Annotated in this window: 34 protein-coding genes and 1 tRNA gene; 13 read left to right on the forward strand and 22 right to left on the reverse strand. The window is 59.0% G+C overall.

Annotated features, from left to right (window positions below):
* Positions 1–35: 35 nt before the first annotated feature.
* Positions 36–2936, reverse strand: coding sequence for a TonB-dependent receptor (locus VJR90_00805; protein HKV96015.1), 2901 nt, complete (start codon positions 2934–2936; stop codon positions 36–38).
* A 638-nt stretch (positions 2937–3574) separates the two neighbouring features.
* On the opposite strand from VJR90_00805, the gene VJR90_00810 reads away from it, so the two are divergent.
* Complete coding sequence (locus VJR90_00810) at positions 3575–3943, forward strand: hypothetical protein (protein HKV96016.1); 369 nt, start codon at positions 3575–3577, stop codon at positions 3941–3943.
* A gap of 16 nt (positions 3944–3959) precedes the next feature.
* The gene (locus tag VJR90_00815) at positions 3960–4346 is read left to right on the forward strand and encodes an MGMT family protein (protein ID HKV96017.1); all 387 of its coding nucleotides are present in this window, start codon (positions 3960–3962) and stop codon (positions 4344–4346) included.
* On the opposite strand, the gene VJR90_00820 is transcribed toward VJR90_00815, so the two are convergent.
* On the reverse strand, positions 4324–5025 hold the full coding sequence (locus VJR90_00820) for a creatininase family protein (GenBank protein ID HKV96018.1): 702 nt from the start codon (positions 5023–5025) through the stop codon (positions 4324–4326). The two genes, VJR90_00815 and VJR90_00820, sit on opposite strands and share 23 nt — an antisense overlap.
* 105 nt (positions 5026–5130) lie before the next feature.
* On the opposite strand from VJR90_00820, the gene VJR90_00825 reads away from it, so the two are divergent.
* Positions 5131–6621, forward strand: a complete 1491-nt coding sequence (locus VJR90_00825) for an oligopeptide:H+ symporter (GenBank protein HKV96019.1) — start codon at positions 5131–5133, stop codon at positions 6619–6621.
* A 617-nt stretch (positions 6622–7238) separates the two neighbouring features.
* Here VJR90_00825 and VJR90_00830 read toward each other — a convergent pair.
* The 6 genes from VJR90_00830 to VJR90_00855 all read right to left on the reverse strand — a co-directional run bounded on the left by VJR90_00830 (position 7239) and on the right by VJR90_00855 (position 15805).
* Positions 7239–7526 (reverse strand): hypothetical protein, encoded by a 288-nt coding sequence (locus tag VJR90_00830; protein HKV96020.1) that lies wholly within the window; start codon positions 7524–7526, stop codon positions 7239–7241.
* Positions 7513–9657: a hypothetical protein gene (locus VJR90_00835; protein ID HKV96021.1), complete on the reverse strand. Its 2145-nt coding sequence runs from the start codon at positions 9655–9657 to the stop codon at positions 7513–7515. The genes VJR90_00830 and VJR90_00835 overlap by 14 nt, the downstream gene beginning before the upstream one ends.
* Positions 9658–10079: 422 nt before the next feature.
* Positions 10080–12617 carry a DEAD/DEAH box helicase family protein gene (locus VJR90_00840; protein HKV96022.1) on the reverse strand — a complete coding sequence of 846 codons (2538 nt, stop codon included), beginning with the start codon at positions 12615–12617 and terminating at the stop codon, positions 10080–10082.
* On the reverse strand, positions 12610–14199 hold the full coding sequence (locus tag VJR90_00845; protein HKV96023.1) for an Eco57I restriction-modification methylase domain-containing protein: 1590 nt from the start codon (positions 14197–14199) through the stop codon (positions 12610–12612). Before VJR90_00845 ends, VJR90_00840 begins: the two co-directional genes overlap by 8 nt.
* Complete coding sequence (locus VJR90_00850) at positions 14196–14846, reverse strand: DNA methyltransferase (protein HKV96024.1); 651 nt, start codon at positions 14844–14846, stop codon at positions 14196–14198. Before VJR90_00850 ends, VJR90_00845 begins: the two co-directional genes overlap by 4 nt.
* 299 nt (positions 14847–15145) lie before the next feature.
* The gene (locus VJR90_00855) at positions 15146–15805 is read right to left on the reverse strand and encodes an SOS response-associated peptidase (protein ID HKV96025.1); all 660 of its coding nucleotides are present in this window, start codon (positions 15803–15805) and stop codon (positions 15146–15148) included.
* A 187-nt stretch (positions 15806–15992) separates the two neighbouring features.
* Here VJR90_00855 and VJR90_00860 point away from each other — a divergent pair, with 187 nt between their 5' ends.
* Together VJR90_00860 and VJR90_00865 are read left to right on the forward strand one after the other, a co-directional pair.
* Complete coding sequence (locus VJR90_00860) at positions 15993–17174, forward strand: DNA polymerase IV (GenBank protein ID HKV96026.1); 1182 nt, start codon at positions 15993–15995, stop codon at positions 17172–17174.
* A 14-nt stretch (positions 17175–17188) separates the two neighbouring features.
* Positions 17189–17593, forward strand: coding sequence for a hypothetical protein (locus tag VJR90_00865; GenBank protein ID HKV96027.1), 405 nt, complete (start codon positions 17189–17191; stop codon positions 17591–17593).
* A 356-nt stretch (positions 17594–17949) separates the two neighbouring features.
* On the opposite strand, the gene VJR90_00870 is transcribed toward VJR90_00865, so the two are convergent.
* Both VJR90_00870 and VJR90_00875 read right to left on the reverse strand, forming a co-directional pair.
* Positions 17950–18603: a glutathione S-transferase family protein gene (locus VJR90_00870; GenBank protein ID HKV96028.1), complete on the reverse strand. Its 654-nt coding sequence runs from the start codon at positions 18601–18603 to the stop codon at positions 17950–17952.
* A 216-nt stretch (positions 18604–18819) separates the two neighbouring features.
* The gene (locus tag VJR90_00875) at positions 18820–19338 is read right to left on the reverse strand and encodes a hypothetical protein (GenBank protein ID HKV96029.1); all 519 of its coding nucleotides are present in this window, start codon (positions 19336–19338) and stop codon (positions 18820–18822) included.
* 564 nt (positions 19339–19902) lie between these two features.
* Between VJR90_00875 and VJR90_00880 the strand changes: the two genes are divergently transcribed.
* A complete protein-coding gene (locus VJR90_00880; protein ID HKV96030.1) occupies positions 19903–20682 on the forward strand; it encodes a hypothetical protein in 780 nt (259 codons plus the stop codon).
* A 365-nt stretch (positions 20683–21047) separates the two neighbouring features.
* Here VJR90_00880 and VJR90_00885 read toward each other — a convergent pair whose 3' ends face one another.
* Together VJR90_00885 and VJR90_00890 are read right to left on the reverse strand one after the other, a co-directional pair.
* Positions 21048–22058, reverse strand: coding sequence for a hypothetical protein (locus VJR90_00885; GenBank protein HKV96031.1), 1011 nt, complete (start codon positions 22056–22058; stop codon positions 21048–21050).
* Between the two features lie 44 nt (positions 22059–22102).
* Complete coding sequence (locus VJR90_00890; protein HKV96032.1) at positions 22103–23356, reverse strand: hypothetical protein; 1254 nt, start codon at positions 23354–23356, stop codon at positions 22103–22105.
* 1014 nt (positions 23357–24370) lie between these two features.
* Here VJR90_00890 and VJR90_00895 point away from each other — a divergent pair.
* Positions 24371–25411 (forward strand): site-specific integrase, encoded by a 1041-nt coding sequence (locus VJR90_00895; GenBank protein ID HKV96033.1) that lies wholly within the window; start codon positions 24371–24373, stop codon positions 25409–25411.
* A gap of 22 nt (positions 25412–25433) precedes the next feature.
* Here VJR90_00895 and VJR90_00900 read toward each other — a convergent pair.
* A tRNA-Thr gene (locus VJR90_00900) sits at positions 25434–25509 on the reverse strand.
* 60 nt (positions 25510–25569) lie between these two features.
* Positions 25570–26007 (reverse strand): Fur family transcriptional regulator, encoded by a 438-nt coding sequence (locus VJR90_00905; GenBank protein HKV96034.1) that lies wholly within the window; start codon positions 26005–26007, stop codon positions 25570–25572.
* A 166-nt stretch (positions 26008–26173) separates the two neighbouring features.
* Here VJR90_00905 and VJR90_00910 point away from each other — a divergent pair, with 166 nt between their 5' ends.
* The gene (locus VJR90_00910) at positions 26174–26725 is read left to right on the forward strand and encodes a GspH/FimT family protein (GenBank protein HKV96035.1); all 552 of its coding nucleotides are present in this window, start codon (positions 26174–26176) and stop codon (positions 26723–26725) included.
* 74 nt (positions 26726–26799) lie between these two features.
* Here VJR90_00910 and lspA read toward each other — a convergent pair whose 3' ends face one another.
* The 4 genes from lspA to murJ are packed head-to-tail and all read right to left on the reverse strand — an operon-like array spanning position 26800 to position 32681.
* The gene (gene lspA, locus VJR90_00915; GenBank protein ID HKV96036.1) at positions 26800–27303 is read right to left on the reverse strand and encodes a signal peptidase II; all 504 of its coding nucleotides are present in this window, start codon (positions 27301–27303) and stop codon (positions 26800–26802) included.
* Positions 27300–30113: an isoleucine--tRNA ligase gene (ileS, locus tag VJR90_00920; protein ID HKV96037.1), complete on the reverse strand. Its 2814-nt coding sequence runs from the start codon at positions 30111–30113 to the stop codon at positions 27300–27302. The genes lspA and ileS overlap by 4 nt, the downstream gene beginning before the upstream one ends.
* A gap of 25 nt (positions 30114–30138) precedes the next feature.
* Positions 30139–31077 carry a bifunctional riboflavin kinase/FAD synthetase gene (gene ribF, locus VJR90_00925; protein HKV96038.1) on the reverse strand — a complete coding sequence of 313 codons (939 nt, stop codon included), beginning with the start codon at positions 31075–31077 and terminating at the stop codon, positions 30139–30141.
* Between the two features lie 38 nt (positions 31078–31115).
* On the reverse strand, positions 31116–32681 hold the full coding sequence (murJ, locus tag VJR90_00930; protein HKV96039.1) for a murein biosynthesis integral membrane protein MurJ: 1566 nt from the start codon (positions 32679–32681) through the stop codon (positions 31116–31118).
* A 212-nt stretch (positions 32682–32893) separates the two neighbouring features.
* Here murJ and rpsT point away from each other — a divergent pair, with 212 nt between their 5' ends.
* A complete protein-coding gene (gene rpsT, locus VJR90_00935; GenBank protein HKV96040.1) occupies positions 32894–33160 on the forward strand; it encodes a 30S ribosomal protein S20 in 267 nt (88 codons plus the stop codon).
* A 99-nt stretch (positions 33161–33259) separates the two neighbouring features.
* Here the strand turns inward: rpsT and VJR90_00940 are convergent, their stop codons facing one another.
* Together VJR90_00940 and VJR90_00945 are read right to left on the reverse strand one after the other, a co-directional pair.
* Positions 33260–33736, reverse strand: coding sequence for an SgcJ/EcaC family oxidoreductase (locus VJR90_00940; protein ID HKV96041.1), 477 nt, complete (start codon positions 33734–33736; stop codon positions 33260–33262).
* Positions 33737–33875: 139 nt separating this feature from the next.
* Complete coding sequence (locus VJR90_00945; protein HKV96042.1) at positions 33876–36035, reverse strand: prolyl oligopeptidase family serine peptidase; 2160 nt, start codon at positions 36033–36035, stop codon at positions 33876–33878.
* A 242-nt stretch (positions 36036–36277) separates the two neighbouring features.
* On the opposite strand from VJR90_00945, the gene VJR90_00950 reads away from it, so the two are divergent.
* From VJR90_00950 to VJR90_00965, 4 genes are all read left to right on the forward strand, one after another.
* A complete protein-coding gene (locus tag VJR90_00950) occupies positions 36278–36853 on the forward strand; it encodes an RNA polymerase sigma factor (protein ID HKV96043.1) in 576 nt (191 codons plus the stop codon).
* Complete coding sequence (locus VJR90_00955) at positions 36850–37368, forward strand: hypothetical protein (GenBank protein HKV96044.1); 519 nt, start codon at positions 36850–36852, stop codon at positions 37366–37368. The genes VJR90_00950 and VJR90_00955 overlap by 4 nt, the downstream gene beginning before the upstream one ends.
* Positions 37365–38300, forward strand: a complete 936-nt coding sequence (locus VJR90_00960; protein ID HKV96045.1) for a DUF4097 family beta strand repeat-containing protein — start codon at positions 37365–37367, stop codon at positions 38298–38300. The genes VJR90_00955 and VJR90_00960 overlap by 4 nt, the downstream gene beginning before the upstream one ends.
* A gap of 235 nt (positions 38301–38535) precedes the next feature.
* Positions 38536–40731 (forward strand): DUF5916 domain-containing protein, encoded by a 2196-nt coding sequence (locus VJR90_00965; GenBank protein HKV96046.1) that lies wholly within the window; start codon positions 38536–38538, stop codon positions 40729–40731.
* On the opposite strand, the gene VJR90_00970 is transcribed toward VJR90_00965, so the two are convergent.
* Both VJR90_00970 and uvrA read right to left on the reverse strand, forming a co-directional pair.
* On the reverse strand, positions 40703–41653 hold the full coding sequence (locus VJR90_00970) for a DMT family transporter (protein ID HKV96047.1): 951 nt from the start codon (positions 41651–41653) through the stop codon (positions 40703–40705). The genes VJR90_00965 and VJR90_00970 overlap by 29 nt on opposite strands.
* Before the next feature lie 166 nt (positions 41654–41819).
* Positions 41820–46264 (reverse strand): excinuclease ABC subunit UvrA (gene uvrA / locus VJR90_00975; GenBank protein HKV96048.1); only part of this gene is annotated, 4445 nt, incomplete at its 5' end.

Genomic DNA, 46264 nt, shown 5'->3' on the forward strand with positions numbered 1-46264 from the left:
GCCGCTTAACACTCAAACTAATCTTTGAGTGATTATCAGAACTTGACCTGCACGCCGACCTGATAGAAACGGCCCATCGCTCCCTGCTGCGCATACGTCGGGTTGTAGTTGTTGCCCGCATAGTCAATCGGGTCGAACGGCGGGGCCTTGTCGGTCGCATTCAGGATGCCCGCGGTCAGCGCCCAGTTGTTGTTGATGTTCCATTGGCCCGTCAGGTCCACATACCAGAACGCCGGCATCTCGCAGTCCGGCGGCACCGGGTTGCCGCTGGGGCCGGTGGAGAAGCACCCGGCAGTCGGTCCAAAGATGTCGGGTACCGACATGTACAACCCGCTCGTCCAATAGACTGTGGCGGTGGCGCTGAACTCCTGTCCGAATGCAAGGGTATTGGCCCAGTTCCAGCGGTACTTCGGCGTGCCGGCACCCGAGGACAAGATGTACGGCCCTTGCGTACCCACCATGGAGACACAGGGACCGCCGGCCGACAGCGTTTCACACCAAGTCTCGATTTTGGTACCGTTGAAATTGCTGGTCCAAGTCAGCGGGCCAAAATCCTCGTTGTAACGCAAGTTGACATCGAAGCCGCTGGTGCGCAACTCATTCAGGTTGGAATACACGCCGTTGAACTGAATCGGGCGCGGCAGTGCGGTCGGATGCAGCGGATCGGGCGTGTCCACGATGACCGATCCCGCCGGCATCGGCGAACCGGAGAAGTAGGCGGAAATCAGCGCCGAAGTTGCCGGCGGCGCAATCACGTTGGTCTTCAGGATGTTGTAGTAGTCCACCGAGCCGCTGAGCTCTGAAATCGGCTGAAACACCATGCCCAGCGTATAGTTGCGAGCCCGCTCCGGCTGGATAGCCGGATTGGCGCCGGTAAACAGCCCCAAGCCGTATGGCGATGCGTAGAAATCCGGCGTACAGGGCGCAGTCGGTGTTCCCGGCGGCGATCCCGTGGCGCAGTGCGTGTTCACCCACGCCGGTGCACTCAGGATCGGATTGAAGGTGATGAATCCCAGTACCGAGCTCGAGCCGTTCTCGCCAAAGGACGGCGCCCGGAAACCGCGCGAGTAGGTGCCGCGGAAGGCTAGTTGCTGGATCGGCGTCCATTTCACACCGAATTTCGGCGAGAAGGCACTGCCGAAGTCGGAATAGTGGTCCTCGCGCCCGGACAGATCCATCTCCAGAGACGGCAGCACCGGCGCATCCAGCTCCGCAAACAAGGCCGAGACATTGCGGTGGCCGATGGTCTGGGTGTTGCCGAGGCCTTGAAAGTTGTCGCCCGGATTCAGCGCCGCATCATCCTGCGCCTCGTAGCGCCACTGCACGCCTACCGCCAAAGCCAAGGGCCCCCCCGGCAAATTCGTCAGCGGACCGTTGATGGTGAAATCCGCCGAGTCTTCGTCGGTAGTCGAGGTCTTGCCGATGGTGGGCGACAGCGCGTCGCGCACGGCCTGCGAGTTCTGCGACGGATCCAGGAAATTGTAGGTGCCGTTGGTGACGTCTTGCATCAACTGTGGAAAGTCCAGAAAGCCGTAGTCATTGACGTTCAGCCAGGCGTGATTCAGGTTCAGTGCGGCGTCGTAGTTCCAGTTTTCGGTGAGCGCGCCGTTCACGTCGGCGTCCATGCGCATCACATGGTTGACATCGGTTTCCCAACCAAAGCCGGGCAGATCGCCGAAGTTGTACTGGATCAGCGCGTACTGACCTTGAGATGCAAACAGGTCCTGCGGATTAGGGTTGCCATTCGGGAGCGTGGGCGGCAGCGCAATGGTATCGGTATTATTGGGAACGCCATTCTGGATTGAAGCACCCTGACCGCTCTGGGACACCATGCGGAACTGGTTGAAGCTCGCGTTCAGATAGGCCGTGGTGGTGGAATTCAGGTTCACCGTAATACGGCCGTCTACGGAGTAACTCTTGGTTTCGGGTGCAAGCTGGCCGTAATTGGCAACCTGGTTGTAGGCACAGCCCGTGCCGGTGCCGCCACCGGTGCCCGGATAGGTCACAGGAGTCGGGCAGGGACGGATGGGCACGAAGCTCGTTCCGGAAATCTGCACGCCGGTCAACAAGTTGCCCGGCGTTCCAAGGGTGGCCGGCGCCTCAACGCCGTAGATGGAGCCACCGACGCCGGAACCGCCAAATGCAGGATTGCCGCCGACGCAACCGTCAAAATAGCCAATCGAGCTCAGGTCGCAGGCATCCAGTGGAAATTTGCGATTGTGGTTATAGATCGGCCGCTGGGTGTGGTACTCGACACTCAGGTATGCGTTGTAGTTGTTGGTATCCAGATTGCCGGTGCCGGTGATGAACGTGTAATCCTGCGAGGCACCGCCACCATGCTGCGAACCGCCAATCTGCGCGGTAGCGCGTGAACCGGTCCACGAGGGATACAGAATGATGTTTACCACGCCGGCGATGGCGTCCGCGCCATAGATCGACGAGGCACCGTCTTTCAGCACCTCAATACGCTCGACGGCATTCAACGGAATGGTGTTCAAATCAGTAAAGGAACGCTCGCCGTCGTCAGCCAGCGGATAAGCCGTGGTGCGTCGGCCATCGATCAGGATCAAGGTGGAATTCACTGTCAGGCCGCGCAGTGCCACGCCTGACGAGCCGTTGGCAAAACCGGCGGTAAATGCCAGCGGAATGGTGCCGCTATTGTCCGACGACAGGGTACGCACCACATCCGCGATGGTGGTCAAGCCGCTTTGCTGAATCTGTTTGGCCGTGATCACTGTGACCGGTGCCGGGGTTTCAACGTTGGTCCGTGGAATGGCGGTGCCGGTGACGGTGACCTTGGCAAGTTGAGCCGTGACGGCTTGATTCGACGTGCCGGCTGCCGGCGCGTTTTGCGCGAAAACCGATGGCACCGCCACCGCCAGCGCGCCGCCCGTCAACAGAGCGTAACGGCAGGCACTTTTCAGGTTGCTGTTCATTCGAGGCTCCTTAAATTTTATTTGAGAACCGGTGAACCGTGCGCACGGGTATGCGCACAGGTCCCGAATGCATGCATTCGGCTGTGACATCCCTGGTGAGTTCGAAAACGTCCCCTAGATCCGTCTCATTCGCACAGCAAGTCTAGTACCAAAAATGCAAATTGCAAGCGACACTGTTTGTTGCCATTTCAATACGTGTTTAAGCTGAAGCAATCATTTTACGGCCGGATAAACAACGCGTCGGTGTGTTCTGCCGTTCGATTGTTGCTAACTGGCAACAAATTGAATCTGCCGACGTAGTATTATTGCATCACATCCAAATGTGTTTATGCTGGTATTGGATGTGCATTGTTCAAACTAGCTGGACTTCGAAACTCAGGGTTTGGCACATCAGACCATGAACGGCACCTCAACCGGTCGCTCGCCCAGCAATGTGGGCGATCTACATGGATGGCGAGAAGCACTCAGAGGAAAGAGCTGGCCGTAAGTCGATCACCTGCGGCCTCACGGCACAAGTAAAGCGGCCCCGTTTCCGGGGCCGCAAGTTTGCACACTGTTGTGTATTTAGCGTTGTCAGAACTTCCCCGCCACCTGGGCGTAGAAGAACCGACCCGCATCGCCGATCCGAGCGGTGTTTCATGAAAACGGTTTGGTTGATAGTGACGTTGATGCTGTGCACTGGTTGCGCGGCCATGGATCGCCAGCAACACGCGCACATGCTGAATCTGGCTGTGCGGGATGATCAGGCCTGCCGCGACCAGGGTTGGCAGTATCCCGAGCCGCGTTATATAAGCTGCCGCATGCAACTCGATGACCAGCGCCAGCACCGCGACTGGATGAATCTGCAGATCATGAGCCAGAGCCGGTACCAGAACCCGTCGGCGGTTCCCGCCGTGTTGCCCAAAGAGACCTATCGGCCCCTGGACCGGGACCGCTACCATTGCCGTTATGTCAGCGAGAACAATCAGGGCTACATTCTCTGCGGCGAAACTCCGAAGCCAAGCTGAGCCGCCGCAGGATTCCGTGTATGCGCGCATTTACGCCCAGGTGTGCGCGATTCCGCGCGGGCGCGTCAGCACCTACGGCGGAATCGGAAAATTGGTGGGTTGTGGCCCGCGCCAAGTCGGTTATGCGATGGCCTCCCTGCCCCACGGCTCCAAGGTTCCCTGGCAGCGGGTGATCAATCACAAGGGGGAAATCAGTTGTCGCAGCCACGGCTGCGGCTCTGACGGCCAGCGTGCTCGGCTATTGGAAGAAGGCGTGTTTCCCGACCGGAAAGGCCGGATTGATCTCAAACGTTTCGGCTGGCCAGACGCCAAGTCCGGCCTGACTCACCTGCATGGCGCTACAATTCATGCGTCGGCGCTCAGAAAAAACCGCGGTAAAACTACGGCCAGTCTTCGGCGATAACTCTCCGCGTTTCCTCCACGCCCGCGCGCCATACCGCCAGCATGTCCTGATCGGAGCGCTGGTAACGGCCGCCAAAATTCCCGTCGCCCAGGTAGCGCTTTGCCTCCGCCGGACTTAGTTCGCGGATGCGCGCAACGTCCAGCATGGGTTTCTGATCCTCCGGGTACTGGACGTCATCGAGCCTCGTGAAGGGAAAGTTTTCCATCCATGAAGCATGCGATGCCACCGGATCGATTTCCATGACTTTCTCCCACGTGGCGGGCGCTTTCCACCAGTTGTGGAATTTCACGCTCACGCCCGGATGCGTGCCCCGCCACTCATCTATCAAGGTTTGGACCGGGGCATTCCCACCGTGGCCGTTCACCAGCACGATGCGTCCGAACCCGTGCGCCGCGAGACTGTCCAGGATGTCGCGGATCAGGCGCACGTAGGTATCCGCGGTCAGGCTGATGGTGCCGGGGTATGCCATGAAATACGGCGTGATGCCGTAGGGCACGCCCGGAAATACCGGCACCTCCAAGGGTTCCGCGGCCTCGAGCGCCACCCGTTCCGACAATATATGGTCCACGCACAGGCTCAACTGGGCGTGCTGCTCGGTACTGCCGATCGGCAGCACCGCTCGATCGTCCTTCTTGAGGTATTCTTCAACCTGCATCCAGTTCATGTCGCGGATTTTCACGGCGCTTTCTCCAGCGAATCCGAATCAAAAATTCCGGGGCAATAACAAGCAAACAAATATGCCTGCGACTCGCAAAGGTGATTATAGATGACGCCTGCAGCCGCCATGCCTCGTCCGCAGCCGCGCAAAGCCTTCCTGGTCCTGTTCGCCATCGAAATCTGGGAGCGCTTTGGCTACTACGGCATGGCTTCGCTCATGGTGCTCTACATGGTGGAGCGTCTCGGCATGGGCGATGCCCGGGCCGACCTCATCTGGGGCGCGTTTTCCGCGCTGGTCTATTCCATGCCGATGCTCGGCGGCTACGTGGGTGACCGCATATTGGGTGCGCGCCGCACGCTGGTGCTGGGAGCCATTACCCTGGGTCTGGGCTATGTGCTGCTCTCGGTGCCTTTGACCGAAACGTTTTTCCCGGCCATGGGGCTCATCGCGCTCGGCAATGGCCTGTTCAAGGTAAACCCCAACAACCTGGCTTCCCGTCTTTACGAAGGCGACCGTTCGCGTCTCGATATATTGTTTACCCTGTATTACACCTCGCTGAACATCGGTTCGTTTGTCTCGATCCTGCTTACGCCCTGGATCAAGGACCACCCGGCCTGGTCCTTCGACATCGGCGGATTACAGTTCGACAGCTGGCATCTCGCCTTTGGTCTGAGCGCCATCGGGCTGACGCTCGGTCTGATCAATTACGGGGCTTTTCAGCACTATCTGCGCCCGTATGGCACTGCCCCGGACTTTGCAAAACTCAACTGGCGCAAGCTCGGCGCCGTGATCCTGGTGTCGCTGGTCATCGCATTTGTGCTTGCCGAAATCATCCGTTATCGCGCCGCCGCACTCGGAGTCGTAAGCCTGCTGTTGCTGCTCACGGCTTTGATCTTCGTGCGCCTGCTGCGCAGCGGCGACGCCGGTAACCGCCGGCGCACAGTGGCCTGCATTATTTTCATCTGCATTTCGGCCGTCTGGGCCGTGTACAACCAGCAGATCTACACTTCGCTCACGCTGTTTGCCTTGCGCAATGTCAGGCATGAGCTATTGGGCGTGCAGGTTTCGGCGGCACAATTCCAGGATCTCAACCAGTTCTGGCTCGTGGTACTGGCCGCGCCCCTGGCCTGGTTCTATCAGCGCATGAGCCGCAGCGCACGCGGGGATTTTTCCATCGCGACCAAGTACGCAGCCGGCCTGTATCTTCTGGCGCTGGCGTTTTTCCTGTATGCGGGCAGCAGCTTCAGCGCGCACGCCGGCATCGTGTCTCCCTGGTGGCTGGTCGGCGGTTACGCAGCGCAATCGCTCGGCGAACTGCTGATCAGCGCGCTCGGCTTTTCCATGGTGTCGCAACTCGTGCCGGAACGCGTGCGCGGCATCATCATGGGTGCGTGGTTCTTGGGGATGGGCGTGAGCAACTACGCAGGCGGCGCGATTGCCGGGCTGGCGCATGTACAGCCCGGTCATGCAGCAGCCAGCGAGACTCTGCCGGTCTACATGTACCTGTTCGGCGGGTTAGCGGTCGCGGCACTGATTAGTGCGGTCGCGACAACTGCCGCAATCCCGTGGCTGAAAACACTGTCCGCGCGAGAAGGCGATCGGCCGGCTGCCGGGTGAGGACTGTGGCTTTAACGCGAGCACCGCTCGCGTCCGTCCGCACGGTCATACATGAGCGAGAAACGAAGTTTCGAGCGGGCGCACATGAATGCGCACCCTGGACCACAAGCGGAGCAGGATTGCACCGCGCCGTGGTAGACCTGGCCAGCCCACCATGAATGGTTCAGTGAGGAATACGAGTTCAGCAAAGTGGTGCCGGCGGAGAGAGTCGAACTCCCGACCCACGCATTACGAAAGTGGGCCGCAAAATGCCGGTGTAATGAAATCAGTCACTTACGGCGCTTGCTTTTTTCATAACGCGGGTAAAAGTGCCAAAACGCAGGTCAATTTAGAAAAAATTGGCACAAATTTGGCACAGTGAACGTGACGCTGTAGTTATGCGTGCAGTCTGAAATGAAATCAATCCTGCGCGGTTTTGAATTCACTTAGAAAATTATTCACATCACCTGTGCAGAGAAAATGGCTCTGACCCTAATTCCCGCTAATTCCAGACCCTAATTCCCCCTTAGGATATCGCCCACTAGCCGTTCAAAAGCATCCACGCTTATCACCGTCTATAGCAATTAGAAACTTACGAAGGTCCGACCCAATTTATCGTTTAGATGAAGATCCCGCTATTAATTTGTCAACCCATACTGTTTCATTTCCGCATAGACTTCCTTGATCTCTCGATTTAGCTGTTTGATGTACTCGTTCGCAACCTGGGTAAATAGGTCATCGCCTAGATTCTCAAGCTTGATCTGGAACTCGCCGGTTTTCATTCGGAGAATGAGCTTGTTGAACGCGCTCTTGACGTCGTCTGCCTTATCCTCAGACAACGGGATCAGTGTGGAACCATCCTTAAGCTCAATGCTGATGAAGTGCTTTTCATCGATCTGCACAACTGTAGACTTAACCGTTTCCATAGATGTTTCCCCGTTCCCCGAACGCGTCCTCGCCACCTTCCAGAGTCCGCATGCTCACTTTCTTCCAGTCCATCTTGTCGGTGGCGTCCTCAGGATTCACCAGGTTGTTGGTGAAAGGGTTACCGATGTACGTGGAATAGCCCTCTTTACTATGGCACCTGTAGATCGAGCTGTAAGGTAGCGTCCGGACGGCGATGTTTGCATCATGAGTCGATATGAAGACCCTCTTGTTCTCCCGGGCGCGCTCCTTGAGGAGCGGCACGATTACATCGCTGATGTACTCATTGCCCAGGCTCATTTCCGGCTCGTCCAGTATGTAAACGTCCTTATCTGTGCCTAGTTCCTTCTGCAGCATTACCATCGAGGCCTCGCCGCTCGATGGCTCGTACTGCTCGCCGCCAAGGGCGAAATACCTCTTGAAGAGCAGCACTTCGTATACTGTCGTGATGGCCTCCACATCTTCGATCTCGTTGAGGTCGGAGATGCACTGGAACAGATCGTCCGAGTAAACGTGCGCGAGCACCTCACGGACTCCATGGACGAACTTCTTTATCGCTGATTTCTTCGCACCCTTGATTGCCCGCAGCGAGCCGTCCGTCACATTTCCGTCCTGAAACCTGAACTCCGTCAGCAGTTCCAGCTCGCCCTTTTCCGGCCCGAGGCTTCCGATCGGTTCCCTAAGCGTCGGGATTCCGGTCTCGATGCTCTTCACAATCGCTGATGCACTCCGTTCGATGGCTATCCGATTCTTAGCGTAGGCGCGGAACCCGGTATTCATCGGCATGGCCGGCTTCCCCGTCTTGCGCTCCACCTCCTTGCGGAACAACTTGATGGCTGAATTGAGCAGATGGATCTCCTTCCACTCGGAGAAGCTGGACCATCTCCGCCCACCCAGACGGCTCGCGAGAACGGACAGCAGGGTATCGAGCTGCCCGCGCTCCTTCATGGAAAGCACCTGCTTCACCGAGGCATTCGCAGACAGAAACCCTAGAAATTCCTGCGTCATCTTCAGGGCCTCGTTGAAGCCCTGGAAGTCCCTCTTGGGACCGCCGTACTCCTCGGGTTCGATGTCCTTCAGCAGTATCTTCTTTGCGTTCTTGTTCGTAATGTCCGACTGGTAGTATGCCTTGTACTTCGCAAGGCTGGTCACGTCGACCTCGGACGCTTCGTGCAATGCGCTGATCTCGTTTTGGCAATAGTTGATCTGATGGTCATTTAGGTTGATGCCCAGCTTCGCACCTGCTGTGTCGTAGATCTCATCCAATCGGCCGCTTGCCGACACGTAGACGCTCGCGTCAATCCCGCTCTCCGTGTAGTGCTTAGCGATGGCCCTAAGGATGCAAGACTTACCTGTGCCCTTAGGGCCGAACACCACGTTGATGTCGTTGTAAGCCCTGACCTCCAGCACTGAGCCGTCGTCGAACGGCCGTAGCGTCAACTGCTCGGGCGTCTTCCTGTCGAGGACAGTATTGATGGTTGTTGGGTCCTTGTTCAGCAGCAGACAGAAGTGCTCGAAGCTGTCGACAGGCAACCTCAAGTCTGGGAGTTCAGCGGCACACTCAGCGTATTTCGCCCAGTCATGGAGGTCAGACCCGTATATGGAGCCATAGCCGTGCGAGATATATATCCCTGCCGAGATCGAGTTGGTGACCTCCTTGAGGACAAAGTTCGGGTTTTTCGTCCCGGTTAGGAGCTTCCCAAGGGCCGCGTCCGGCAACCCCGGTTGTTTCTGCTTGTAATGTGCCACATACAGGGGCTTCATTGCATCGAAACCGGAGAGCACCTCCTCAATAGCAACAGTGAAGGTGTCTGGGCTCTCGTCCTTCGTGAGCGACTTCACCACTTTCGAGAACTTATCGGCGGCCGTGGGAGCTACGATGACCAAGAGGTGGCCTCTAGCACCATCCTCGACGATGTCGAGTTCTACACCGGGCCAGACCTGGACGTTGCCATTCATACCGACCAGGATTTCCTTGTATTGCGCGAGGTCGAAAACATTGTGGTTGGTGATCGCGATGATGCCGACGTCCGTGGAGACGACGGTTTCGCAAAATTTCTTCGGAGCGATCTCCCGAGTGTGGGCGTCTCCTGACTTGCACCTCTTGGTGTGGGTATGAATGTCAATCTTCATTTACAGTGCCATTAAGCGTTTATAAAAATAAACTTTCCACTCGTGCATATAAGCTATTTATGTTTAATGTTTTGCATTGGCTTCTCCTGCTTGAAGAGATGCTACTCTGCTTTCCTAGCAATTTCGATCGTCTTATTTTGTTGGATATTCACTTTAACTCATGGAATTGGGTCCGGACCATTTCGAAGGTTTTCTTAAATGCGTTCTCGTACGCGGCTTTTCTTAGTTACCCCTACATAATTTACTTTCCGCTTGGTCTCACTATTGCATAAAGTGTTGGTTTGTCATCTGTCAGCTTCGCAATGCTTCTCTTGTTAAATGAAATAGTCTTGTCTGGCATAAATATCTCCATTTACAAATTTTGAGTATCGAAACGTCTTATCCATATCCCCCTTATTTATAAATGATGGCTTTTATGACTATCAGTTCCTCGCGACCACAGTGTCATAGAGCCCATAGTGAACTAGACCCTCGTGACTCTCGATTCCGGTATAGGCAAGCGAGGCATCTTCGTAGCGGCGGAAGGCGAAAACGGCCTGATTCATCTGCTCAGTATTGAATACCCGCAGACGCACAAGCAGATGAAAATCCTCTACTGTCAGACCCGTAACAGCAAGAAATAATTCAGGCTCGAGCTTAGTAATGACATCCTGAAGCGTGTTCTCTCGGAAATCGGTCAGGTACATGAACGCTGGTATGCGCGTAGCAAACTTGATCAGTTTCTCCTGAACGAGCTTACGCTTGGACTTGTATTCTTTCTCCTCCTCGGTAAGTTGCTTCATCTGCTTCGCCGTCAGATCGTGATCTTTAGCCTTGTTCTTGAGCTCCTTGACCTTCTCGCTTTTGTTAATAATCGTCTCAATGATATTGTCACCGAGCGCGCGCCAGCCCTCGATGCGCTCTACGGCAGCCATTGCCTCGGGATTGTCCATGATTCGGCGCAGAGTGTCGTTGTCCACGTTCACGAGCAGCGCGGATTCCCACTTGCGGGCAAGGAGCGTGGCGGAGGTGCCGGCCATCGCGATGTCGAGAATGCCACCCGCATCAATCTGCGTCATGTTCGCGCCGTCGTAGGCCAGCACTGGCAAGAATGACACGAGGTCCTTGACGGCGTTCTCGGGGTTCGACTCGTTGGGCGAAAGGCCGATCGCGTAGTCCGAGAGCTGCCGTAGCGCGCGCGTGGGCGCGAAGTCGAACACAAAACAGGCGGGCTTGAAGATTTCCTCCTCGTTCGGATCGTCGCCGTTGGGATTCTTGATGGACCACGGTGATTGCACACGAAACGCCGACTGAAAATACGTCTCCGGCGACTTCAGATTTCGCAGCATCAAGATAGATGACCACTGCGGCACGGTGACGCCGGTCGTGAGCTTGCCGCACGAAAGCATGATGGTCTTGGTGTCGAAACCGCTGCCGATGGCCTTGCGCACGGGCGGCAGCGCGTCCAACCCGATGCCTGCCGAAGAGCCAGCGGTGACGATTGCAGTGTAATCGTGCCAGAAGACGTTGTGCTTTTCTGCCAGCAAATTCCCCATCGCGTGGCAGGCCGCGACGTTGGGCAGAAACCAGAACGAGTGCTGGAGATAGGGCAACAAGGTGGCGTCATAATACGGGAACGGGGCTCGCGAACCAGTCTTGAGTTGCTCCACCGTCTTGAGCGCATATCCACCGCGGATGATGTCGAGCCACTTCTGGACATCGCTCTTGTGCTTGAACTGTGCTTTCTTCCCTTCGCCAGAGGCCTCAAAGAAGGCGTTCAGGTCAAACTCATCAAATTCTCCGGCGCTCGCGACCGCTATCAACTCTGGGGGCATTTGATACGTTAGCAGATGTAACTTGGGCAACGCGCCATAAGGATTCCACTTGCCGGGATTCCTTTTCTCGAAATCTTCCTTAGCGTGCTGCTCGTCGGTGTAGGTCCAGCTGAAAATCTGTTCCTCGATGAACTCGCCCGTGACCAGCGCCTTGAACGGCGTGCCGGAGAGATAAAGGTAAGCCTTGGTGGTGATGGGCAGGAATTCGGTTTCCTTCTCGGATAGAACTGCGAGGTCTTCGTTCACGCCTTCCAGCCCGGCGGCGTATTCGAGCTTCGCTTCCTTTTTGGCGATCGCTTCTTCTTCGCCCTCAAACAGTTCCTTGGCCGTGTCACGCCATGCGCCGAAGTGATATTCATCGAACACGACCAAATCCCACTTCACCTGGTGCAGCCACTCGTTCTTGGCCTTGATGTTTCCCGCATCGTCGCGGCCCAGCAAATCCTGGAACGAACCGAAATAGACCAGCGGCTTCTTGGCAGAAACCTTCGTCGGGTCGCTGCCGGAATTGCGTGACATATATTGCCAGCCGTCAAAATCAACGTGCGATTCGAGGTCCGTCTGCCAGGCATCCTCCACAGCAGGCTTGAATGTGACCACAAGCACGCGCTTCGCCCCGAGTTTCCGGGCGAGTTGGTAGCTGGTGAAGGTTTTGCCGAAACGCATCTTGGCGTTCCAAAGGAAGCGCGGGACGGCATGCATGTCCTCCTTCCAGATGGAATGGAAATAGGCATGGGTCTTTTCAACGGCGGCGCGCTGCTCGGCGCGCATGGGAAAATTCTGGTCGCGCGTGCCCGCGATTTGCTGCCCTGTGCGAAGCGCGATGAACACGGCCTTCAAATCCTTGAGCGTGCAGCGCATCCATTCCAATTCCGTGTTCTCGAATTTCTTTTTGACGAGGGCGGCGCGCACCTCGTGGTCGGTAAACGTCGTGCCGTCGTCGCGCTCGGCCACCTCGTCCAGCTCGATTTTGTAATTCTTGATGTTGGCAGTCTTGAGCTGCTCGGCGACGCGCTGCTTCACATCGCGCGTGGTCTGGCCGACCTTGAGCAGGCCCGCATGTGCCGTGTCGTCAATCGAGTAGGCGTAGACGCGCGGGCGCACCGCCGGCTTCGGCGCTAGGATTTCTTCGATGGTCTTACTCATCGTCAATATCGTCGGGGTTCATTTCACGGACTTGCGACTCGATGTAAGCCTGCTCCTTTTTCGTGATGCCGTATTTCGCGTAAAGTTCTTCGTCCGTCCAAGTGCGATCCCACGTCTGCTGTGGAATCCATGAATATGTTGACCGAAGTGCGTGTTGGGTGATTTTCCGAAGCGAAACGAGGAAGCGAAAGAACCGAGTTATGTAATAGCTTTGTAGACTAGTCGCCGCCTTTTTACTCGTGAGTGGCCCTGCCACCAAATACGTTTGCGTGCATACCGATTCAGGCGGAGTCACGATGGAAGGGCCGAGAACCAATGCTGGGATTGCGCCGCGCTCTCCGTAAGCTTCTGGAAAAAGCACTTTCCATGAATCAATCAGATGCGCATTCTTTCGGATGCCGGACCTAGTGGTATGCACCACTACACGTTTTCCACGGTCTGTTATATAAAGGGCAACCGAGCCCCGAAAAGGTTTCTCCTTATATTCAGCAAAATTCGTAGCTAGGCCAAACGGCGTGTCTCCGCTCACGAGGTCTGCCACCGAAGGTTCGTTCAAGCGTTGAACTTTTTTCAGAATGCTAATCGCGCGTTCATTGCGGACGAAAATGTCGAACTCATCCAGCTTGCGAGCGATCGGCGGCTGCTGTTCGTCTCCAAGTATGAGACTATATTTGCAGTCGCCTTGATGACTCCCGTCCCACAAGAAGTAACCAACCCCGCCTTCAAAATCTACGCCCGGAAATGCTGTGGACATTTTCGTGTAATCAACAAGGTGGCTGATGTGTCCGCCGGTAAGCATGGACTTTCGGAACTCGTCCATGCCGCGCCCACCGGCCAGCCATCTTGACGGGATGACCATGCTCAAGAAGCGTGGGTCAAGCTTCATCGCCTGCTCGACAAATAGATGGTAGATCGAGGAGTCGCTCGAACCGCCTGCGCCACCTTTCATTTGATACGGTGGATTTCCGATGATTACGTCGAATTGCATGTTGCCTCCAAATATCTCGGCGAGCTGAGTCTTGATGTTGTCGGTGTGAATGAACGCGTAGGCGTGGGTTTCCAGTCCCGCCACCCGGTCGAAAACGGATTTGCCAGCGCCGCAATACTTGCACTTGTCGCCATTCCACGTGTGTTTGAGGCGCTTGAACCAGATATTGCCATCGTCGCTGGTGAAGGATTTGGCGATGGAGTGCTTGCCGGTGGCGTGCTTGGAGCAATACACGCTGCGCCGCGCGAGCAGGCTGGTAATTTGCGTGATGCCGATGCCGAACACCTGCCGAGTCAGGATGTGGTCCACGCGCTTTTGCAAATCAGGAATCTCCTGCTCCAGCCCTTTGTTGAGGCGGCTGGTGATCTCGCGCAGGAACACACCGGATTTGGTGCAGGGGTCCAGGAATTTCACTGTCTTGTCCGCCCAGATATTTGCGCCCTTGTTGTTCGCGGCCCACGCCTCGGCCAGCGTGTCCAGCATCCGGTTGGCGAACTCTGGCGGGGTAAACACCTCGTCGTTGGAGAGGTTCGCGATGCAAGTGAGTACGTCGGGGTTGCGGCTACGCAATGCAAAGCTGGCTTGGGCGCTCATACGGCGACCTCGGACGCAATGGCGGCCAGCACACTCACCGTCATCGGCGGGTAGGACTTGATCGGCGTAAAGAGCTCGTGCTTCGCGAGGTGGGCGAAGAGCGAACCCTCCGCGCTGAAGGCCGACGAGCCGGTAAGAATGTCCAGACGGAAGTCGCGCCGCTGAAACTTGCCCTTGCCCAGATAGCCCCATTCCGCAAAAGTGATGGGCTGAGCATCACTGGTGCGCATCTTCAGGGCGTCACCGTGGACAAGGTTGTGCGACAGCACGTAGAACCCTGCCCGATAGAGCGCGTCCGGCTCCGCGAGCTTCAGGTAATCGGCGAGGATCTCCAGCAGATTGGCACGACACTCAGCGATGTTGTCGGGCAGCAGCTCGATGCCGTATATGCACATCAGCGCGAGCAGCGCATAGTGCTGTCGCTCGAAATCGGACTTGCCGTACTTGAGCTCCACGGCAGCGAGCTTGCGTCGCAGTATCTGCACGAGAAAGTTGCCGCTGCCGCACGCAGGTTCCAGGAAGCGGGAGTCAATGCGCTCCGTCTCGCCCTTCACAAGGTCGAGCATGGCCTCGACCATCCACGCGGGGGTGAATACCTCACCGTGATCGGCGACCCGTTGTTTAGATTTAACCTGCTCGTCAATCATTTCCACTTCTATCATTTCATGGGACCAACGTAATGGCGCCCATTCCTGGCTTGAAAGTCATCCTTGAATAGCTTGTCACGAAAGGGCCATACAACGGCACGGATATTGACCTGATCTCTATCAACTACTACCCAACTTCTGCTGCAGTCAGCAAGCGGTCAATGATTTCTCGTGCTTGAGCTTCGGGATTGGATAGGACCACGGCAACCCTTTACTGCTTGGCAAGATTTCGCCGCCGTTCCCTGGAGGCAATCAACATAATAACGCCACATGCTTACGGTGGCCAAAATTCAAACGCTTCACACTGCGCGCAGGCATTCCGCGCTGGTATTCGACGGCTTGTTCACATAGGTGCTCACGCGGTAAGCGTCCAGATCTTTCGCGCCATAGGGCTTGAGCAGTGCTTCGAGTTCAGTCGCCTGCTCAGGTCCCTCGTTAAGCCACTGCTCGCAAGACTCCCCGGTCAACACTACCGGCATTCGGCTGTGCACTATTGCGGCGAGCGGGTTCGCACCCGTGGTCACGATCGCATAGTTCTCCTCCGCTTCCTCCCCTTCTCCGTGCCAACGTGTCCAGATTCCGGCAAAGGCAAAAAGCGCATCGTGCTCAAGATGAAATGCATAAGGCTGCTTTTTGCCCCCGGGCTGTTTCTGCCATTCGTACCAGCCGGTAGCTAGCACCAGGCAGCGGCGGCTGAGCGCGGATTGCTTGAACATGGGTTTTAAGAACAGCGTCTCGGCCCGCGCGTTGATCTGCGCCTTGTTCTTGTCCTTGAGCCAGGATGGCCGGAATCCCCATACGAGTTCCTCGACCTTGTGCTTGCCGTCGGCCTGCCGGATCACCGGCGCCTTCTGCTGCGGCGCGATGTTGTAGCGGGGGGCAAACTGCGGAACGGCCTGGGCCAAGTGCGCGGGAAGCCTGGTCGCCTCGGTGAACCGGACTGTATAGCGGCCGCACATCCTCGCCCCTTTTCAATTTAACCCGGTTCAGTCTAACGCCCCCCTCGCGTTCATGCGGGTTCCACGGGGGAGCTTGACCTCGGCCAATGTACTGTATGAATATCCAGTCATTCTCCATCGCTCATAGACTGTCATGCCGCTTTCTTCCTGCCCGCTTTGGTGGCCCCGGGCCCTGATCCTGGTGGACATGAATGCTTTTTTTGCATCCATCGAGCAGCTGGATTTCCCCGGCCTGCGCGCCCGGCCGGTGGCCGTCACCAATGGACTCAAGGGGACCTGCATCATCACCTCCAGCTACGAAGCCCGGCAATATGGCGTCAAGACCGGCATGCACATCAAAGAAGGCCGGCGGCTCTGCCCGGAGCTTATCCAGCGTCCGGCCCGGCCTACGCGCTACGCCGCGCTGTCCGCCGCGATCATGGCGGCGCTGGAAGCGGTAACCCCGGACATCGAGGTGTTCAGCGTGGACGAAGCCTTTCTGGACGTGACCGACTGCCAGGCGCTCGGCACCCCGGTGGCCCTGGCCGCCAAGGCGCGACGCATTGTTTTTGAAACCTCCGGTTTGCTGTGCAGCATCGGCGTATCCGGCGATAAAACCACGGCCAAGTATGGGGCGAAGCTCCACAAGCCCAACGGGTTTACCGTGATTCCGCCTTGGGAGGCGCGCGAGCGATTGCACGCGGTGCCGATGACCGAGCTTTGTGGCATCAAGCAGGGCATCGGCAACTATCTATCAGCACGAGGTGTTCACACTTGCGGAGACATGCAACGGCTCCCCATCAGCGAACTCGGCCGGCGCTTCGGCAATCCCGGCCGGCGGATCTGGCTCATGGCCCAAGGCCTGGATCCCGACCCGATACACAAGGATGTCCCGCCCCCGAAACAGGTGAGTGCCGGCAAGGTCACTCCACCCGCGACCCGAGACCGCGCACTGCTCACCGCCTTCCTGCAGCACATGGCTGAGCTCGTGACCTACCGGCTGCGGCATAACCAGCTTGAAGCCAAGACCTTCTGGATCGGCTTGCTTACGGACAACGGCTGGATCGAGGCCACGTATCGTGCTCCGGTTGCCATGGCGGACGGGGGGATGCTGAATCGCTTCTGCCGGGATCATCTCAAAACCCATTGGCACAGCCAGGGTGTGCATCAGGTCATGGTCAACGCGCGCGATCCCCAGCCGATCGCACTGCAACAGGATCTGTTCACGGTATGGCCCGAGAAGCGCCGGCGGTTCAATGCCGTCATGGACCGCATCAACGATAAATACGGCCAGTTCACCCTCATGCCGGCCCCGCTGCTGCATCGCAGCAGCATGCCGGATGTGATTTCGCCTGCCTGGAAACCGACCGGGCACCGCCGGACGATCTGAGCATGTGCGAGGGCGTGTACTTCACGGTCAACGGACGGGAGAGCCGGTTCTACTTTCAAAATCCGGGCGCGGCGTTGCCGGTGCGCAATAAACGCACCGGCGCGCTGGAGCTTGTTCCCTGGGGCCGCCGGCCCAAACAAACCGGCACCCTGCCGCTCGGCGGCAGTGTCCGGGTGGAACTGATCCGCGCCGGGCGCTGGGATAAATTCTTTCCGAAGTCGGTACTGATTGCCGCCCGGGCGTTTGGGTTGCGGGATTTCGAGGGGCAGCTGCGCTGGTACGACCTGGTGCCGGGCCAGTGGTTGCACGGCGCCTATCTGTGCGAAGGCACGGAACAGCGGGTTTACATCCTCACCCTTGAACCGGATCTGCCCGAGGTGCCGCATCCGCTTTGGCCCAAGGTCATCAGCCATACCTGAAACCAGTTGGAAGCGCCCTGACGCCGATAACATCACGCTTCCAGCACGCACCGTGTGACCTTCATCCGCACGAGTACCGCGCTTGTGCAGGCACTAGTCAGCACTTTCTCTCCGGCTTGCGATTGTCGCAGTAAAAATCTCAGGCTGCCTTGTGGATGACTAGCGCCGACCCAGCAAAAATTGCATGTGCGGTAAAACTCGCAAAACAGGCGGGTCGATTTGGAGGGAATCAACAGAAGAAGTGCAAATTGAAGCGTAGGGCACGCATTTTGCGGGAGGCCGCTGCCGACCTTTAGCGCAACTAGAGAGCAGAACTTTTTTGGCTGAAAGCAGATATGCTCAAGGACCGCACACAATCAGCGAGCTAGTAGATTGCCGCTGTTGACCGCCAACTGAGCGGCGAAGGCCCGTTTGTAGGCGGGCCGCGCTTCGCCGCGGGCGACGTATACGGCAAGGTTCTGATATTCGTCCAGGATGCCCGACGCCCTCAACCTGAGCAGCACTGAAACCATCATCAGGTCGCCCGCACTGAACGCACCCTCGAGCCAGTCGGCATCGCCCAGGCGCTTCGATAGCTGTCCCAGCGGATCGCGGACGCGATCTTGGACCAGCGGCAGGCGCGCCTCATACCAGGACTTGTCACGCTCCAGAAGCTTGGCATTTGCCAATTCAAGGATGGGGGGCTCGATCGTGTTAAGCGCCGTAAACATCCAGACGATCGCGCGCGCCCGGGCATTGGCATCCTTCGGCATCAAACCCGCATAGCGCTCGGCGATATGGAGCACAATCGCCCCTGTTTCGAATAGGACGAGATCACCCTCTTCATAAGTCGGAATTTTGCCGAACGGATGCAGCGCGCGGTGCGCGGGTTCCTTCATCGCACGGAAAGAGACAAGGCGGACCTCGTAGGGTTGACCTACTTCTTCAAGCGCCCAGCGTACGCGAGTATCACGTGCCAATCCCTTACCGCCATCGGGTGAGCGTTCAAAGGCGGTGATGATGATGGTCATCTTGAGGTACTTCCTTGCGAAAATAATCGGTTGTGGGATTGGCAAGCTGACCGACTGGATTGCCTTCTCAGGACCGCTTCTGGCCGCATTCTGCACTCCAATACGTGCTTTGTTGATTACACTTCGTGGCCAGTTGTTCTCGACCCATAGCTGCACTTCATATGTCGCCCTAATAACCGTCGTTTTAATGGCAATTCGGGTAGGTGAAGTCCAAGGCTATTTCCCAAAATGTACTGAAGAACAGAAATCCTCAAAAATAGATACGTATTGCTTGTAATCATTTGGGTCTGCTGTCATAGCGCACTGATAAATAACCCCGTCATGTGCAAAATCGATTTCGTAATAGACTTCTGGACCGGGCCCATCAAACACCGGGCTCAACACGCCGTATTCTATAGCTCGACCACCGTCTACTGATATCTCACGAGGGCTAACAAGCGTCGTTGCGAGAAGCACTGGGGTGAGCCTCTTGTGCATGTATTGGTCCAGCGTTTTCGCGTTATATGCTTCCGCTGGTGGCAATTGTCCTATCCACAATTGCGGGTTATTTCCTACATGTTCGGCGTCCCATTTTGGTAACCTGAAATGCATCTCCGGCCGAGGTGGATATACGCTAATTTCATTTTCGCCCATTTCCTTAAAGCCTTTGGGTGAGCGAAAAGTTAAGGGTGTACCGGGAAGCTTTACCACTACGCCTTGTGTCGAGGCGCCAGCATTGGGATGGCAGGCCGCCATGAAGAATCCCAAACACGACGGGAGAAGTATTCGAAGCATCACTCCATTTCGCTCGAGATTTACCATGAATGTCCTTTTTATACTTGTGCAGAACTGAGCCCAAGAGAGGCTAGTCTCAAAGTCCGCTATTGGCCGGTTGCGGCACCTCGTCTGGCAACAATTTTAATCTATACCGACCGATCAAGGTCGTGCTGGATGATGGCAGGTTTTGACCAGTACCAAAAGTGCTTTCCCTTCCGCAATTAGCGGCGGTTTCCACCGGACAACACAAGGTGTCGGTGCGAGCCTCTGACGCGGACCGGTCATACCGTCACAATAAGTCCTGCCCGACTCCACCAAGCCACGCGGATCCACCCTCCGCGTGACCTAAACCACATCTCGGAGATCAAAATCCTGCAGTTTTCGTATGAATACTCGTATCAAACGATATCAAAACCCATTCAACGGCATATGAGTGGCCATTCAACGGGATAGCAACGGGATATCAACCGGGATATCAGAATTCCCGTCCGGTCGCTCGCCGGGATGCGCCGAAATGCAGCCCCAGTTGAATTCCTTCCCTCCTTGACCGAGGATTTGCAAATCCCGGGCATTGCGGTACCACGACTCATGGCGAAGACAAGCCCTCCTCCAGCCGGTGGCAGCCCCGGTCTCGCGAGCTTTTATGTCCTGAGCGTCTGGGAGATCGCACACCGCTGGCATAACACCGACCCGAATGGCACGGACCCTGAAGCCCTGCCGCTGCCGATCCAGGACACGCTGCGCTCGCTCTGCCTTGCGCTTTGTATGCAGGAGACTCCCGCTTCGGATAAATGGGGAACCGATTTCGGGATCACCGCGGATGGACCGAAGTATGACGAGTGGCTCGCGCAGGTGAACGCGGCCGAGCAGGCCCGTGGCTATCGCGCAGCGGTCGAGGATCACACCCGCGAGCACCGGGAAGCCGTTGCCGGACTTGAGAACTGCGCCGAGGAACGTCACTTTGACAAGGCAAAGCTTGAGTCCGTCTTCATCTCGGCTTTGGGAATCCAGCGCTACTGCGAGCTTGCAGGCCTGCGGCTTCCGGAGTTCTGGTTTCCGGACGGGGATCCCGAGCACACCGCTCCGCCGCGACGCGAGCAGATCGACAAAGCCGCCTGCCAGGCTGTGGCGCTCACGCTTTGGGATCATGACCCCAAGCTCACGATCGCGGACATGATCCAGCACGACGCCATCCTCAATCATGGCAACGGCGCACGCTACACGGAGAAGACCCGCAGGAACTGGCTGAGCGAGGTGGATCCGCGAAGCCCAAAGCAAAAGACCGGGCGGCCAAGAAATCCCCCGCGCGAAAACCCGCCGTGAGCTTGGCGGCAAAGAGAGCCTTGCGGCCCGCACGGCGCGTATTACGGACGAACTCCGCCACCGATTATGCTATGAAAACCGCCAGGCATTACGATGGTAAAACTACTGCGACCAGTTACGCTCTAAAAGCGTCGCGCCTCCAGTGGTAAATCGTCGCATCGGGGTACGCTTGGCGAAATGCAGCTTCCGACCCTTAGCGGAACTTCATACTGATCCTAATTACTATTAGCCACTTGGCTGCGAAAGCGTGCGCAGTCCTACACTAGTTATCCAGACTCCACTTACCATGGAAGTTACATCGCCACTGGATCAGCTTGTTGGAGGCCCTCCAACTGGGTCAGAACCGCTCTTCTTCGTATCGTAATTCATGAAGCAGATCCACGATATTTGGCTTGCGGTACGAGTGTCATATACCTAACCAATGCTTCCTTCGCACTGAAGGATTGGTCGTCCCAAAAACACTTGTACCTTGCTATATATTCGTCGGGCGAACCGGCTACAAAATATTCAAATACTCGCAGTAGGTCAGGATACAGATGAAAAACGTCGTCCACCATAATCGGCGGTGACACGGCTGCTTCGCCGCGCGCAACCGGATGGAGACATCTAATTCGATCGGTATAGTAATCACCGAAATACTGATTCCCTGGTAGTTCTACCTTGTAGAGCTCTTGAAACCGTTTCACCACGTCAGAATTTCCTGGATTGCGATTGCCTTTAGAGCGCAGCTCATCCAAGAACAATTCAAAAGTTGCCGCCATCGCTACATAGAGTTCTAGCGCCGCAGAATCCATAAACTCCATGTGACCCATGAGCATGCGCGCCTTGATCATGTGATAGAGACCACGAAGCAAGACCACGTTCTTAAGATCAAATTTGGCATATAGAAAGTTCGTATATTCGGTGAATTCCTTTTCGCTAAACTCACTAGACTTGAAATCCCAACTAGAGCTATCTGCGGATCGAGCGCTATCGAGAGCAGTTCGTACCCTGTTATATGGAGTAGTATTCAGAAAGGAATTAATCCAAAACATCACATCCACATTCTTCAGCAGCATCCCTTCGGGCAGGTTCAGTTTGAGCGGATATTTCGCAGGATAAAAACTGAATTGTCCGTAGTCCGGTGGCCACGCAATTGACATAGCTGTAATAAATGCGACTTCGGGAGGAAAGACGTTCTGCACTTCCCAGCCGTAGTTATCGTACGCGTCTTCCTCTGGAGGCACAGTTATCAGAATTGGGCCGATAGGAGATGCGGGCTCGAATCGAGCTGACTCAAAACGTACACTGCAATTTGGAATCTGTCCGGGAAACAGACAACGGCGGATTACCACTTCAGGACCCATCAGCGGAGGAAAATCAATCACAATTTCCACTCCTCTTCAGTGAACCTCGACTCACTCACCAAAATTGCACGTACTCACATTTCAAGCGGCCCTAGTCCTCTACCAGGAGCGCGACGAGCACGATCGGAAAACCTAATTCCGGCCAATTTCGTATTCTGATCGATAACGTAGTCATGATTGAACGACAGAATCTCAATCCTGTCGTCATACACAATGTGTAATTGATTTTCATAGTGCTTCGATCGCACAAAAAAACGCCAATTGATTGGCTCACCAGCCAAGGTAATTGATTGCCCCGCGCTAGTAATTACTATAATCGCATGCTCTAGTTCTGCTACTATCCCAAATAATGCGCTAGATGCAGATATCAGGTCGCCCTTCCAATGCGCAAAATCAATTGTTCCTAGCGAAGCTATTTTCTCCTCATTGCGACTAGCTTTTGCCCAGGGGTTGTAGCGTGCAACGCTGATACCGCCATCTGACGCCTGGCAGATTTTGTCTTTTACGCCCCAAGCGTATCCTGAGCTGCCAAATATTCGATCCGAATTTACTACTTTCTTTTTCCGACGCTGATCTGTTACTGGTGTTGCGGAAGAGTATTGCTGATAATCATAGCCGGTTGATTCATCTATATAACCATCGGAGAAATCCGCCAGAAATCCACCAACATCACTTGAGCCAAAAATACTAAAATAATTCCAGTTACACTCGTTACAAACTAATTTGGACAATCGCCTCGGTGCGACGTCATTGCCATCGATAACATTTTCACTACGCAGAGCATACTCATAAAGACCTTCGCTGCCGGAGGCCATTGCCAACGACCCATACGATGCTGACAAACCCAAGACTGGCCCATCCCACATCCGATCTGGTCGGCGGCCGATTGGATTGGAGTTGTGCTTGTTACATGGCGCAGCCATAAGACCACTAGAGGATCCCACATAAATGTTGTCAGTATAAATATCAATATCGGAATGCGGGAAGTAAAACTTGTTGTCCATTTCCTTTATTAAATGATTCTTGATCGCGTCCTTAGACAGCTCAAAAGTACTCTGGGCCAATAAGTCGAATCTATTGCTGATGATCTCCCTGATTTCTGCATCGCTTGTTAAAGGTGTCAACTCCGCGCCATAGAGATAGTCACTTCTGAGAAAAGCACAAATAAACGGTAATTTGAGTAACGAGTCGTTTAATCGGAAGTCACTAATTAATGTATCCCAACGTATTGTTTCGATACTGCCGTTTCTCGTAAATAGATGCAGCCGCCCTTTATATAAAAAGGAATCCCAATATTCACCAGTAATGGTCAGCTTTAAAGGGCGCATTTCTTGCCTCGACTAATCTTTCTAACTGCAGCAGGCCGACACACCCCAGCCGCAAGCCACCTTTGTAGCACTTCGGCCTTTGGGATGTCCTGTGAGTTCACGCAATAATCCGCCGGATAGCCATGCCAATTATCATTTCTGTTTCGATTTGCTACAAATTTAGCAATGAACAGCGCTCTCATGTTGCCAACACTTGTGCCAAGTTGCGCAGGCGACCCCCCAGGTAGATGCAGCCCCCAACCCCATAAATCTACAAACCAATTTTGAGCAGTCGCATGGTTAAACGATGCTAGTTCGTCAGCCAGAGAGACCACCCATTGAGACTTATTGGGAGTCCCATTCCTGTGTTGTTGGTTGTGTGTGTATGGCACGCACATCCTCTTTGTAGTTCTCTAATCTAAATATTCCGAGCTTGAAGTACTTCCAAATTGCTTTAGTCGGCTTGACGTCTGCCCTTAATTTCGGTCCATTCTAGTCTTCGCACGAACTTCTGCTATTGGCCAGTTGCGGCACCTCGTCTGGCAACAATTTTAGTCTATACCGACCGATCAAGATCGGGCTTGGTGGGGGTGGGTTTTGATCAGAACCAATAGTGCTTTCCCTTCCGCAATTAACGGCGGTTTTCACCGGAATACGTCGGCGAACCACCGGCTCCCCACACACGATCCGCATGCTCTGAATTGATCCCCTGGAAAGGTCCTTTCCGCGCTCGGCGGGAATTTTTTTCTTCCTGTCCCGCCCCTACGCTTGACTCCACGACAGTCACTTGAGATTGGCAGCCATGGCTTCAGGCCCGGTACGGGAGCGGACGCTCGACCTCGTGGAAGCGGCACGTTTCCTGCGCATGTCGCCCGCGAGCCTGCGCGAGAAGGCCAAGGGCGGCCTCGTCCCCGGGGCCAAACCGGGCAAGCGCTGGGTGTTTTTGGAGTCGGAGCTTGCGCGCCACCTGCGCTCGCTCTACGCTTCTCCCCGGCAAGCGCCGCGAAGTGACTGCAAACCTATGGAGGTACAGTCATGGCAGTCAAGAAACGCGGCAATACCTGGTGGACGTCGTTCACCGCGCCGGACGGAAAGCGAATACGCTGCTCTACTGGGACTACGAACCGGAAGGCCGCGCAGGAGTTCGAGGACAAGCTCAAGGCGGAGCACTGGCGGGTCACGAAGCTCGGCGACCGGCCACGGCACACGTGGAAGGAAGCCGCTGTCAAGTGGCTGAGTGAGACGACCCACAAGGCGACGCACGATCAGGATCGGGCGATCCTGCGTTGGCTGGATCCCTATCTCGGCGGCAAGCGCCTGGACGAAATCACCCGGGAGCTCGTGGTCGAGATTGGCGAAGCGAAAGCGCACGAGGCGAGCCCGGCGACCGCAAATCGCCATCTGGCATTGGTGCGGGCGATATTGCGCAAGGCTCGCGACGAATGGGAGTGGCTCGACCGCATTCCGAAGGTCCGGCTTTTTCCGGTGCACAACGCCCGGATACGCTGGATCACTCCGGAGCAGGCGGAACGGTTGCTCTCGTATCTGCCTACGCATCAGGCCGCCATGGCGCGCTTTGCACTCGCAACGGGATTAAGACAGCGTAATGTTTCGGGTCTTGAGTGGTCACAGGTGGACTTGAAGCAAGCCCTGGCGTGGATTCACCCGGATCAGGCCAAGGCGCGACGAGCCATCGGTGTGCCGCTCAACTCGGAAGCGTCAGCGGTGTTGAGAGCTTGCCTGGGTCAGCATGAGCGTTACGTGTTCAGCTACCGGGGGAAACCCATCCGGCAGGTGAACACGAAGGCCTGGCGAGCCGCCGTCAGAAAAGCGGAACTCGGGAGTTTCCGCTGGCATGACTTGCGGCACACCTGGGCCTCGTGGCACGCGCAGGCGGGGACGCCGTTGAACGTGCTGCAGGAGTTGGGCGGATGGGCGAGCGCCGAGATGGTTCAGCGCTACGCGCATTTAGGCGTCAATCACCTGCGTGCGCATGCGGAGCGAGTGGTGCCGAAGCCAATTGGACATGAATTTGGCACAAATTTGGCACACCCGAGACTCAGGCTCGTGAAGTGATGATGTAAGTCGTTGATTGAATTGGTGCCGGCGGAGAGAGTCGAACTCCCGACCCACGCATTACGAATGCGTTGCTCTACCAACTGAGCTACGCCGGCATGCAATACCTGGATTTCAAGCGCGCGGGAGTATAGCGGATGACAGTAGGGGCGTAAATCTCAGCGCCGGTGGCGGCGCCGCAAACGCACGATAACTTCCACGCCATCCTGCTCGGTGCCGAGAGGCGGCGCCGGAAGTTTCGCAAATTCGACTTGTTCCGGAGGAATGTCGGTCAGTTCGCCGGTATCCGCATTGTAAAAATGGTGATGCGCATGCGTGGTCGGGTCATAAAATACGCGTGCGGGGTCCACAATCACTTCGCGTATCAGACCTTTGTCGGACAGCAGGCGCAGCGTGTTGTAAACCGTCGCTTTGGAGACCCTGGCGTCGCCGCGATTCACCGCAGCGAGAATCTGATCCGCGGACACATGCTGTGGCTTGCAGAACAGCAGCTCGGCGATCTGCAGGCGCTGGGGTGTCGGCGTCACGCCCCGGCTTGCGAGTTCGGTCGCCAAGGCCCCGCCGCTCAAGGGTGCGAATTCGAATGTGTGCATCATGATGGTTACATAAGCTCCGGACTGGCAAGTATAGGCAAATGGTTTGGCCGCTGTCCATGCCGGCCATTCCTGCCTGCTGGCTTCCCTGCGGTGCTACGGCCTCAGCCCTCGGCCGACGGCCACGTCGCCGCCGATGCGCCGCCGGCGTAAACTGCGGACTCACGCCATGTCATCCAGGAAGGAAAACATGCGCAGGGAATGCGGATTTACTTTTTTGGAATTGCTGACTACCGGCACTCTGCTGCTGGTCCTCGTCAGCCTTGCGGTACCCGGTTTCACCCACGTTGTGCGCCGGAATCGTGCGACTGCCACGGTCAATGAACTGCACGCAGCGCTCAACTTCGCGCGCCAGAGCGCCATTGTGCGCAACAGCTACGTGGTACTGTGCAAAAGTGCGGATGGCCAACGCTGTGACCACAGCCTGCCGGACTGGAATAGCGGCTGGCTGATATTCGACAACCTGAATCGCGACAGTGCGGTGCAGGTCAATGCGGGCGAACCCGTTTTACGCGTGCATGGTTCGAGCAAGACCGGGGCGCGCGTCGTCAGTAACCGCAATTCATTCACCTTTCGGCCTATCGGTACCAACAGCGTCAATGGCACGCTGCGCTATTGTTCCGAGGACCGCAGACACGACGGCGCGCTGATCATCAGCGTCACGGGACGTGTGCGGTATTCGGACCAGCCCAACAGTGACACCAACTTGTCCTGCCCGTGATCCCGGCGCCAGCCAGTCTGAAAATTTCTGGCATCACATCAGACGCAAACACTTTTTGACCCTGGTGCGCTTGTTCAGGTCGTGGTACGCCTGCGGGAAAACAAGCCTTCCAGGATGAGCATGGCCGCGCCGACCGTGATGGCGGAGTCCGCCAGGTTGAAGGCCGGGTAATACCAGCCCTGATAGTGGAACTGGATAAAATCAATCACGTAGCCGTACCACAGCCGGTCAATGACGTTGCCGAGCGCCCCGGCCAGCACCAGAGCGAGCGCGCATGACCGCCAGCGGTTTTCCCGGCGTGGCAGGAAACGCAGCCACACGACGATGGCGGCACTCACGACCAGGGCCAGGATGGTGAAAAACCAGCGCTGCCAGCCGGAGGCGCTGGCGAGAAAACTCCAAGCGGCACCGGGATTGTGGATCAGCACGAGGTTGAACACCGGCAGCACCCGGATGGAATCGTAAACCGCGAGGTGGCTCACCACCAGCCACTTGCTCAACTGATCGAGCACGATGACCGCGGCCGAGAGCCACAGCCAGATCCATGCGCCGTATTTCGACGGCTGCTCGGCGTTCATGCAAACTCCCTTTGCTCGCCCGATCCTTCCACGTTCTGCACACAACGCCCGCACAGCGCCGGATGTTGTGCATGCTTGCCCACATCCTCACGATGCTGCCAGCAGCGCGCGCACTTGGCATGCGCCGACGGTTTCGCGACCAGCCATACCCCCGACAGTTCAGCCGCCGCCTCGGCATTTGGCGGCCGCTGACCGGCGGGGTGCACGCGCGCATAGGAAACAATGAACAGGAATCTCAGCTCGTCCCCGAATTTCCGCAGCGCCGATGCCAGCGGAGCATCGCAATACAAGTTCACCTCCGCATCCAGAGGTGAGCCGATGCGGCCCGCGATGCGCAACTGCTCCAGTTCCTTGCGTACGGCATCGCGTACCTTGAGCAGCGTGTCCCAGGTCGCCGTGTCCACGCTCACGCGCGGCAAGGTGTGCCATTCCGCCAAGAATACCGAGGCGGCGCGCGCTCCCGGCAGGTACCGCCAGGCTTCCTCGGCGGTGAAGCTCAGGACGGGCGCGAGCCAGCGCAGCATGGCTTCAGCCACGTGATACATCGCGGTCTGGCAGGAGCGGCGCGCGCGACTCGCGGCCTGCGTGGTGTATTCGCGGTCCTTGACGATATCGAGATAGAAATTCGAAAGCTCGACCACGCAGAAGTTGTAAACCTTCTGGTAAATGACGTGGAACTGGTAATCCGTGTAGGCCTTGCGCACCTCGTCCTGCAGTTGCGCGGCCCGAGCCAGCAGCCACTGATCCAGTGCCAGCAGTTCCTCGACCGGCAACACATCGCGCGCGGGTTCGAAATCGTAAAGATTGGCCAGCAGATAGCGCAGCGTGTTGCGCATCTTGCGATAGGCTTCCGCCATGTGTTTGAGTATGTTGTCGGACACCGACAGCTCACCGCTGTAATCGGTGGCGGCCACCCATAAGCGCAACACGTCGGCGCCCAGCCGCTTGATGACTTCCTGCGGCGCAACCACGTTGCCGAGCGATTTCGACATCTTGCGGCCCTGCTCGTCCACGGTGAAGCCGTGGGTCAGCACGCCTTTGTAGGGCGCACTGCCGTGAATGGCCACAGAAGTCAGCAACGAAGACTGGAACCAGCCGCGATGCTGATCGGAACCTTCCAGATACAGATCCGCCGGATGGCCGGCACCCAATGCGAGGCGCGGCCCGCCCACGCAGTAATGCACCACGCCGGAGTCGAACCACACGTCGAGAATGTCCGGCACTTTCTCGTAGTGTTCGGCATCCGCGCCCAACAGTTCCCTGGCGTCCGCATCAAACCAGGCGTCAATGCCGGCCCGCTCGACGCGCGCGGCCACCTCTTCCAGCAGCTCCTGGGTGCGCGGATGCAACTCGGCCGTCTGCTTGTGCACGAACAGCGTGATCGGCACACCCCAAGTGCGCTGGCGCGAGATACACCAATCGGGCCGGTTGGCCACCATGCCCTCGATGCGCTGTTCGCCCCAGCCCGGCGTCCATTGCACTTGTTTGATCGCGGCCAATGCCTGCGCGCGTAAGCCATGCTGCTGCATGCCGATGAACCACTGCGGCGTGGCGCGGAAAATCACCGGTGTCTTGTGGCGCCAGCAGTGCGGATAGCTGTGGCGGATGGTTTCGTGATGCAGCAACATGCCGCGCTCGGTGAGCACGCGGATGATGTGCTCGTTGGCCTTGAACACGTGTTCGCCGGCAAACAGCTCGGTGCCCGCGACGAACACGCCGTGATTGTCCACCGGGTTGTCCAGCTTGAGGGCGTATTGCTGGCCGAGCGCGAAGTCCTCAAGACCGTGGCCAGGCGCGGTGTGCACCGCGCCGGTGCCGGCGTCGAGTGTCACATGCTCACCGAGCACCACCGGCACGGCGCGCGCGTAAAACGGATGCCGCAACTTGAGCCCCTCAAGCTGCTTGCCACGCACGACGGCGAGCGTCTTCCACTGCGCTACGCCGAAGCGTTGCATCACAACCGGCACGAGTTCGCGCGCCAGCAGCAACCGTTCATGGCCAAGGCCCGCGTCACATTCAACCAGCGCGTATTCAAAATCGGGGTGCAAGGCCACCGCCTGGTTGGCCGGCAGCGTCCAGGGCGTGGTAGTCCAGATGACGACCGATGCGGGCAGGCGGCTGTTGGCAATGCGCAGGCGCTTCTGCAGATCCGCCGGTTCAGCCACGGGGAAGCGCACATCAATGGCGGGCGAACTCTTGTCCTCGTATTCGACTTCGGCCTCGGCCAGCGCGGAGGCGCAATCCAGGCACCAGTGCACGGGTTTCAGACCTTTATATAGGTGTCCACGGCGGATGACTTCAGCCAGCGCCCGCAACTGCCTGCCCTCGTAAGCCGGCGCCATGGTGAGATAGGGATGCTCCCAGTCGCCGAGTACACCGAGGCGTTTGAAGTCGGCGCGCTGGCTGTCCACCTGTTCCTGCGCGTAAGCGCGGCAGGCGGCGCGGAACGCCTTGGCGTCCACCTTCTGGCCGACGCGTCCGAGCTTTTTCTCCACCTGCTGCTCGATGGGCAGGCCGTGGCAATCCCAGCCCGGAATGTAGGGTGCGTCAAATCCGTCGAGTGAGCGGGACTTGACCACGATGTCCTTGAGGATCTTGTTGACCGCGTGACCGATGTGGATGTTGCCGTTGGCATACGGCGGCCCGTCCTGCAGCACGAAGCGTGCGCGGCCCTTGCGCGCCTCGCGCAGCAGGCCATAGACGTCCTCCTGCACCCAGCGCTTGAGCATTTCCGGCTCGCGCTGCGGCAGATTCGCCTTCATGGCGAAATCGGTGCGCGGCAGATTGAGCGTGTGCTTGTAGTCGGTCACGGGTTTATCCATCGGCAATTATTGTTCATTGCAGGTTGCGGCCGTTGAGCCACGCGCGCGCGGCCTGCACATCACACACGATCTGTTCGCGCAGCGACTCGAGATTTTCAAAGCGGGCATCATCGCGTAAACGCGCGAGCAGTTCCACCCTCAGGCGCCGGCCATAGAGTGTGGCGTCAAAATCGAACAGAAAAACCTCCAGCACCGTGCGCAGACCGCCAACTGCCGGTCGGCTGCCCACATAGGCGGCGCCGTAACGCACACCGGCGTCCGCACCCTGTACGCGTGCGACAAAAATTCCACGCACCGGCGCGACCCGCCGGCGCAAGGCGATATTGGCGGTGGGAAAGCCGAGCTGGCGGCCCAAGCGCGCACCATGGCTGACTCGGCCGCTCAGCGAAAATGGTCGGCCCAGCAACTTTGCCGCCACCTCTAGATCGCCGGCCGCGAGGCAGGCGCGGATGCGTGTACTGCTGACCCGCTCGCCCCCTTGCATGACCGTGATTGCGGCACTCACTCCGAAGCCGTAGCGTCCGCCAGCGGTTTTAAGCAGGGCAAAATCACCGGTGCGTCCGCGGCCGAACCGGAAATCCTCGCCCACCACTACCTGGCGAACGCCCAAATCCCGGACCAGCACGTGTTCAATAAAAGTTTCAGCCGGCAGCTCCGCAAGTGCGCGGTTAAAGCGCAGGCACAGCAACCGCTGGACGCCGCAAGCGGCGAGCGCCTGGTACTTTTCGCGCAAGGTCATCAAGCGCGCGGGTGGCGCGGCTGCATTGAAATACTCCTGCGGCGTCGTCTCGAAGGTCACCACTACCGCCGGCAGGCCCGCCTCCCGGCCGCGGTCTGTCAGCATGCGTACGATTTCGCGATGGCCGAGATGCACGCCGTCGAAGTTGCCGATGCTCGCGACACATCCGCGGTGCCGCGCCTTCAGGTTCACCAAGCCGCGGATCAACTCCACGGCGCGGTCTCAGGATTATATATAAGGAGTGTCCGCAATCAGGTCACCGGCGCGCGGCGCAAATGCTGCAGGCGGAAGCCGCTCAGGAATAGTGCCAGGAAATACACCACGATGGCGGCCGCGATCCAGATCGCCAGCCATAGCGCCCGTTGTCCAGCCGCACGCACCACCCACACGTGCAAGGGATCAACCAGTCCCCAGAGCAGCGCGGCCATCGCCACATTCGCAATCAGCACCCGCCGCCACAAAAGCCGCCAGCCCCCGGTGGGCTGATACGCCTGCGCCCGTCGCAGACCGCGATACAGCAGTGCGGCATTGATGAACGCCGCGAGCGATGTGGACAAGGCCAGGCCTGCGTGCGGCGCGGCCAGCCCGCTCAACGCCCAGGGAACCGTGATCACCAGATTGAGAATTACATTAGCCACCACGGAAATCACCCCGATCCTGACCGGTGTGCGCGAATCCTGGCGCGCGTAAAACCCGGGCGACAGCACCTTAGCCAGCGTGAATCCCACGAGGCCGACGGCGTACGCCATCAGGCTGGCCTCCGCCATGCGCGAGTCATACGCGTTGAAATGTCCGTAATTGAACAAAGTTACCAGCAAGGGGCCGGCGAGAAAAAACAACCCGACCGCGGCCGGAATCGCCACCACCACCGCGAGGCGCAGTGCCCAGTCGAGGGTGGCGGAAAACCCCGCGAACGACTTCGCGGCAAAATGCTGCGCCAGGTTCGGCAGGATTACAGTGCTGAGCGCGATCGAGAATACGCCGAGCGGGAATTCCATGAGGCGATCGGAATAATACAGCCAGCTCACGCTGCCGGTCGCCAGGAACGACGCAATGATGGTGTCCACCACCAGGTTGATCTGCGTGACCGATGAGCCGAACAGGGCCGGCAGCATGAGCTTCAGGATGCGGCGCACCGCCTCGTGCCCCTCGGAGAGCCGCGGCCTCGGCAGGAGTTTGAGCCGCCACAGGAACGGAATCTGGAACGCGAGTTGCACCACGCCGGCGACGAACACGCCCCAGGCGAGCGCCATGGCGGGACTGTGCAGGTGCGGCGCCAGCCAAACCGCGGCCGCAATCAGGATGATGTTGAGCAGCACCGGCGTGAACGCCGGCACGCCGAAGCGCCCATAGGTATTGAGAATGCCGCCGGCGAACGCCGTGAGGGAGATGAACAGCAGGTACGGAAACGTGATCCGCACCATGGCGACCGTAAGTTCATATTTGCTTTCGTGGGCGCTGAAACCCGGCGCGAAAATCCACACCAGCACCGGCGCCGCGATCACGCCGATCACCGTGACCACGAACAGCACCAGCCCCAGGCTGCCGGCCACGCGGTCCGCGAGTTCCTTGACCTCGGCGTGTTCGCGGGTGGTCTTGTATTCCGAGATTACCGGCACAAAGGCGAGCGAGAACGCACCCTCACCGAAGGTGCGGCGCAGAAAGTTCGGGATCTTGAAGGCCACGAAAAACGCGTCCATGACCGCACCGGCGCCGAAAAAGCGCGCCAGCACCACATCCCGGGCGAAGCCCAGGATGCGGGACAGAAAGGTCATGCCCCCTACGAGGGACGTGGCCTTGAACAGGGCGCGGGACATGCGACGGCGGTCCAGGCGTTGAGCGCTTGAAGGCCCGCATAATACCGGCCTTCGTCGGAACCCGCCATGCAAATTGCCAGGCGCGCGGGCACACCGGCGCGCTCCAGCGCGCAAGCCGGTTTGCGTTGCGCGGCCCGGATGAAATCCGTATAGTACGCAGCCTTTGCGGCCGGTCCCGGCCTCAAATTACGGATTTTTCCAGGAGTTTCACCTTGGCCAATACCAAGCAATCCAAGAAGCGTGCGCGTCAATCGGTAGCGCATCGCGAACACAATGCGCCCCTGCGTTCCATGGTGCGCAGCCACATCAAGAAAGTCGCCAAACTGACGGCTCAAGGCAAGAAGGCCGAAGCCGCAACCGCTTACAAGGAAGCGGTGCCGGTGATTGACCGCATGGCCGACAAGGGCCTGATCCACCGCAACAAGGCCGCACGCCACAAAAGCCGCCTGAACGACGCCATTCACGCCATCAAGGCCTGAAGCTCTTTTCCCCCGAAAATATCAAAGCCGGCTCAATGCCGGCTTTTTTATTTGGCAACACTGTGTCAAGCAGGCCGCCGAACCGCGTGTGCGCCTGACTCAATGTGGGATTTGCGGCTTTGTGGCGAATGGTCGCTCGGGACGGCTAAGGGTGTTCTGAAATCCGGAAATCAACCAGCGCCCCCGTTGCTTTGTCATCACAAGCGTCTGTAAGCCGACGCGTGGTTCCGGCATGCCCGGCGGCATTTTTGCGCCCGTCATGGTCCAGTAAGCATGCGCCAGCGCGATGTCGGGAGTCAGGAACCTCACCTGCACATCGGTAATCGTGAGTGTACTTTCCCGGAAGGTGTGCGAGAAAGCCGCCGCAAGCTTGTTTTGCAATTCCGCACGGCCTTTCCACCACCAGCCGACCACGTTCACCACGTCGCAATTCTCGGTAAACAGCGCCGCGTACGCTTTGGCGTCGTGGCGGTTCCAGGCGACCGCCTGCTGCCTTGCCACGTCGCGAATTTGTACCGCATCTTGATTTTCCGCCACCGCATAAGCCGGCAGGACAAAACTCAACGCAAGCGCCAACCCGGCAATTGAACGAACCGATAACCCCATGGCTTCCTCCCTGTCTCAAGTGTTCGGTTTCGACTCCGCAGTAGCATATCCCGGGGACGATTATTACGTCACGGCTGTCACATCCGCACTCGCACGGCGCGCGGCCGAATCAGTTTGGGGCGGGCGACGCGGTAATCCCGAGGTTATGCGCCTCGAACGCCCAGACGTCGGCGGTCTGCGCGATCTGCTTGTCGGTGGGCATATACACGTGGCTGGTGCTGCCGGTGGTGCGGAGCAGGATCGGATTTGCACACGCCTGAGCACGCTGCATCTTCGCCGTAAACTTGAACTCGTGCATCGGCACCACCCGGTCATCGTCCCAAGACGTGGTGATCAACGTCGGCGGATAGCAGGTGCCCGGGTGAATGTTCTGCAGCGGCGAATACTTGATCAGCCATTCGAAGTCCTTCTTGATGTTGGAGGTGCCGTACTCCGGGGCCCACAGCGCGCCGCCGGAGAATCTCTGATAACGCAGCATGTCGAGCACGCCGTGGCCGATGTAGGCGGCGCCGAACAATTCCGGATGCTGGGTGATCGAGGCGCCGGTCAACAGACCGCCGTTGGAATAGCCCTGGATGCCCAGGTGCTTCGACGAGGTGTAGCCCTCCTTGATCAGGTACTTTGCGGCCCAGGCAAAATCATCGAAGACATTTTGTTTGTTGCCGAGCATGCCCGCCTTGTGCCAGGACTCGCCGTATTCACCGCCGCCGCGCAGGTTCGCGACCGCGTACACGCCTCCCATTTCCAGCCATACCGGCAGCATCGGATTGAAGCCCGGTGTGATGGAAATATTGAAGCCGCCGTAGCCATACAGCACGGTCGGATGGCTGCCGTCGAGCTTGATGCCCTTCTTCGCAACGATGAACATCGGCACCTTGGTGCCGTCCTTCGACGTGTAGAATACCTGCCGGGTTTCGTACGCTGCCGGGTCGAACTTCACGTCCGGCCGGAAATACACCGCCGTCGCGCCGTCCGCGACGTCGTAGCGATACAGCGTGGTCGGATAAAGATAGGAGGTGAACGCGTAGTACAGCGTCCGGGTGTCATTGCGTGCGGAAATGCCGCCCACGGTTCCCAGCGTCGGCAAATCCAGCGTGCGCAGCAACTTCCCACTGGTATCAAACAACTGCAAGCGGCTTTTCGCGACGATTTCGTAGTCCGCAAGAATCCGTCCGTCGGTCATCGCCGCGTTGGCCAGCACGCCCTCCGCTTGCGGCAGCACCACGCGCCAGCCGGCGGGATCCGGATGGCGGAAACTCGTGGCTACGACGCGGCCCCGGGGTGCATCCAGCGTGGTCTGCAGATACAGCGTGTCACCCACATGTCCGACCGGCGCGTAGGCCGCATCGTTCTGCATGTACAGCGGTTGCAGCTTGGCGCCGATGTCCGGCTTGGCCGGATTGCCGAGGTCCGCATACAACAACTGATTGTTGGGTGACGTGCCGTTCACCACGAAGACAAATAGATACTTCCCGTCGTCACTGACCGTGCCTCCCGCGATCCATTCCGGGTGGGCCGGCACGGAATAAACCAGCCGATCTGTGGACTGCGACGTGCCGAGCTGGTGGTAGTAAAGCTTCTGGTTGACGACCTTTTGGTTGATCTGGTTTTCGCCGCTCGGTGGTTGCGGATAGCGCGAGTAATAAAAACCCTGGTTGTCGTTGGTCCAGGAAATTCCAGAAAACTTCACCCACCGAACCTCATCCGGTAACTCTTTACCGGTCGCGACATCCAGCACATGCACGGTTTCCCAGTCCGAGCCGCCCTGGGAAAGCGCGTACGCGTAGTACTTGCCGTCCGGCGAAGGTACGCCGAAGGCCAGCGCGATCGATCCGTCCGGTGACAGCTTGTTGGGATCGATCAACACGCGCGGCGTGGCACCGAAGGCCTGCTGCACATACACCACCGACTGGTTCTGCAGGCCGGAATTGCGGCGGAAAAACAGCATGCCGTTGGCAAGCTGATCGGGTGTGGTTTCCTTGGCATAGTTCCACAGCGTGGTCAGGCGCTGGCTGATCCAGCCGCGCACGGGAATCTTGGCGAGATACGCATCGGTGACGGCATTCTCGGCCTCCACCCACTTGTGCAATGCCGGGCTTTCCAGATTCTCCATCCACTGATAGGGCGCCGGCACTTTGGTGCCGAAATACACGTCCACGGTATTGTCCCGGTGCGCGACCGGGTACACGAGCTTTTCCGCCGGTTGGGCGCACACAAATCCGGCCCACAGCAGGGTCGTGCCGATTAACACCAAGGCAGCTTTCTTCATGGCATTCTCCTGGTCTCGGGAATCGCGGTTGGCCGGCGGCCACCGGTAGAACATGGACAATGGGAAAAGCGTTTCGTTCTGCGGACTGGGCGCCGCATATTACCAGACGGCCGGCCGGCACCCGCCTGCATGCCCGGCCGGTGAGCATGCCTGACAGGCCTTTGCCATGGATAGCCCGCAGCCTGGCCGCATATAGTTGTGAAGCGTATAAACCATTCTGCCCGCCGCACAATCGAACGGGTATGGAAGCCGCCAGCGTGCCCCTGAGTCCACCAGGCAACCCCGCCACGAGTCGCGATGAATCGGCCGCCCTCGCCGCCCGGGCGCGGGACGGCGATGTGGGCGCGTTCGAACAGCTCTACCGAAGGCATGCGGGCCGGGTGCACAGTGTATGTCTGCGGATCACCGCCGACCGCGGTGCGGCCGAGGAATGCACGCAGGACGCCTTCGTGCGCGCCTGGGATGCGCTCAGCCGATTTCGCGGCGACAGCAGTTTCGCCACCTGGCTGACGCGCATTGCCATCAACGTGGCACTGCAGCGCCTGAAACTGGAGCGCCGCCACTTGCGGCTGGTGCAACCGGGCGACACGGAATTCATCGAGAGTCACGCGGCGCCCGAGGAGGCGCCCGATGCGGACATGGACATGGAAAAACTGATCGCAAGCCTGCCACCGGCGGCGCGCGCGGTATTCGTGCTGCACGCCGTCGAGGGCTACAGCCACGAGGAAATCGCCGCCCAAACCGGCATTGCCACGGGCACCTGCAAGGCGCACGTGCACCGTGCGCGCCAACTGCTGCAAGCGAGGTTGCAGACATGAATATCAAACCCGATGAAAAACTGGATGCGGGGCTCGCCAGGCTGCCGCGCACTATCGAGCCGGCGCGCGACCTGTGGCCCGCTATCGCCGCGCGCATTGCGGCACGCCGCAGCCGCGTGCGCAACGGCTGGAGCTACGGTGTGGCGGTGGCTGCCGTGGTGGTAGCGGCGGCCGCGATCACCTGGAGCCTGCTGCGACCCACTGCTCCGGGCACGCAGATCGTGGCCAGCGCCACGACGGACCACGGCGTAGTCACCAAGGCAGTGGACATGCTCGCCCAATTCACGGCGCAGCTGGTCAGCGATAACGGTCTGCCGCCCAAGGCGCGCGCCGCGCTGCTCGACAACCTGCGCATGGTGAACGTGGACATCCTGCATACCCAGGCGGCACTCAAAAAATATCCCGACGATGTAAACCTGCGGGCCCTGTTGTTCAATCTATATCAGCAGCAGACCCGGCTCCTGAATGAAGCCCAACAGGCCCAGGTTCAAACCACTGCGAGGACCGATATATGAAACGCATCATGCTGGTACTGACTTACACCCTGGTGTCATTCGTGACGGCGGTATGCCTGTTTACGGTGATGATGCTGGTCGCCAATTCGGCGTATGCCTACCCGGCCAATGACGGTAACGTCAATCAGACCCGTGCCGCCACGGCCAGCGCCAGCGTGCGGGTCAACAACATTGCCGGCTCGATCACGGTACAGGGCTGGAACAATAATCAGGTACAGGTCACCGGTACGCTCAGTGGCGACGTCACACTCGACATCCACGGCTCCGCCGATGACCTGGAAATCCGCGCGGTGTATCCGAACAACTCTCACAACCAATCGGAAGCGGATCTGACCATTCACGTACCGGTGGCCAGCCGCCTGTCGGTGAACACCGTGAGTGCCGATATCGGTACCAGCGGTGTCAGCGGCCGTGCACAACTGGAAAGCGTGAGTGGCGACGTGACGCTCAATTCGCACGCCAATGACATCTCCGCCAAATCGGTCAGCGGCGAGGTGACCATCACCGGCTCCGCGCCCGGTGCGCACGTGCTTGGCCACAGCATCAGCGGCGACGTGAAAATCAACGATGTGGACGGCGACGTGCAGGCCGAGAGCATCAGCGGCACGGTCAAGGTATTCGACAGCCGCCTTGATCGTGTGCGCCTGAGTTCCACCTCGGGCAACGTGGATTTTTCCGCCAAGCTCGCCAAGTCCGGGAATTATTCCTTCAACAGCACCAGCGGCAATCTGTCGCTGGCCTTTCCCGGCGCACCGGATGCGCGCTTCGACCTCTACAGCTTCAGCGGTGACATCACCAACAGCTTCGGTCCGCGCGCCCAGCGCACCAGCGAATATGGCCCCGGCGTCGAGCTGCACTTCACGAGCGGAAAAGGCGACGCCCAGGTGACCGCCCACACGCTGAGCGGCAACATCAGTCTGCGTGCGCCCTGACACCGGCTTACCGTTTGTGGGAGCGGCGATATTCGCCGCGATTGCCGAGCAAGAATCGCGACGGGGACCGTCGCTCCCACAATGGGCAGCTTTACGACAAACAGCCGATGACAGACAAGTCCACGTCAAGTTCCACTCCCCTACACAAAAACATTCTGCCCCCCAGATAGACTTTTTTTGCCGCCGGCACATCTTAGACAGGAACACGGCGCAGCCTGCGCCAGGGATGACTTCCATGCTTCGCCGTTACCCCGGTCTGGCTGGCTTGATTTTGGGTTGCGTGCTGCTCTGCCCGTCCGGCGTACGGGCCCAGCCATCCACGCCGCCCACGGTTATGGCCATGCCGGCGGACGGACCCATCACCATTGACGGTAAGCTCGACGAACCCGCCTGGCAGCATGCGGGCGTGATCGTCGACCTCACCCAGCAAAGCCCCCATCCCGGTCAGCCCACGCCCTACCATACAAAAATCCTGCTGCTGCACGACGCCCATACGCTGTACATCGGCGTGATCGCCGAGGATCCCGATCCCGCGAAAATCGCTACTCACACGCTGGTACGCGACGGCGATCAGAGCAATGACGATTACGTGGGTTTTGTGATTGACACATTTGATACCCAACGTGTGGCCTACACGTTTCAGGTGAACGCGGCCGGCGCCATGGCCGACGGGCTCCTGGCGCCCACGCCCGCCATCAACAGCAACAATGGCGTGGACTACAACTGGGACGGCATCTGGACGGCGGCAGTGAGCCGCAATGCCCACGGCTGGACCGCGGAAATCGCCATCGACACCCGTAGTCTGCAATTCGGCAAGCACGTCAGCGCCTGGGGTTTCAACGTCACGCGCAACGTGCCGCGCGATCTCCTGACGCTCAACTGGTCCGGCACCACCTTGAATGCCTCGGTGCTCAAGCTGCAATACGAAGGCACGCTCACCGGCGTGCAGAGCCTGGAACAGGGCCAGGGCTGGGACTTTCAGCCCTATGGCCTCGCCAAGTACCAGAGCGGCCGCGGCAGCACCAGCAATGTTGGTTTCGATCTGAAATACGACTTCAACCCCTCGCTCGCCGGGCTGTTCACCTACCACACGGATTTTGCCGAGGCCGAAGCCGACCAGCAGCAGATCAACACTGGCCGCTTCGCGCTGTCCTTCCCTGAGAAACGCCAGTTCTTCCTGCAAGGGTCCAATCTGTTCAGCTTCGGTTACAAGCTGGCCAATGCCGGTTTTATTCCTTATTACTCGCGCAGTATCGGTCTGGTGAACGGCGAGCCGGTACCGCTCAACGAAGGCGTGAAGCTCATCGGTCAATCCAACAGCGGATCGCTGGCGCTCCTGGACACGCAAATGGCCGGCACCGGTGTATCCGACGCCACCAACCTGTTCGCCGGTCGCGGCACCTACAGCCCCGACCAGAACCTGCAACTCGGTACGCTCATTACTCACGGCGATCCACTGGGCGCAGGCAGCAATACCTTTGTGGGCACCGATGCGTTGTGGAAAACTGCAAGTTTCAACGGCGACAAGAACCTGTACCTGTCCGCCTGGGGTGCACATTCCAGCGGTGACCTGTCCACAGGCAATGCCAACGGTTACGGTGCGAGCATCGAATATCCCAACGATCTCTGGTACGGCATCGCCCAGGTCAACGTGTTTGGCGACGGACTTAATCCCGGCATTGGCTTCCTGCAGCGACCCGGCACGCGTCAGTACTACACGGAGGCCGCTTACCAGCCGCGGCCGTCAGCCGACAGTTGGTTCAACTGGGCGCACCAGTTCTGGTTCGACGGTCACTACTCCGAGGTGGATGGTTTCGGCGCGCAGGATGGCGGCAAACAAAGCTCGGAATGGTGGTTCGGCCCGCAGATGCTCACCAACGGCGGCTGGTACTGGGAGTTCGACGTGTATCGCGACTTCGACTCGCCCACCCAAGCCTTCACGCTCGCCGGCGTAAATGTGCCCGCCGGCCGGTACACCTGGAATCGCCGGCGCGTAGTAGTGACTTCCCCCCAGTCGCAACCCTTCTGGTTTCAATTCATTGACTCCCAGGGAACCGATTACGCCGGTACCGCGCACCATCCCGGCGTCTCGCTTTTCTGGAACACGCCATCCGGCAAATTGCAATTAAACGCCTCGCAGGAATGGTTTTTCTATTACGCGCCCCAAGGCAACGGCGTCTCGCGCCTGTCCACGCTGGGCGGAACCTACTCTTTTACACCCAACCTCTACATTTCTGAATTCGCCCAGTACGACAACAGCCTTCCCGGCGTGAGCCTCAACACGCGCCTGCGCTGGATCGTCGGCGACGCCAGCAACATTTATCTGGTCTGGAACCACGGCCTGGTAACCGAAACCACCGGCTTGGGTCAGCCGGTCGTCGCCCGGGGCAATGAAGTCATCCTCAAGGTGCAGTGGGATTTCCGCGGTTGACGCCGCGGGCATTTGTGCCCGCGCGCTCGGAAAAGTTAAGCATGAGCAGCGCCGCGGCGATCAGCGCGATACCGATCCATTCCGCCAGCGACGGCCGCTCGCTCAACAGGCCCCACGCAAACAGCACGCCGGCCACCGGCACCGCGAGGCTGGTGAGGCCGGAGACGTTTGCCGGCAGACGCTGCACCACGAGCGCCCACAAGGCCCAGCCGATGCTCGAGGACAGGAAGCCGCTGTAAGCAATGGCCAATATATAACTGGTGGTCCAGTGAATCGGCCGTTCCGGAATCACCAATCCCAGAATCACCAGCACTGCCGTGCCGATGAGCATCGTCCATGCAGTCAGTTGCAGCGGCGTCACCTCGGGATGCTGATCGAATACACGCTTCGAGATCACGGTACCTATTGCCCACACCAGGCCGCTCGCCAGCGCCAGAAGAATGCTGACCGGATCGCCGACCCGGTGCCATGGCGAGATCACGCACACCAGTCCCACCGCGGCTACCGCGATGCAGATCCAGCGCAACCAGCCGGGCTTTTCGTGCAGCCACCACCAGGCGAGTGGCACCACCCAAAACGGCAAGGTGTAGGACAAAAGCGCGGTCTTGCCCGCACCGCCGGTGACCAGCGCAAGCTGCGCAAAGGTCTGGAACGCCGCGATCTGCGTGAGACCGATCACGATCGTCGGCCGCCAGGGTGAAGGCCGCAACTGCGCGGGACGGAACGCCAGCAACCCGAACAGCACCAATGTGCCCACGGCGTAGCGCAGCGCGCTGAAGGCAAACGGTCCGCTGTAATCCAGCGCCACCTTCATGATCGTCCAGTTCAGCGCCCAGACGACGGTGAGGAAAATCAGCGCCAGCCAAGCGGCGCGCTGTGGGGAAGCGGGCGCGCTCATGGAACGCGGGTTAAAGAATGACACTTAAGGCGCATGACAAACATCTTGGTTTGGAGAAGCTCCGATTCTTACTTTTTCCCGTCATTCCGGCCAAACCTGGAATCCAGGAAAATCACATTTACTGGATACCGGCCTACGCCGGTATGACGAGTTAGCGCCTGAACGATCTGTTTACCCGCAATCGTGTTCATTACGCGGCGCGTGCCGTCAGAAACGGCCTCAGCACTCGCCCGGTGTGACCGGTGCGCTGCGCCACGGTCACTGGTGCGCCTTGCGCCACGATCCGTCCACCGCCCGTGCCGCCTTCGGGGCCAAGATCAATCACCCAATCGGCCTCGGCGATGACGTCGAGATTGTGCTCGATTACCACCAGCGTGTGCCCGGCTGCGACCAGGCGGTGCAAAACCGCGATGAGTTTCTCGACATCCGCCATGTGCAGGCCGACCGTGGGTTCATCGAGCACGTAGAGGGTGGGTTTGGCGCGCTGCCGCTGTATCGCGGGTGCAGCTTTGGCAAGCTCCGTGACCAGCTTGATGCGCTGCGCCTCGCCGCCCGAAAGCGTCGGGCTCTGCTGGCCGAGCGTGAGATAACCGAGTCCCACCTGCTCCAGCAGTTCGAGCGCGCGATGCACGCGCGGCTGCGCGTGGAAAAACTCCACCGCCTCAGTCACCGTCATGGCAAGCACCTCGGCGATGGTCCGGCCCCGCCAGCGCACGGCGAGCGTTTCGCTGTCGAAGCGCGCGCCGTTGCACACTTCGCAGCGCACCCGCACGTCGGGCAGGAAATTCATTTCCACGCGCTTCATGCCCTGGCCCTCGCAGGCCTCGCAGCGCCCGCCGGAAGTATTGAAGGAAAAACGCCCCGCGCTCCAGCCGCGCAATCGCGCCTCGGGCACGTCCGCGAACAGCCGGCGAATGACGTCCCAGACACCTATATAAGTGGCCGGACAGGAGCGCGGCGTCTTGCCGATGGGCGTTTGATCCACCTCCAGCACGCGCCCCAGTACGGCCGCACCTTCGAGGGCGCGGCAACCGCGCAGCTTCGGCTTGCGCCCGCGCGCCGTCAGCAGCATGCGCAGATTGTCGTGCAACACCTCGCGCACCAGCGTGCTCTTGCCGCTGCCGGACACGCCGGTGACGCAGGTGAAGCGTCCGAGCGGAATCGCAACGTCCAGTTGTTTCAGGTTGTGCAGGTCTGCATGGCGAATCCTGAGCACGGGATCGCCGCGCCGCACGGGCCGGTGTGCAACCGCATCATGCCGCAGGGGGTGGAGGAGATAGCGCCCGGTGACGGACCCGGGATTGCGCCGGATTTGTGCCAAGGTGCCCGCCGCCACCAAGCGTCCGCCGTTACGGCCCGCGCCCGGACCGAGATCAATAATATTGTCCGCGGCCGCCATGGTGTCCTCGTCGTGTTCCACCACCACCACGGTGTTGCCCTTGTCGCACAGCCGCGCGAGCGTCGCCAGCAGGCGCGCGTTGTCGCGGGGGTGCAGACCGATGGAAGGTTCATCGAGGATGTAACACACGCCGCGCAGGTTGGACCCGAGTTGTGCCGCGAGCCGGATGCGCTGCGCCTCCCCGCCGGACAGCGTGGGCGCGGCGCGGTCCAGTACCAGATAATCCAAACCCACTTCCTTCAAGAACTTGAGACGCGCAACAATTTCCGGCAGCACATCGCGTGCAATTTCCGCAGCGCGTCCATTCAGCTTGAGCGTGCCGAAAAACGTCTGCGCCTCGTCCACGGAGAGCGCGGCCAGTTGGGCGATGTTGCGGCCCGCGAATCGGACGGCCAATGCCACGGGATTCAGCCGCCGGCCTTCGCAGTCGGGACACGGCCGCTCGCCGCCCTCCCACCATTCGTTCCACCAGATTTCCTCGCCGCTGCTCTCCGCATCGAATCCCGGCAATACCAGTCCCGTGCCATAGCAGGTTTCACACCAGCCGTGACGGGAATTGTAGGAAAACAATCGTGGATCGAGCTCCGGGAAACTCCGCCCGCAGCCAGGACAGTTGCGGCGAGTGGAAAACAGCTGCGGTTCCGCATCCTTGGTGAGCACCTGGACTACGCCTTTGCCGTAATCCAATGCACGCGCCAGCAACTCCCGCAATTCATGCTCGCTGTGTGCCGCCACTTCGAGAGTGGCGAGCGGCAATTCGATGTTGTGTTCCTGGAAACGCGACAGCCGCGGCCAAACATCGGTCTTTACGAGCTTGCCGTCCACGCGCAGTTGCGCATAACCCTTGTTGTGCGCCCACTTGGCGAGTTCGGTGTAATAGCCCTTGCGCGCCACCACCAGGGGCGCAAGCAGCGTCAGCTCCTGACTGCGATACTCGCGCACCAGGCGCGCCAGAATCACCTCGGCGCTTTGTGCCTCGATGGCCAGAATGCAGTCCGGGCAATACTGCACGCCGAGCTTTACGAACAGCAGGCGCAGAAAATGATAAACCTCGGTGAGTGTCGCCACCGTGCTCTTGCGCCCGCCGCGGCTGGTACGCTGTTCGATGGCCACCGTCGGCGGAATGCCGCGGATCTCGTCCACCTCGGCGCGCGCCGCCGGCTCCACGAACTGGCGCGCGTAGGCATTCAGCGATTCAAGGTAACGTCGCTGGCCTTCCGCGAACAGGATGTCGAACGCCAGCGTGCTCTTGCCGCTGCCGGACACGCCGGTGACCACCGTGAACCGCCCGCGCGGAATCGTGACATCGAGATTGCGCAGGTTGTGCTCGCGCGCGTTGTGAATAGATATGACGGGTTTTCTTTCCTCGTCCCTTCTCCCCATTGGGGGAGAAGCAAGGATGAGGGGGGATTTCGTCGTTTTTGTTCTATGTGCGGCCGCTTCAATGTACTCTCTCAACGCCTTCCCGGTATAGCTGTCCTTGTGCTTTATCACCTCTTCCGGCGTCCCCGTGCACACCAGCCGGCCGCCTTCGTCACCCCCCTCCGGACCGAGATCAATGATCCAGTCGGCGGCCGCGATGACATCGAGATTGTGCTCGATCACCACCAGCGAGTGGCCACGCGCCAGCAACGTGTCGAACGCACCGAGCAGCACCGCGATATCGCTGAAGTGCAGGCCGGTGGTCGGCTCGTCGAACAGAAACAGCGTGGGCTTGGCGGAAGTCTTGCTGCCTGCCTGCGCGAGATGGCCGGCCAATTTCAGGCGCTGCGCTTCGCCGCCCGAAAGCGTCGGCACCGGCTGGCCGAGCCGGAGGTAGCCTAGGCCCACGGCTTGCAGAGGTTCCAGGCCGGAGAGCACTTCCGGGTCGCCCGCAAAGAATGCCGCCGCTTCCGCCACGGTCATCTCCAGCACATCGGCAATCGAGGCGCGCCGCGCCCCGTGTTCAAGTTTTACTTCCAGCACTTCGGAACGATAGCGACGCCCGCCGCAATCGGGGCAGCGCAGATACACATCCGACAAGAACTGCATCTCGACGCGCTCGAAGCCGCTGCCTCCGCAGCCCGGGCATCGGCCATTGCCCGCGTTGAAGCTGAAGGTACCGGCGGTATAGCGGCGTTCGCGCGCAAGCGCTTCCGTAGCAAAGAGCTGGCGCACTGCATCGAAGGCGCTCACGTAGCTCGCCGGATTGGAACGCGCGGTCTTGCCGATGGGCGCTTGGTCCACCAACACCACTTCCCCAATCCCGTCGGCACCGCGCAATTCGGCGAAGGCGCCCGGAGCTTCGCTCGGCTTGCCCAGAGATTTCAGCAGCGCACGATACAGAATGTCCTCCACCAGCGTGCTCTTGCCGCTGCCGGAAACTCCGGTGATGCACACCAGGCGACCCAGCGGAATGCGCACGTCGAGATTCCTGAGATTGTGTTCGGCCGCGCCCCGCACTTCGAGCCAGGCCGCATTCGCCTGCGGCGCGCGCCGCACGCGCCGCGCGGAGACTTTTTTCCTGCCGCTCAGGTAATCCGCAGTGAGCGAGCCGCGCGCCTGCGCGAGTTCCGCCGTGCGCCCCCAGAAGACGATCTCGCCTCCGCGCTCGCCGGGACCCGGGCCGAGATCCAGAATGCGATCGGCGGCGAGCATGATCTGCGGATCGTGCTCCACCACGACCAGCGTATTGCCGGCGTCACGCAGCCGCTGCAGGATGCCGGTCACGCGCCCGATGTCACGCGGATGCAAGCCGATGGATGGCTCATCGAGCACGAACAGCGTGTTGGTGAGCGAGGTACCGAGTGCGGTAGTGAGATTAATGCGCTGCACTTCGCCGCCCGAGAGCGTGCGCGACTGGCGGTCGAGCGTCAGGTAGCCTAGGCCGACGTCGCCGAGGAAGCGCAGCCGCGCGCGGATCTCGGTGAGCAGCAGGTCGGTAGCCTCGTCGAGCGGCGCGGGCAGCCGCAACTCGTCGAAGAAGGCCCTGGCCTTCGACAGAGGCAACAGCATCAATTCGTGGATCGAATGGCCGTTCACCTTCCACAGCATCGCATCGGGCTTCAGGCGCGTGCCGCGGCAGGCCGCGCAGGGCGTATAGGCGCGGTACTTGGAGAGCAGCACGCGGATGTGCATCTTGTAGGCCTTGCTCTCCAGCCACTTGAAGAAGCGCCGCACGCCGTACCAGGTGCCCGGCCAGGACTTGCGCCAGCTCACCCAGTCGTCCTCTCCCTCGAGCACCCAGTATTTCTGCT

The sequence above is a fragment of the Gammaproteobacteria bacterium genome (genome assembly GCA_035279405.1).
Classification (GTDB): domain Bacteria; phylum Pseudomonadota; class Gammaproteobacteria; order Natronospirales; family REEB76; genus REEB76.

Coding starts and splice junctions, on each gene's coding strand:
- VJR90_00845 (HKV96023.1), bottom strand. CDS start 14,199: ATGAGCGCCCAAGCCAGCTTTGCATTGCGTAGCCGCAACCCCGACGTA.
- VJR90_00805 (HKV96015.1), bottom strand. CDS start 2,936: ATGAACAGCAACCTGAAAAGTGCCTGCCGTTACGCTCTGTTGACGGGC.
- VJR90_00875 (HKV96029.1), bottom strand. CDS start 19,338: ATGGCGGCCTGCCATCCCAATGCTGGCGCCTCGACACAAGGCGTAGTG.
- lspA (HKV96036.1), bottom strand. CDS start 27,303: ATGAACGCCGAGCAGCCGTCGAAATACGGCGCATGGATCTGGCTGTGG.
- VJR90_00945 (HKV96042.1), bottom strand. CDS start 36,035: ATGAAGAAAGCTGCCTTGGTGTTAATCGGCACGACCCTGCTGTGGGCC.
- VJR90_00950 (HKV96043.1), top strand. CDS start 36,278: ATGGAAGCCGCCAGCGTGCCCCTGAGTCCACCAGGCAACCCCGCCACG.
- VJR90_00830 (HKV96020.1), bottom strand. CDS start 7,526: ATGGAAACGGTTAAGTCTACAGTTGTGCAGATCGATGAAAAGCACTTC.
- VJR90_00960 (HKV96045.1), top strand. CDS start 37,365: ATGAAACGCATCATGCTGGTACTGACTTACACCCTGGTGTCATTCGTG.
- VJR90_00860 (HKV96026.1), top strand. CDS start 15,993: ATGAATGCTTTTTTTGCATCCATCGAGCAGCTGGATTTCCCCGGCCTG.
- VJR90_00955 (HKV96044.1), top strand. CDS start 36,850: ATGAATATCAAACCCGATGAAAAACTGGATGCGGGGCTCGCCAGGCTG.
- VJR90_00825 (HKV96019.1), top strand. CDS start 5,131: ATGCCTCGTCCGCAGCCGCGCAAAGCCTTCCTGGTCCTGTTCGCCATC.
- VJR90_00870 (HKV96028.1), bottom strand. CDS start 18,603: ATGACCATCATCATCACCGCCTTTGAACGCTCACCCGATGGCGGTAAG.
- murJ (HKV96039.1), bottom strand. CDS start 32,681: ATGTCCCGCGCCCTGTTCAAGGCCACGTCCCTCGTAGGGGGCATGACC.
- VJR90_00890 (HKV96032.1), bottom strand. CDS start 23,356: ATGCGCCCTTTAAAGCTGACCATTACTGGTGAATATTGGGATTCCTTT.
- VJR90_00850 (HKV96024.1), bottom strand. CDS start 14,846: ATGATTGACGAGCAGGTTAAATCTAAACAACGGGTCGCCGATCACGGT.
- VJR90_00810 (HKV96016.1), top strand. CDS start 3,575: ATGAAAACGGTTTGGTTGATAGTGACGTTGATGCTGTGCACTGGTTGC.
- VJR90_00840 (HKV96022.1), bottom strand. CDS start 12,617: ATGAGTAAGACCATCGAAGAAATCCTAGCGCCGAAGCCGGCGGTGCGC.
- VJR90_00895 (HKV96033.1), top strand. CDS start 24,371: ATGGCAGTCAAGAAACGCGGCAATACCTGGTGGACGTCGTTCACCGCG.
- VJR90_00855 (HKV96025.1), bottom strand. CDS start 15,805: ATGTGCGGCCGCTATACAGTCCGGTTCACCGAGGCGACCAGGCTTCCC.
- VJR90_00965 (HKV96046.1), top strand. CDS start 38,536: ATGCTTCGCCGTTACCCCGGTCTGGCTGGCTTGATTTTGGGTTGCGTG.
- VJR90_00835 (HKV96021.1), bottom strand. CDS start 9,657: ATGAAGATTGACATTCATACCCACACCAAGAGGTGCAAGTCAGGAGAC.
- VJR90_00905 (HKV96034.1), bottom strand. CDS start 26,007: ATGATGCACACATTCGAATTCGCACCCTTGAGCGGCGGGGCCTTGGCG.
- VJR90_00910 (HKV96035.1), top strand. CDS start 26,174: ATGTCATCCAGGAAGGAAAACATGCGCAGGGAATGCGGATTTACTTTT.